43 protein-coding genes and 12 pseudogenes (1 of these 55 running past the window's edge) are annotated in these 57671 nt (G+C 60.1%); 36 read left to right on the forward strand and 19 right to left on the reverse strand.

Annotated features, from left to right (window positions below; translation table 11 throughout):
* Positions 1–12: 12 nt before the first annotated feature.
* The gene (locus GA0004734_RS25135) at positions 13–249 is read right to left on the reverse strand and encodes a hypothetical protein (protein WP_092938756.1); all 237 of its coding nucleotides are present in this window, start codon (positions 247–249) and stop codon (positions 13–15) included.
* A gap of 818 nt (positions 250–1067) precedes the next feature.
* On the opposite strand from GA0004734_RS25135, the gene GA0004734_RS25140 reads away from it, so the two are divergent.
* The 6 genes and pseudogenes from GA0004734_RS25140 to GA0004734_RS25165 form a co-directional block, all read left to right on the forward strand.
* Positions 1068–1769 carry an IS6 family transposase gene (locus tag GA0004734_RS25140; protein WP_092938758.1) on the forward strand — a complete coding sequence of 234 codons (702 nt, stop codon included), beginning with the start codon at positions 1068–1070 and terminating at the stop codon, positions 1767–1769.
* A 34-nt stretch (positions 1770–1803) separates the two neighbouring features.
* Positions 1804–2562 (forward strand): annotated as a pseudogene (locus tag GA0004734_RS25145) (EAL domain-containing protein); the annotation flags it as partial.
* Positions 2563–3105: 543 nt separating this feature from the next.
* The gene (locus tag GA0004734_RS25150) at positions 3106–3891 is read left to right on the forward strand and encodes an amino acid ABC transporter substrate-binding protein (protein ID WP_092938762.1); all 786 of its coding nucleotides are present in this window, start codon (positions 3106–3108) and stop codon (positions 3889–3891) included.
* A 124-nt stretch (positions 3892–4015) separates the two neighbouring features.
* Positions 4016–4695: pseudogene (locus GA0004734_RS25155) on the forward strand (amino acid ABC transporter permease).
* Positions 4692–5450 carry an amino acid ABC transporter ATP-binding protein gene (locus GA0004734_RS25160; protein WP_092938764.1) on the forward strand — a complete coding sequence of 253 codons (759 nt, stop codon included), beginning with the start codon at positions 4692–4694 and terminating at the stop codon, positions 5448–5450. Before GA0004734_RS25155 ends, GA0004734_RS25160 begins: the two are co-directional and overlap by 4 nt.
* A 146-nt stretch (positions 5451–5596) precedes the next feature.
* Positions 5597–6265: pseudogene (locus GA0004734_RS25165) on the forward strand (transposase family protein); the annotation flags it as partial.
* 50 nt (positions 6266–6315) lie between these two features.
* Here GA0004734_RS25165 and GA0004734_RS25170 read toward each other — a convergent pair.
* Both GA0004734_RS25170 and GA0004734_RS25180 read right to left on the reverse strand, forming a co-directional pair.
* Positions 6316–9290, reverse strand: a pseudogene (locus GA0004734_RS25170) (Tn3 family transposase).
* A gap of 216 nt (positions 9291–9506) precedes the next feature.
* The gene (locus GA0004734_RS25180; protein WP_234823816.1) at positions 9507–10157 is read right to left on the reverse strand and encodes a TetR/AcrR family transcriptional regulator; all 651 of its coding nucleotides are present in this window, start codon (positions 10155–10157) and stop codon (positions 9507–9509) included.
* A gap of 141 nt (positions 10158–10298) precedes the next feature.
* Here GA0004734_RS25180 and GA0004734_RS25185 point away from each other — a divergent pair, with 141 nt between their 5' ends.
* From GA0004734_RS25185 to GA0004734_RS26240, 7 genes are all read left to right on the forward strand, one after another.
* A complete protein-coding gene (locus GA0004734_RS25185; protein WP_092938766.1) occupies positions 10299–11975 on the forward strand; it encodes an electron transfer flavoprotein-ubiquinone oxidoreductase in 1677 nt (558 codons plus the stop codon).
* Positions 11976–12067: 92 nt separating this feature from the next.
* Positions 12068–13189 carry a thiolase family protein gene (locus tag GA0004734_RS25190; protein ID WP_092938768.1) on the forward strand — a complete coding sequence of 374 codons (1122 nt, stop codon included), beginning with the start codon at positions 12068–12070 and terminating at the stop codon, positions 13187–13189.
* Between the two features lie 2 nt (positions 13190–13191).
* Positions 13192–15489, forward strand: coding sequence for a 3-hydroxyacyl-CoA dehydrogenase/enoyl-CoA hydratase family protein (locus tag GA0004734_RS25195; RefSeq protein ID WP_092938770.1), 2298 nt, complete (start codon positions 13192–13194; stop codon positions 15487–15489).
* 23 nt (positions 15490–15512) lie between these two features.
* The gene (locus GA0004734_RS25200; protein ID WP_092938772.1) at positions 15513–17276 is read left to right on the forward strand and encodes an acyl-CoA dehydrogenase C-terminal domain-containing protein; all 1764 of its coding nucleotides are present in this window, start codon (positions 15513–15515) and stop codon (positions 17274–17276) included.
* Positions 17277–17406: 130 nt separating this feature from the next.
* Entirely contained in the window at positions 17407–19056 is a 1650-nt protein-coding gene (locus tag GA0004734_RS25205) for a long-chain-fatty-acid--CoA ligase (protein WP_092938774.1), read from the forward strand.
* A 12-nt stretch (positions 19057–19068) separates the two neighbouring features.
* A complete protein-coding gene (locus GA0004734_RS25210) occupies positions 19069–19530 on the forward strand; it encodes a MaoC family dehydratase (protein ID WP_092938776.1) in 462 nt (153 codons plus the stop codon).
* 461 nt (positions 19531–19991) lie between these two features.
* Complete coding sequence (locus GA0004734_RS26240; protein ID WP_167495066.1) at positions 19992–20165, forward strand: hypothetical protein; 174 nt, start codon at positions 19992–19994, stop codon at positions 20163–20165.
* A 938-nt stretch (positions 20166–21103) separates the two neighbouring features.
* Here the strand turns inward: GA0004734_RS26240 and GA0004734_RS25215 are convergent.
* On the reverse strand, positions 21104–21541 hold the full coding sequence (locus tag GA0004734_RS25215) for a phosphoketolase family protein (RefSeq protein WP_280949531.1): 438 nt from the start codon (positions 21539–21541) through the stop codon (positions 21104–21106).
* Positions 21542–21685: 144 nt separating this feature from the next.
* On the opposite strand from GA0004734_RS25215, the gene GA0004734_RS25220 reads away from it, so the two are divergent.
* From GA0004734_RS25220 to GA0004734_RS25240, 5 genes and pseudogenes are all read left to right on the forward strand, one after another.
* Positions 21686–23302: a Mu transposase C-terminal domain-containing protein gene (locus tag GA0004734_RS25220; RefSeq protein WP_092938778.1), complete on the forward strand. Its 1617-nt coding sequence runs from the start codon at positions 21686–21688 to the stop codon at positions 23300–23302.
* A gap of 6 nt (positions 23303–23308) precedes the next feature.
* Entirely contained in the window at positions 23309–24190 is an 882-nt protein-coding gene (locus tag GA0004734_RS25225) for a TniB family NTP-binding protein (RefSeq protein WP_092938780.1), read from the forward strand.
* 18 nt (positions 24191–24208) lie between these two features.
* Positions 24209–25042 carry a TniQ family protein gene (locus GA0004734_RS25230; protein WP_245292651.1) on the forward strand — a complete coding sequence of 278 codons (834 nt, stop codon included), beginning with the start codon at positions 24209–24211 and terminating at the stop codon, positions 25040–25042.
* 81 nt (positions 25043–25123) lie between these two features.
* Positions 25124–26296, forward strand: a pseudogene (locus tag GA0004734_RS25235) (ISNCY family transposase); the annotation flags it as partial.
* A 246-nt stretch (positions 26297–26542) separates the two neighbouring features.
* Positions 26543–27015: pseudogene (locus tag GA0004734_RS25240) on the forward strand (helix-turn-helix domain-containing protein); the annotation flags it as partial.
* Positions 27016–27035: 20 nt separating this feature from the next.
* On the opposite strand, the gene GA0004734_RS25245 reads toward GA0004734_RS25240, so the two are convergent.
* Both GA0004734_RS25245 and GA0004734_RS26840 read right to left on the reverse strand, forming a co-directional pair.
* On the reverse strand, positions 27036–27530 hold the full coding sequence (locus tag GA0004734_RS25245; protein ID WP_348626136.1) for an IS5 family transposase: 495 nt from the start codon (positions 27528–27530) through the stop codon (positions 27036–27038).
* The gene (locus tag GA0004734_RS26840) at positions 27419–27796 is read right to left on the reverse strand and encodes an IS5 family transposase (protein ID WP_348626129.1); all 378 of its coding nucleotides are present in this window, start codon (positions 27794–27796) and stop codon (positions 27419–27421) included. Before GA0004734_RS26840 ends, GA0004734_RS25245 begins: the two co-directional genes overlap by 112 nt.
* Before the next feature lie 86 nt (positions 27797–27882).
* Here GA0004734_RS26840 and GA0004734_RS25250 point away from each other — a divergent pair.
* A pseudogene (locus GA0004734_RS25250) lies at positions 27883–28413 on the forward strand (IS30 family transposase); the annotation flags it as partial.
* A 74-nt stretch (positions 28414–28487) separates the two neighbouring features.
* Here GA0004734_RS25250 and GA0004734_RS25255 read toward each other — a convergent pair.
* Positions 28488–29288: an IclR family transcriptional regulator gene (locus GA0004734_RS25255; RefSeq protein WP_092938784.1), complete on the reverse strand. Its 801-nt coding sequence runs from the start codon at positions 29286–29288 to the stop codon at positions 28488–28490.
* A 184-nt stretch (positions 29289–29472) separates the two neighbouring features.
* Between GA0004734_RS25255 and GA0004734_RS25260 the strand changes: the two genes are divergently transcribed.
* The 7 genes from GA0004734_RS25260 (at position 29473) to GA0004734_RS25290 (ending at position 36946) form a co-directional block, all read left to right on the forward strand.
* Entirely contained in the window at positions 29473–30750 is a 1278-nt protein-coding gene (locus GA0004734_RS25260; RefSeq protein WP_245292652.1) for an ABC transporter substrate-binding protein, read from the forward strand.
* A gap of 150 nt (positions 30751–30900) precedes the next feature.
* Positions 30901–31797 carry a branched-chain amino acid ABC transporter permease gene (locus GA0004734_RS25265; protein ID WP_092938788.1) on the forward strand — a complete coding sequence of 299 codons (897 nt, stop codon included), beginning with the start codon at positions 30901–30903 and terminating at the stop codon, positions 31795–31797.
* The gene (locus tag GA0004734_RS25270; protein ID WP_092938790.1) at positions 31794–32756 is read left to right on the forward strand and encodes a branched-chain amino acid ABC transporter permease; all 963 of its coding nucleotides are present in this window, start codon (positions 31794–31796) and stop codon (positions 32754–32756) included. The genes GA0004734_RS25265 and GA0004734_RS25270 overlap by 4 nt, the downstream gene beginning before the upstream one ends.
* A complete protein-coding gene (locus tag GA0004734_RS25275) occupies positions 32753–33511 on the forward strand; it encodes an ABC transporter ATP-binding protein (protein ID WP_092938792.1) in 759 nt (252 codons plus the stop codon). Before GA0004734_RS25270 ends, GA0004734_RS25275 begins: the two co-directional genes overlap by 4 nt.
* Positions 33504–34148: an ATP-binding cassette domain-containing protein gene (locus tag GA0004734_RS25280; RefSeq protein WP_092938794.1), complete on the forward strand. Its 645-nt coding sequence runs from the start codon at positions 33504–33506 to the stop codon at positions 34146–34148. Before GA0004734_RS25275 ends, GA0004734_RS25280 begins: the two co-directional genes overlap by 8 nt.
* 61 nt (positions 34149–34209) lie before the next feature.
* Complete coding sequence (locus GA0004734_RS25285; RefSeq protein WP_092938796.1) at positions 34210–35367, forward strand: iron-containing alcohol dehydrogenase; 1158 nt, start codon at positions 34210–34212, stop codon at positions 35365–35367.
* Between the two features lie 121 nt (positions 35368–35488).
* Complete coding sequence (locus tag GA0004734_RS25290) at positions 35489–36946, forward strand: NAD-dependent succinate-semialdehyde dehydrogenase (RefSeq protein WP_092938798.1); 1458 nt, start codon at positions 35489–35491, stop codon at positions 36944–36946.
* A 38-nt stretch (positions 36947–36984) separates the two neighbouring features.
* Here the strand turns inward: GA0004734_RS25290 and GA0004734_RS25295 are convergent, their stop codons facing one another.
* Positions 36985–37380 (reverse strand): hypothetical protein, encoded by a 396-nt coding sequence (locus GA0004734_RS25295; protein WP_139056351.1) that lies wholly within the window; start codon positions 37378–37380, stop codon positions 36985–36987.
* 158 nt (positions 37381–37538) lie between these two features.
* Between GA0004734_RS25295 and istA the strand changes: the two are divergent.
* Positions 37539–38099, forward strand: a pseudogene (gene istA / locus GA0004734_RS25300) (IS21 family transposase); the annotation flags it as partial.
* 35 nt (positions 38100–38134) lie between these two features.
* Here istA and GA0004734_RS25305 read toward each other — a convergent pair.
* From GA0004734_RS25305 to GA0004734_RS25315, 3 genes and pseudogenes are all read right to left on the reverse strand, one after another.
* Positions 38135–41104 (reverse strand): Tn3 family transposase, encoded by a 2970-nt coding sequence (locus GA0004734_RS25305; RefSeq protein WP_072495413.1) that lies wholly within the window; start codon positions 41102–41104, stop codon positions 38135–38137.
* Between the two features lie 15 nt (positions 41105–41119).
* A complete protein-coding gene (locus GA0004734_RS25310) occupies positions 41120–41725 on the reverse strand; it encodes a recombinase family protein (protein WP_055971942.1) in 606 nt (201 codons plus the stop codon).
* Between the two features lie 172 nt (positions 41726–41897).
* Positions 41898–43271: pseudogene (locus tag GA0004734_RS25315) on the reverse strand (ISL3 family transposase); the annotation flags it as partial.
* A 61-nt stretch (positions 43272–43332) separates the two neighbouring features.
* On the opposite strand from GA0004734_RS25315, the pseudogene GA0004734_RS25320 reads away from it, so the two are divergent.
* Positions 43333–43416, forward strand: a pseudogene (locus GA0004734_RS25320) (IS6 family transposase); the annotation flags it as partial.
* Positions 43417–43502: 86 nt separating this feature from the next.
* Here the strand turns inward: GA0004734_RS25320 and GA0004734_RS25325 are convergent.
* From GA0004734_RS25325 to GA0004734_RS25340, 4 genes are read right to left on the reverse strand one after another with little or no spacing between them, the layout of a single operon-like run.
* On the reverse strand, positions 43503–44420 hold the full coding sequence (locus GA0004734_RS25325) for an alpha/beta fold hydrolase (protein ID WP_210173779.1): 918 nt from the start codon (positions 44418–44420) through the stop codon (positions 43503–43505).
* Positions 44417–45817 (reverse strand): Dyp-type peroxidase, encoded by a 1401-nt coding sequence (locus tag GA0004734_RS25330; protein WP_092938802.1) that lies wholly within the window; start codon positions 45815–45817, stop codon positions 44417–44419. Before GA0004734_RS25330 ends, GA0004734_RS25325 begins: the two co-directional genes overlap by 4 nt.
* Before the next feature lie 2 nt (positions 45818–45819).
* Complete coding sequence (locus GA0004734_RS25335) at positions 45820–46431, reverse strand: hypothetical protein (RefSeq protein WP_046797775.1); 612 nt, start codon at positions 46429–46431, stop codon at positions 45820–45822.
* A gap of 51 nt (positions 46432–46482) precedes the next feature.
* Positions 46483–47568 (reverse strand): catalase family protein, encoded by a 1086-nt coding sequence (locus tag GA0004734_RS25340; RefSeq protein ID WP_175386694.1) that lies wholly within the window; start codon positions 47566–47568, stop codon positions 46483–46485.
* A gap of 126 nt (positions 47569–47694) precedes the next feature.
* On the opposite strand from GA0004734_RS25340, the gene GA0004734_RS25345 reads away from it, so the two are divergent.
* Together GA0004734_RS25345 and GA0004734_RS25350 are read left to right on the forward strand one after the other, a co-directional pair.
* On the forward strand, positions 47695–48333 hold the full coding sequence (locus GA0004734_RS25345; RefSeq protein ID WP_092938806.1) for a TetR/AcrR family transcriptional regulator: 639 nt from the start codon (positions 47695–47697) through the stop codon (positions 48331–48333).
* A gap of 54 nt (positions 48334–48387) precedes the next feature.
* The gene (locus tag GA0004734_RS25350; RefSeq protein ID WP_092938808.1) at positions 48388–48804 is read left to right on the forward strand and encodes a hypothetical protein; all 417 of its coding nucleotides are present in this window, start codon (positions 48388–48390) and stop codon (positions 48802–48804) included.
* A gap of 58 nt (positions 48805–48862) precedes the next feature.
* Here the strand turns inward: GA0004734_RS25350 and GA0004734_RS25355 are convergent.
* A pseudogene (locus GA0004734_RS25355) lies at positions 48863–49580 on the reverse strand (IS6 family transposase).
* A gap of 26 nt (positions 49581–49606) precedes the next feature.
* Here GA0004734_RS25355 and GA0004734_RS25360 point away from each other — a divergent pair.
* The 4 genes and pseudogenes from GA0004734_RS25360 (at position 49607) to GA0004734_RS25380 (ending at position 54345) form a co-directional block, all read left to right on the forward strand.
* Positions 49607–50332, forward strand: coding sequence for a Dyp-type peroxidase (locus tag GA0004734_RS25360; RefSeq protein ID WP_210173780.1), 726 nt, complete (start codon positions 49607–49609; stop codon positions 50330–50332).
* Between the two features lie 203 nt (positions 50333–50535).
* Positions 50536–51899, forward strand: a protein-coding gene (locus GA0004734_RS25370; RefSeq protein WP_092938811.1) for an IS3 family transposase whose coding sequence is annotated in 2 segments (ribosomal slippage) — positions 50536–50884 and positions 50884–51899 — 1365 coding nt in all. Because the reading frame shifts where the segments join, the coding sequence is not laid out codon by codon here.
* A gap of 514 nt (positions 51900–52413) precedes the next feature.
* Entirely contained in the window at positions 52414–53631 is a 1218-nt protein-coding gene (locus GA0004734_RS25375; RefSeq protein ID WP_139056353.1) for an ATP-binding protein, read from the forward strand.
* Positions 53628–54345 (forward strand): annotated as a pseudogene (locus GA0004734_RS25380) (IS6 family transposase). Before GA0004734_RS25375 ends, GA0004734_RS25380 begins: the two are co-directional and overlap by 4 nt.
* Here the strand turns inward: GA0004734_RS25380 and GA0004734_RS25385 are convergent.
* Genes GA0004734_RS25385 through GA0004734_RS25395 form a run of 3 tightly spaced genes read right to left on the reverse strand, consistent with a single transcriptional unit; the run spans position 54305 to position 56774 of the window.
* The gene (locus GA0004734_RS25385; RefSeq protein ID WP_210173781.1) at positions 54305–55063 is read right to left on the reverse strand and encodes a hypothetical protein; all 759 of its coding nucleotides are present in this window, start codon (positions 55061–55063) and stop codon (positions 54305–54307) included. The pseudogene GA0004734_RS25380 and the gene GA0004734_RS25385 overlap by 41 nt on opposite strands.
* Before the next feature lie 3 nt (positions 55064–55066).
* Positions 55067–55678 carry a hypothetical protein gene (locus GA0004734_RS25390; protein ID WP_092938813.1) on the reverse strand — a complete coding sequence of 204 codons (612 nt, stop codon included), beginning with the start codon at positions 55676–55678 and terminating at the stop codon, positions 55067–55069.
* Between the two features lie 40 nt (positions 55679–55718).
* On the reverse strand, positions 55719–56774 hold the full coding sequence (locus GA0004734_RS25395) for a catalase family protein (protein ID WP_092938924.1): 1056 nt from the start codon (positions 56772–56774) through the stop codon (positions 55719–55721).
* 188 nt (positions 56775–56962) lie between these two features.
* On the opposite strand from GA0004734_RS25395, the gene GA0004734_RS25400 reads away from it, so the two are divergent.
* Together GA0004734_RS25400 and GA0004734_RS26645 are read left to right on the forward strand one after the other, a co-directional pair.
* Positions 56963–57586, forward strand: a complete 624-nt coding sequence (locus GA0004734_RS25400; protein ID WP_050746444.1) for a TetR/AcrR family transcriptional regulator — start codon at positions 56963–56965, stop codon at positions 57584–57586.
* 8 nt (positions 57587–57594) lie between these two features.
* Positions 57595–57671 carry the start of a 3-hydroxyacyl-CoA dehydrogenase gene (locus GA0004734_RS26645; protein WP_245292653.1) on the forward strand. Its footprint extends 1273 nt past the window's final position, so 77 of the gene's 1350 nt are visible here — the first part of the coding sequence; it begins with the start codon at positions 57595–57597; the stop codon falls past the right edge of the window.

Here is a 57671-nt window from a genome sequence, read left to right on the forward strand (position 1 = left end):
CGTGGCAGGATTTTACTCCGCCGTTGACACATCGGCGCCCAGTTCGACCACGCGCCCGGGCACGCGGGCGCTGACATCGACCCGTGGCGCCTCGGCCTCGCCCTGCACCAGCATGGCGACGGGGCGGGTGGCGTACCATACCAGCCCCGCGACCAGGGCTGCCAGGATCAGCAGGACGACATAGGGCAGCACCCGGGATCGGCGTCTGGCGGGCATCGAAGGGGACAGGTCGGAAGAGATCGAGGTCATGAGGATCCTTTTGGTTTATCGCCGCGTCCGCATGGATGGCCGGGATCGCCCTTGCGCCCTACCATAACGTGGGGAGCGGGTCAAAGTTGCCGGAGCTGCCGCCCTGCGGCCGGAGAGGTACTTTGCCCCTTGCTCAAGGCGCGTCGCGTCGTCGGCCAGCCGTTGCCTCGCGCCAGAGAAGGGCATGGCCGGACGGGCGCAAATCGCGGCAAGCGCAAGAACAGGAAAACTCAGGTCCCGCGGCCTTAAAGCAGGGAGGACGTGACGCGGCGTCGACAGGAACTTTCCGATGGATGTCACGTTAAGCGGCCAAGCGGTGACAGGCCCGCCCTTAGCAGAAATAAATCACCCATCAAGGCCTTCATTTGGAGACCGTGAATCAAAGATCAATCAAAATTAATAGGTCCTGAGCCTAGCTGAAAGGTTCCTTCCCGTAGGGCCATCCTGGGATCGATTCACGGCGGTTTTCTGAATGACTGGGCCAGAACGGCCGAATAACGCGCCAAATTGATGTGCTCAAGAATCTCCCGCGAACCAATGGTGCCGTTACGTCGCGACACATCAACGGCGCCTTATCAGTAAATTCAGAGGTGTGAGAAGCGCAAAAGACAAGGCCATCCACTATCGCGGATGACCTGTCGTATTCATCTATTCATCTCCCGATTCGGCCGGGCCATCCATTCCGGATGGAAACACGAGCCTTACCCTGCAGTCAAACGGCAGCTTAGGGTGCCGACCGCTCCGCTATTTCGCGGCCAGCAGGGTGAACGGCATCGTAAAGTTAACGGAACTTGGGGCTTGATAGGCGATGAAGAGGCATGACAGACCGTGATCCGCTCTACCGTCGCCACCGCTTTCCCGCTGAAATCATTGCCCACGCGGTGTGGCTCTATTTCCGTTTTCCCCTGAGCCTGCGGATGGTCGAAGACATGCTGGCCGCTCGTGGCATCATTGTCTCGCATCAAACGATCCGGCTGTGGGCAGAGAAATTCGGACGAACTTTCACCAACCAAATCCGTCAACGTTCGCGCGGCCGACTCGGCGATAAATGGCATCTCGATGAGGTCGTTATTTCGATCCGGGGCAAGAAGCATTGGCTATGGCGCGCCGTGGATCAGGACGGTTTTGTCCTGGAGGTTCTGGTGCAAAGCCGCCGCGACGCCAAGGCGGCCAAGCGCCTGATGCGCAAGCTTTTGAAAGGCCAGGGACGATCGCCGCGCGTGATGATCACCGACAAGCTTCGCTCCTATGGCGCCGCAAAGCAGGAAATCATGCCCGGTGTCGAGCACCGCTCCCATAAAGGCCTGAACAATCGGGCGGAGAATTCCCACCAGCCGATCCGACAGCGAGAGCGGATCATGAAGCGCTTCAAGTCAAAGCGACATCTGCAACTCTTCGTTTCCATCCATGATCCGATTGCCAACCTCTTCCACATCCCGCGCCACGACATTCCCTCCAGCCATCATCGCGAACTGCGCAAAGCGGCGATGAACCTATGGGCGAAGATCGCTCGCGCATGAGCAGTGCACGTGGCGGGCGTCACGCTTTTGCTTCGCTGAAGTTAACTTTACGATGCCGCGTCAGGCGCTGGCGCAAAACGCGATCAAGCCGGTGTTCCAGCCGCTCGTGTCGGCAGCTACAAACAGGATCTGTGGCGTGGAGGCTCTGGCAAGGTGGCAGACAGAAGCGGGCTTCGTCCCGCCCGACGTTTTCATTCCGCTGGCCGAGCGATCTGGCTTGATCGATGAGCTGGGTATGAAGATGCTTGGGACGTCGATCCGAGCGGCTCGGAACTGGAGCAATCTTGCTCTGTCGGTGAACATATCTCCGATACAGCTTTGCAACCCCAATTTTGTTGAGGACGTGATCGCCCTTCTGGAGACGGAGAGCTTCGACCCGCGCCGGCTGACGTTCGAGATCACCGAAGGCGTCCTGATCTCTAACCCGGACCAGGCTCGACGGGCAATCAACGCACTAAAGGCCGCCGGCATCCAGTTCGCGCTTGATGACTTCGGCTGCGGGTTCGCCAGCATCGGAGCGCTGAGGCAGTTTGGTTTCGACCGAATGAAGCTCGATCGATCGCTGGTTTGGGGCGTAGATGATCCGGGAAGAGGTTCTGGCATCCTAAGCGCGACCATCGCGCTGGCAGCCGCGCTCAACATACCTGTGACCGCCGAAGGTATCGAGACGGAGAAGCAGGCAAAAGCTCTCGGAGTGGCCGGCTGCGATCAATTGCAAGGCTACTTGGTCGGCAAACCGATGAGTGCCGAACAACTCGAAGGACTGATTTCAAGGGAATCGGTCGCGGCGTGACAGCGTAGGACTAAGCCGCTTTGGTTGGACCGCGGACCCTCTGCGCCGTTGGGACCTGCCGCGAGACCTCTGAGAACCAGCACAACCAGTTTTTCATCGCACTGCCAAGGCTCTAGCCATGCAAACCATGGTGACGGCGACATCTAGTCCGCGGGGGACGACCACTTGACGCCGTGGATGAGTGATCAGGAGTGGTGAACACAGCCGGAGCTATGCGATACTACACGGCGCGCTGACCGCCGCCCCTCACGGGGACGTTGTTCCTCGCCACGAGGGATGTATCTGATAGGCCCTCTCAGGAGCTACTGCAACTTACCATCTGCCATGCCAGTCGGGGACTGTCAGGACATTGCTGATGCTGGTCGAGGCCCAGCATTCCGCGTGGCAGGAGAGGTAATCGTCCGCTCCCGTTCTAACCCCCAGTCGCTCCGCGCACACAGAGCAAAATATTCGCCTCTGCCGCCTACTCGAGCAGTTTCCTTTCCTCCCAATCGTTCTATTTTCTGCGATTAAGGGGCATCAGATTCTGAAAGGACATCGACAATGAACCTCTCTAAGCCCTCCGCCACGCTCCTTGCCGCCGCCGTTGTCGTGCAGGCTGCCGTCGCGCTCCCGGCGCTCGCCGGCGAAAATCTCGACAAGATCAAAACCGCTGGCGTAATCCGCATTGGCACGGAAGGCACCTATGCCCCCTTCACCTTCCATGATGCTTCCGGCAAGCTCGTTGGCTTCGACGTGGAGATCGGCGAGGCGGTCGCAGAAAGGCTCGGCGTCAAATCCGAGTTTGTCGAGGGCAAGTGGGACGGGCTGATCGCTGGTCTCGATGCCGACCGCTACGACGCTGTTATCAACCAGGTCGGCATCACGGAAGCCCGCCAGCAGAAATATGCCTTCTCCGAGCCCTATATCGCCTCCAAGGCGGTCCTGATTGTCCGTGATAACAACGAGGAGATCAAGGGTTTCGCCGATCTGAAGGGTAAGAAGGCAGCCCAATCCCTCACCAGCAATTACGGCAAGATGGCCGAGGAGGCCGGTGCCGAACTTGTTGGCACCGACGGCTTCGATCAGTCGATCCAATTGGTGCTCACCGGCCGCGCTGATGCCACGTTGAACGACAGCCTGTCCTTCCTCGACTTCAAGAAGCAGAAGCCGGATGCGCCAGTGAAGATCGTGGCCGAACAGGAGGAAGCTAGTTATTCCGGCATTCTGCTGCGCCAGGGCGATGACGAACTGGTCGCGGCCGTGAACGAAGCCTTGGACGCGATCAAGGCAGACGGCACCTACCAAAACATCTCCGACAAGTATTTTGGGCAGGACGTGTCGAAGTAAGCGCCACCTCCTCCCGGCTCTAGCGCGTCAGTACATGGCCCGTTGAAGAGACCGTCCGGCCCTTGTCGTCGGGCGTTTCTCTTTTGTAAGAAAACAAGTGAGTTTAAGAGCAGAGGACTAATGCTTGCCACACTGGCTTCACTTGATGGTGGATTCGCTGCCGACGCTCCTGTGGGCCGCCATCCGGTTCACCGTTCCGCTGACCATCCTGTCCTTCGCCTTCGGCCTCGCGCTCGGGCTCATCACTGCCGTGACGCGTCTTTTCGCCCCGAAACCGCTGGAGACGATCGCCCGCTTCTACGTTTGGGTCTTTCGCGGCACGCCGCTCCTCGTCCAGCTTTTCGTGATCTTCTATGGCCTGCCGAGCGTCGGCATCCTGCTTGATGCCTTCGCCGCCGCCCTGATCGGCTTTACGCTGAATGTCGGTGCTTACTCGTCCGAAATCATTCGCGCTGTGATCTCCTCAGTCCCAAAGGGACAGTGGGAAGCGGCTTATTCGATCGGCATGACGTGGCGACAGGCCATGCGGCGCACCATCCTTCCGCAGGCGACGCGCGTCGCGGTACCGCCCTGTCCAATACCTTCATTTCGCTCGTCAAGGATACGTCGCTTGCGGCCGCCATCACCGTCCCCGAACTTTTCCAGTCGGCCCAACGCATCGTCGCCACGACCTACGAGCCGCTGATCCTCTATATCGAGGCGGCCCTGATCTACCTCGCATTGAGTTCCGTCCTCTCCAACCTGCAGATCAGGCTGGAGCGCCGCTTCTCCCGCTATGGCGGCACGCTGGAGGCAAACCGATGATCGAACTTTCCCACATCTCAAAGAGCTTTGGCGACACCATTGTGCTCGATGAGGTCAGCCTTCAAGTGGCTGAAGGTCGGGTGACAGCGCTGGTCGGCCCTTCCGGCGGTGGCAAGAGCACGCTGCTCCGTTGCATCAACCTCCTGGAGATCCCAAACTCCGGCACGATCCGTCTCGGCGATGCGACGGTGGAATTTAGCCCCGGCGGCAGGCCCGGTTGGGAGGCAATCCAGAAAATCCGCCGCCAGACGGGCATGGTCTTCCAGAATTTCCAGCTGTTCCCGCACCGCACGGCACTGGAGAACGTGATGGAGGGCTTGCTGACGGTGCTGAAATGGCCGCGCGAGAAGGCGACCAGCCATGCACGGGCACTGCTCGGAAAAGTCAATATGGAACACAAGGCCAAAGCCTGGCCGGCGACGCTTTCGGGCGGCCAGCAGCAGCGCGTGGCGATCGCCCGCGCTCTCGCCATGTCTCCGCGCGTACTTCTCTGCGACGAGCCGACCTCCGCTCTCGACCCAGAACTCGCGACCGAAGTGGTTGAGGTGCTGAGCAGACTTGCGGCTGAAGGGACGACCATGATCATTGCAACTCATGATCTGAGGCTTGCGTCGAGGGTGGCAAGCGATGTGGTCTTCCTTGAGGCCGGCAAAATCGTCGAACAGGGCCCTGGCGAACGCATCTTCAGCGCTGCAGAGCAGGAGCGGACCCGCCGCTTCGTCTCCTCCATCAACACGGCGCAACAGACCCCGTAAATTAGCGCACTCCCACCGCCTCTCGATCAATGCAACCGGCGGAGCGCGCATACTCTGCTCCGGTGCTGTCGCTTTGCAGTTAATCGGGTTCTTCCTCACTTTGTGTGGTTCATTCGCCGTTAGCGAGGTTTTGGCTATGGGCGGGCATGCGAACGAAATCGAAATGGTCGCCCGGTCCAGGGGTCAAAGTACTGGGTGTCGCGCTCACCGTTGATCACGGTTGGGTTGTTTCCGCAGCTGGATCCAAGATCGGAGTATGCCCCGATTGTGGATGTCGAAGCCGAAGTCGGCATGGCTGGTCCTGCCGCAGCCTCCAGGATCTGCCAGTCCAGGGCAAGCCCGTGACAGTGAAGCTCCTGCTGAGCCGCTGGCGATGTGCACATGGGGAATGCGCACGACGAACGTTCACCGACCGTCTTCCGATGGTAGCTGATCCATACGCGCGTCGGACAAGAAGGGTCGGAGAGATTGTTGGCTTGCTCGGCCATAGCACTGGCGGCCGTCCTGGCGAGCGGTTGATGCAACGGCTCGGCATACCGGTCAGCGACGACACTATCCTGCGGCAACTGAAACGGGATGCTGCAGTTGCCCAACGCAATTCCAAGATACGGGTGGTCGGTATCGATGATTGGAGTTGGCGGCGCGCGACGAGCTATGGGACCATCATGGTCGACCTCGAGCGCCGCTCGGTTATTGACATACTGGATGACCGTAGCGTCGAGAATGCGGCCAAGTGGCTTCGGAGTCATCCTTCCATCGAGATTGTCAGCCGCGACCGCTGCGGCCTGTATGCGCAGGCCACCCGTGAAGGGGCCAGAACAAGAGGAGTGCGAAATCGTACGCTAAGGACGAACGGAATGAGAACTTACGCGGCGTTCCTTAGCCTAGCCGGAAGGCGGAGCGATCGAAATCCGTTCGGCATCTGATGTTCGGCATCCCATGTGTAGATGCCGGTAAGGTTGATATGTTCCCAACTGAGCGGCGATATGTGTTTCAATAGAGTATCAGGAATGTCTCGCCCCGCTCGTTTCAGCTGTGTGACCGCGCGATCAAGATAAACCGTATTCCAGTGCACGATCGCACTGACGACGAGATTGAGCCCCGAGGCGCGGAAAGCTTGGCTCTCGAACGACCGGTCGCGGATTTCGCCCCGCTCGTGGAAGAACACAGCGCGTTTCAGCTTATGGGCGGCCTCGCCCTTGTTTAGACCGGCTTGGCATCTCCGCCGTAGTGCCGGACTTGAGTACCATTCGATCATAAAGAGCGACCTTTCGATACGGCCGAGTTCGCGGAGCGCCCTCGCGAGATGGCTCTGCCTTGAAGACGCGGACAGTTTCTTGAGGATCGTAGACGGCACCACGGACCGTGTCGTGATCGACGCCGCGAGATGGAGCAGGTCGTCCCAATGATCGAGGATCAGATTGGCATTAATCGGCGTCCCGATATGGTTCGACAGCGCCGGATATGCGCCGCTCTTTTCAAACGTATGGAACTTCCGGTCTTTGAGATTGCGTAGTCGCGGTGAGAACCGCTTTCCGATCAGGGCGAACAGCCCGAAGATATGATCGCTGGCTCCGCCTGTGTCGGTAAAGTGTTCTTGGATGTCGAGGACCGTGTCCTGATCGAAGAGCCCATCGAGCACATAGGCCGCCTCGCTTTCGGTTGGACTGATGGGCAAAATACTGAAGTAGCCGTACTGATCTGACAGATGGCTATAGAATTTCGATCCTGGCACGCTGCCGTAATGCAAGTTGATGTCACCGCGCTTTGCAGCACGATCGCTCGCACGGAAGAATTGGCCATCGGACGATGACGTTGTGCCATTACCCCAAAGGCGGGAATGCGGATGCTGGGTGTGGGACTCGGTGATGCACGCTTGCGCCGCGCGGTAAGTCTCCGATCGAGCATGGAATGCGCGCATCCAACCAATCTGATGAGCGCTGATCCCTTGGATGCGCCCGCCATTCGCTTTGGGCCGAGGTTCGTAGCATCGGCCAGGACGCCCGCCAGCATAGCAGAGACATTTTTCGGGACGTCGCCGGTGCGAACATGCGTGAATGAATCTGCAAACCCGGTCCATTCATGCACCTCCCTTAGCAAGTCGGGAACCTCCACCAACGGATACATGTCGCTGACCTCGGCATTCAGTTCCTCGGCGGCCGGGGGGACTTCGCTGGCGGTTGGCGTGACAATCAAGGTTCCTGCCTCGAGACGAACGCCCTCGAGCTTTCCGGATCGTGCTCTGTGGGCCAAACGCGTCAGGTTGAAGTCGAGCATCTGACGCGCTTCGGCAAGCCACTGCGCGCCGTCGCTCTGGACCCCCAAACCGAGACGATCTTCGTCCTTCATCTTGATGAATGTCGACCGCGGCATCAGATGCTCATCGATGGGCCGGAAAGATCGGCTGCCAGCGACCCAGATCTCCGCAGATCTAAGCCGGTCTCGTAAAGCAGCGAGCGTCGCGATTTCGTACAGACGGCGATCGGGTTTTCCTTGTTCGAAGATAAGCCGTCGATCAGTTTGGCTGAGGTGAGTGAGCGGCACGCGATCCGGGAGTGTCCGCCGCATCTCGGCATAAAGCCGTTTCAGCAGCGCAACTGCCGCTAGAAGTGGATCGTGGCGACGCGCTGAGCGGAACGTGAAGGCTAGAAGGAACGCACCAGCATATTTGTGGACGGTCGCATATTGCTCGGCCGCTACGATCAGCGATGGCGCCTCGTTGTCGTCGACCATCGACTCAAGCTCAGGCTTCATCCGAAGCAACCGGTCCCAACCGACTTTTTGGTCGAGAACATCCAATGCGTTCCGACCATGGTCGTTGGCAGACTGCAGGGCGGTGATCGTATCCAGAAACATGCGCAGCGCTTTGGCGGTGTTCGCTCTGCAGTCCATCTGCCGCTGCTTCTTCCGATTGTTGGCTTGCGAGAACAATTTACCCATCAGCTTGATGAACATCGTCACCGCATCGTCCGTGAGCTTCTGGCAAAGCTTGATGACTTGGGCCACGATCAGAGCGTGGCGACGGCTGGCGTTGAAGTCGTTGGCAAGCCAGGCCGGCGTTGCGTTGCCCTCCCGGATCATCTGGTCCCACCGTCCGGATGACACGCGCGCCTGCAGTTCCGGATCGATCTCCAGCCGCCGCAGAAAGGCTATCCGCTCGGTCAGCCCGACGAGGTTCGACGCGGCCGGCGCTTCTGGTGCCGAACGCAGCCAATGAAAGCGGGTCTGGCCGATCGACGGGTCAACCTCTAACAGCCTATCCAGTGATTGAAGCCTATCGAGTGGGATGTCTTCAATCAGGGTTCTTTCTGCTCGCCGCCGGGCTATGGCACGGCCGGCAAGGCCGATGCGTTCGATCGTATCGATCGCCGGCAGAAGAGCGCCGCGTTCGCGAAGCGCGGCGACAATCGAACTGGCTATCGCAGCACCGTCGTCGGACATGGTCGCCGCTTGAACTGCTGCCAATAGCGCGACGCGGCGATCTTGCAGAGTCGCGCTTCTCGTATTCAGATAGACCATTAGCCGCGCCATATGATCCCGACGGGTTTCTTCACGACGTGCATAGAGGGCAAATTCGTCTGGAGCGGCGCCGATCTGATCAGCAACATACTTCAGCATGGCGCGAGGCGGAGTTTCTTCTGCTCCAAGCACTCGACCCGGGTATCGCATTAGACATAGCTGGATGGCGAAGCCGAGCCGATTGTGATTACGTCTCCGCAGTTCAATCTCCAGGCGATCCGCCAATGACAACGAATAGTGTCGGATTAGGTTATCCTCGTCGACTGGTATGTCGACAAGCTTCCGGCGATCTTGATCTTTAAGAAGCTTGCGCTTTGCCATCGCCCGACTCCATTGATGAGCAATCTGCTCGAAGCGTTGTCGAGTCGGGCCGGACAGAGAAATCAAAATTGGCGCATGTCGGTGGCAATCCACAGAGATCGGATGTTGCATATCGGATCTACGGCATCGTTCCGGTTTCGTTCGACCTTAGCGTACGATTTCGGACTGCTCTTGTTCCGACCCCAAATAATCTTGAGCAAGATTTGTTCACAAAAATCAATTCCGACCGCGATGTCTGAAAATAGTTGCGATCTGGCGGCCTATATCTGAAGGATTCATGCGTCCTGGCCTATACCAATTTGAAACATTGTTTAGTAGCGTCAGTAGAAGCAACCGATAGATGCCGCGATCATATTCGGCCTCTAGCGGAAGTTCTGCGATCAAGTCGCGAAATACGAGTTCGAATCTGTCACGCTTGTCGACCAAGCGATCTCGGATTTCAGCCGGCGCAGAAATGAAATCATTCATTAGGGGCATCGTCAATGAGGCGGGATCCAGTTGAATCTCCATCATGGTGATGCATGCCATCTCCAAGCGTTCCCATGGATCCGTTATCGGCTCGATCGCGGAGCGAACGCGATCTTCAGCAATCTGCAGGGCGATATCGTGGATGCGGACGAACAGTGCCTCTTTCGACTTGATGTAATGGTATAGAGAGCCGCCAAGGAGTCCAACGCGTTCGCCGATATCACGAACTGAAGTCGCAGCGTAACCTCGCTCGGCAAACAGCGCTGCAGCGGCTTCCAGGATCTCACAGTGGCGGTCGGTTATGCCCGTATCCCGCAACGCCACAGCCAGTAAACCGCTGACGTCTTTCGTGCTTCTAGGACCGTTTCCTGCCGTCATCGCCTCACCGGTTTCATTCATATTTCCTTTGCTAATAGCGCAGAGCTGTCATTTTCCCAAACTCTGGCTTCGTTACGAGACGAAAAGCGTCCGCCAGATTCCTCTTGCCAATTGTAACAATCGTTTGATACCACATCTCTCGTTCAGCTGAAGGAGGTAAAGTTGAGCGAAACAACCAGAGAGGCCATGGACTTCGACGTGGTGATCGTTGGCGCGGGACCGGCCGGTCTTGCCACCGCGATCCGCCTGAAGCAGCGCGCGGCCGAGGCAGGCGCGGAAATCTCCGTCGTCGTCGTGGAAAAGGGTTCGGAAGTCGGCGCGCATATCCTGTCGGGCGCGGTGATCGATCCTTCCGGCCTCGATGCGCTCCTGCCCGACTGGCGGGAAGATCCCGACCGACCGCTCACCACCGAAGTCACCGACGACCGCTTCCATGTGCTGACCGCCAGCCGTTCGCTGCGGCTTCCCAATGCGCTGATGCCGCCGCTGATGAACAATCACGACAACTTCATCGGCTCGCTCGGCAATGTCGCCCGCTATCTCGGGGCACAGGCCGAGGCGCTCGGCGTCGAGATCTATCCGGGCTTTGCGGCAACCGAAGTTCTCTATGACGACAACGGCGCGGTCACAGGCATCGCCACCGGCGACATGGGTATTGGCCGCGACGGCGAGCCGAAGGATGATTTCACCCCTGGCATGGAGCTTCGGGCGAAATACACCGTGTTTTCCGAGGGTGCTCGCGGCAGCCTGACCAAGCAGCTTCTCGCCCGCTTCAACCTGACCGAGGGACGCTCGGTGCAGAAATTCGGCATCGGCATCAAGGAACTCTGGCAGGTGAAGCCGGAGAAGTTCAGCAAGGGGCTGGTGCAGCATTCGTTCGGCTGGCCGCTCGACATGAAGACCGGCGGCGGCTCGTTCCTCTACCATTTCGACGATCATCTGGTGACCGTCGGCTTCGTGCTGCATCTCGATTACAAGAACCCGACGCTCTCACCCTTCGACGAATTCCAGCGTTTCAAGACGCATCCGCTGATCCGCGACACCTTCGAGGGGGGCAAGCGCATCGCCTATGGCGCCCGCGCGCTAACCGAAGGCGGCTACCAGTCGGTGCCTCAGCTTGCCTTTCCGGGCGGGGTGCTGGCCGGCTGCGCGGCTGGCTTCATGAACGTGCCGCGCATCAAGGGTTCGCACAACGCCATCCATTCCGGCATGCAGGCGGCGGATGCCGTGTTCGACGGGCTTGCGGGCGGTCGCGCCAACGATACGCTCGAAGCCTATGAGGCCGGCTGGCGCAGCTCGGCCATCGGGCGGGACCTGAAACCGGTCCGCAACGTCAAGCCGCTGTGGTCGCGGTTCGGCACCGTGCTCGGCGTCGGCCTCGGCGGCATCGACATGTGGCTGCAGACGCTTTTCGGCGTCTCTCCCTTCGGCACGATCAAGCACAAAAAGGCCGATTTCCAGAGCCTGAAGCCGCTTTCGGAAGTCACGCCGATCCAGTATCCGAAGCCGGACGGGAAGCTTACCTTCGACAAGCCGTCCTCGGTCTTCCTGTCGAACACCAATCATATCGAGGACCAGCCTGTTCATCTGAGGCTTGCCGATCCCGCCATCCCGGTCGAACGCAACCTGCCGCTCTATGGCGAACCGGCGCGGCTCTACTGTCCCGCCGGGGTCTACGAGGTCGTCTATGACGACGAACAGGCGAAGACCGGCCCCCGTTTCGTGATCAACGCGCAGAACTGCGTGCACTGCAAGACCTGCGACATCAAGGATCCCTCGCAGAACATCACCTGGGTGCCCCCCGAAGGCGGCGGCGGCCCGAACTATCCCAACATGTGACGCCCGTTCCATCCCTTTGTTTCTACGCATTATCCGACGCCAACCGCTTCGCAGCTTTGCCGGAAATGCTTCCAGACAGGAAGAAGAAGACCATGACCGCAATCTATATCGTCGACACTTTGCGCAGCCCGTTTACGCCCGCCTATCGCGGCGCGCTGGCCGGCGTTCGCCCGGATGATCTCGTAGCCGGCGTCATCAAGGTGCTGGTCGGCCGCTCCGGCATCGACCCTGCCGAACTTGAGGACGTGAACCTCGGTTGCGCCTTCGCCGAGGGCGAACAGGGCCTCAATATCGCCCGCTGTGCGGCACTGATCGCCGGACTTCCTCAATCTGTCTGCGGTTCCACGGTCAACCGCTGGTGCGGCTCCTCCATGCAGGCGATCCAGATGGCCGCTGGCGCCATCGCCATGGGCGCGGGTGACGCCTTCGTCGCGGGCGGCGTGGAAAGCATGAGCCGCGTGCCGATGATGGGCTTCAACCCCATGCCGAACCCGGCCTGGAGCGACGCCCAGCGCATCGCCTTCCTCAACATGGGACTGACCGCCGAAAACCTCGCCGACCGCTACGGTATCTCGCGCGAGGAACAGGACGCCTATTCGCTGGAGAGCCAGAAGAAGGCGCTCGCCGCCCGCGCCGATGGCCGGCTGGCCACCGAGATCGCCCCTATCGGCGATGTCGCCGCCGATGGCTGCCCGCGTGAGACGGACGCCGAAAAGCTCGCGGGCCTCAAGACCGCCTTCAAGGCCGGCGGTTCGGTCACGGCCGGCAACTCCTCGCCGCTCACCGACGGCGCATCCGCGACGCTGGTCTGCTCGGAAGACTTCGTCAAGCGCCATAACCTTAAGCCCCTCGCCCGTATCTCGGGATATGCCATTTCCGGCTGCGCGCCCGAGATCATGGGCATCGGCCCGGTCGAGGCCAGCCGCAAGGCGCTGAAGCGCGCCGGTATTTCCGCAGGCGATCTCGACGTGATCGAGATGAACGAGGCCTTCGCCGTGCAGGTTCTCTCCTGCTGCCGCGACCTAGACATCGATCCGACCCGCCTCAACCGCGACGGCGGCGCGATCGCGCTCGGCCATCCGCTGGGCGCGACCGGCGCCCGCCTCGTCGGCAAGGCGTCGCTGCTCCTGAAGCGCGACGGCGGACGTCACGCGCTCGCCACCCAGTGCATCGGCGGCGGTCAGGGCATCGCCATGGTTCTGGAGGCCGCTTGATCATGGCTACGATCAAAAAAGCCACCGTCATCGGCGCGGGCGTCATGGGTTCGGGCATCGCCGCCCATCTCGCCAATGCAGGGCTGGACGTGGTGCTGCTCGACATGGAGAAGAAGTTTGCCGATGGCGGCGTCGCCCGCCAGCTCAAGGCCAACGGCTTCATGGACCCGGCATTCGCGAGCCGCATCGCCACCGGCTCGACCAAGGACGACCTGGCGCTGATCGCCGACGCCGACTGGATCGTCGAGGCTGTCGCGGAAAAGCTGGAGATAAAGCAGACGCTCTACCGCGCCATCGACGGTGTCAGGAAGAAGGGCTCCATCGTCTCTTCCAACACTTCGACCATTCCGCTGCATTCGCTGGTCGAGGGACTGCCGGAGGGTTTCGCCGCCGACTTCCTCATCACCCATTTCTTCAATCCGCCGCGCATCATGCGGTTGCTGGAACTCGTCTCCGGCAAGGCGACCAAGCCCGAAGTGACCGCGACCATCCGTGATTTCGCGGATCGCGGCCTCGGCAAGAGCGTGGTCGTCTGCAAGGACACGCCCGGCTTCATCGGCAACCGCATCGGCAATTACTGGATGGTGGTGGCGCAGAACGAGGCCATAGAACTCGGCCTCGATGTCGAGGAAGCAGACGCCATCATCGGCAAGCCCTTCGGCATTCCCTCCACCGGCATCTTCGGCCTGCTGGATCTCGTCGGCATCGACCTGATGCCGACCATCCTGCGCAGCCTGCAGAACGCGACGCCGGAAGGCGATGCGGTGAAGGACTACGACGCCGAACCGGCGCTGATCGCCCGCATGATCGCGGAAAACCGTCTCGGCCGCAAAAGCGGTGCGGGCTTCGTGCGCCTTTCGCCCGACCGCAAGTCGCGCGACGTGACCGACCTGAAGACCGGCGAATACCGGCCGCAGAAGGCGGTTTCCTCCGAAAGCCTCGATGCCTCGGGCGGCGATCCGCGCGCGCTGATGGAGCATGCCGGCCTCGGCGGCCGCTATGCTGCGATCGTCATGGAAAAGGCACTTGCCTATGCCGCGTCGCTGGTGCCGGACATCGCCGACACGCCGGACGCCGTGGACGAGGCCATGCGCACCGGCTACGGCTGGAAGCAGGGTCCGTTCGAGCTGATCGACCGGCTCGGCGCCGGCTGGCTGAAGGCCCGGCTCGAAGCGCGCGGCGTTGCCGTGCCCGCCTATCTCTCGCTCGCAGCAGAAAAGGGCGGCTTCTATTCGGTCGTCGACGGCAAGCGCGCCAACCTGCTGCCTGACGGCACGGTCGAACCGATTGCCAGGGGTGACGGCGTGCTGCTTCTTTCCGACCTCAAGCTCGCCGGCAAGCCGGTCGAGGACTGGGGCGCGGCAAGCCTGTGGGATCTTGGCGACGGCGTCGCCTGCCTCGAATTCCGAACCAAGATGAACACCTACAATCCCGCCTTGCTCGACGCCATCAACAAGGCTGTCGAACGCACGGCGAAGGATTTCAAGGCACTGGTGATCGGCAGCGATGCCGCCGTGTTCAGCGCGGGCGCCGACCTGCGCGTCTTCCTCGATACGGTGGAAAAGGGCGGTCGCGAGGCGCTGGGCGCCTTCATCGACCATGGCCATCGCACCTTCAAGGCGGTGAAATACGCCCCCTTCCCGGTGGTCGGTGCCGCAGCCGGGCTGGCGCTCGGCGGCGGCTGCGAGATCCTTCTGCATTGCGACGCGATCCAGGCCCATGCGGAGCTTTCCATCGGCCTCGTCGAAACCCGCATCGGCGTCGTGCCGGGCTGGGGCGGCTGCAAGGAAATGATGCTGCGCTTCTCGGCATCGACCGCCGCGCTGCGCGGGCCGGTCGCGCCTGCGATTGCCGCCTTCAACCTGATCGCACCCGCCAGGGTTTCGGCCAGCGCCTTCGACGCCCGTAGCCTCGGCTATCTCAAGGCCACCGACGGCATCACCATGAACCGCAGCCGGCTGATCGCCGACGCCAAGGCAAAGGCGCTTTCGCTGGCGGAAGGCTATGTCGCGCCGGAACCGCCTGTCATCGCCATGGCCGGGCCGTCAGGGGCTTCCGCGATCCACAACATCATCGAAGGCGAAGCGCTCGCCGGTCGGGCCACCGCGCATGACAGGGTGGTCGGGCGCGCGCTTGCCAATGTTCTGACCGGCGGTCCCTCCGCCGATCCGCTGAAACCGCTCTCGGAAGACGATGTGATCGCGCTGGAACGCGAGGCCTTTGTCGACCTGCTCGCAACACCTGCAACCGTGGACCGCGTCAAGCACATGCTGGCGACCGGCAAGCCGCTGCGCAACTGAACAAGAAGAGGCAAGGAACTCCCATGGCAGGCTATATCCCTCCCGTCGACGACATCTCCTTCCTGCTCGGCGAGGTCTTCGACTTCGACGCGCAGATGGCCACCCTTCCCGGCTTTGAAGAGGTCAATACGGAACTCGCAACGAGCGTCATGGAGGAAGGCGGCAAGTTCTGCGCCGAGATCCTCGAACCGCTCAACCGTCCCGGTGACGAGGAAGGCTGCAAGCTGGAAAACGGGCTGGTGACGACGCCGAAGGGCGTGTCCGACGCCTACAGGGCTTTCGTCGAGGCCGGTTGGGGCGGTTTGTCAGGCGATCCGGAATTCGGCGGACAGGGCCTGCCGCGCGCGCTGCAGATCCTGCTGGACGAAATGCTATCTTCCGCCAATCTCTCCTTCGGCCTGTTTCCGGGTCTGACCCGCGGTGCCGTCGAGGCAATCGCCCACCATGCAAGCGACGAGCTGAAGCAGACATATCTGCCGAAGATGATCTCGGGCGAATGGACGGGCGCGATGGCGCTCACCGAATCCTCCGCCGGCACCGACCTCGGCCTGCTCACCACTCGCGCAGAGCCGGTGGGCGACGGTTCCTATTCCATCAAGGGCACGAAGATCTTCATCTCCTCTGGCGATCATGATTTCGGCGGCAACATCGTGCATCTGGTGCTGGCCCGCCTGCCCGACGCGCCGAAGGGCGTGAAGGGCATCAGTCTTTTCCTGTCGCCCAAGTTCCTCGTCAAGGAAGACGGTTCGCTCGGAGACCGCAACCGCATGTCGGTCGGCTCGCTGGAGCACAAGATGGGCATTCACGCCCAGCCGACCTGCGTGATGAACTATGACGGCGCCATCGGCTGGCTGGTCGGCGAACCCGGCCGCGGCCTCAACGCCATGTTCACGATGATGAATGCCGAGCGCCTGTTCGTCGGCATTCAGGGACTGGGCATCGGCGAGGCCGCCAACCAGAAGGCCGTGACTTACGCCCGCGAGCGCCTGCAGGGCCGTTCCGCCGACGGTGCGCGTGGCCCCGTATCGATCATCGAACATGCCGACGTGCGCAAGATGCTGCTGACAGGTCGGTCGCTGACCGAGGCCGGTCGCGCACTCGCCATCTGGACTGCGTTGCAGATGGATATCGCCACCCGTCATCCCGATCAGGACACCCGCCGCAAGGCCGATGGCTTCGTCGCGCTGCTGACGCCGGTGGTGAAGGCCGCCTTCACCGATTTCGGCTTCGAGATCGCCGTCCAGTCGCAGCAGGTGTTCGGCGGCCACGGCTATATCCGCGAATGGGGCATGGAGCAGTATGTGCGCGATGCCCGCATCGCCCAGATCTACGAGGGCACCAACGGCGTGCAGGCCATGGACCTCGTCGGCCGCAAGCTGCCGATGGAAAACGGCGACGTGGCGCGCGGCTTCTTCGCGCTGGTGCGCGATGACCTTTCGACCACGAAGGGTCCGGCCGAACTGGAAACGGTTAAGGCCTCGGTCATCGAGGCTCTTGCCCGGCTGGAGAAACTGACGGAAGAATTGCTGGCCAAGGGTGCCGATCCGGTGGAGGCCGGAGCAAGCGCCACCGACTACCTGCGCTTCTTCGCGCTGGTGAGCTTCGGCTGGCTCTGGGTGCGCATGGCCGAAAAAGCCTCGGCCGATGCGACGACGCCGCTGAAGCAGCGCAAGCTCGCGCTTGCCCGCTTCTTTGCGGCCCGCCTCCTGCCGCAAACCGTCAGCCTCGACGCGGCCATCCGCGCCGGCGCTGCCGATATCATGGCGCTCGACGCCGACCTGTTCTGATTGAAGTCAGAGCATTTCCGGCGAGAACGGAGTCGCCGGAAATGCTCTATCCCTTTGTTTTCATGTAATTCCGGACGCAAAGCCGTTTCACACTTTTGCTGGAATTACTCTTGCCCGGGAGGAGAAGACCATGCTTGGCATGATGATGAATGCACCGCTGCTCGTGTCGTCGATCCTGCGTCACGCAGCGACCTATCACGGCAGCACGGAAGTGGTTTCGAAGACCGTTGAAGGCCCCATCCATCGCTACACCTATGCGGATCTTTCGAAGCGCAGCCAGAAGCTCGCCAACGCCTTGCAGAAGCTCGGCCTTGAGCATGGCGACCGGGTGGGCACGCTCGCCTGGAACGGCTACCGCCACATGGAGCTTTACTACGGCGTGTCAGGCTCGGGCTTCGTGTGCCACACGATCAACCCGCGCCTCTTCCGCGAGCAGATCGGCTACATCATCGAACATGCCGGCGACAGCGTGCTGTTCTCCGACCTCACCTTCCTGCCGATCCTCGAAGCGCTGGCCGACCGGCTGGCACCGCTGAAGGCCGTGGTCATCCTGACCGACGAGGCGCATATGCCGAAGTCGGAGGTTCTGCCGAACCTCGTCTGCTACGAAACGCTGATCGCGGACGAGTCGGACGAATTCGAATGGCCGGTATTCGACGAGAACACCGCGTCCGGCCTGTGCTACACCTCAGGCACCACCGGCGACCCGAAGGGCGTGCTCTACAGCCACCGGTCCAGCGTGCTGCATGCCATGGCGATCAGCTTCATGGATGTGCTCAGCCTTTCGGCCAATGACGCGGTGGTGCCTGTTGTGCCGATGTTCCACGTCAATGCCTGGGGCCTGCCGTTCGCCGCGCCGATGGTCGGGGCGAAGCTCGTGATGCCCGGTCCCAACCTTGACGGCGCCAGCCTGCACTCGCTGTTCGAAAGCGAAGGCGTGACGGCAACCGCCGGCGTGCCGACGGTCTGGCTCGGCCTGCTCGACTGGATGGATGCCCATGGCCAGAAGTTCACGAGCCTGAAGCGTGTCGCCATCGGCGGCTCGGCCACGCCGCCGATCATGATCAGCCGCTTCCACAACATGGGCGTCACGGTTCGCCATGCCTGGGGCATGACGGAAACGAGCCCGATCGGACTTGCGGCGACGCTTCTTCCCAAGCACGAGAAGCTTTCGGCGGAAGAAAGGCTCATGCTCGAATCCAAGCAGGGCCGCCCGCTGTTCGGCATGGAATTCCGCATCGACGGCAGCGACGGAAAGCCGGTGGCCCGCGACGGCAAGGCCTTCGGCGCCATGCTGGTGCGCGGCCCCTGGGTCGCGGCCGGTTACTACAACACGGAAAAGAGCCCGGCGCATGCCGTCGAAGGCTGGTTCGACACGGGCGATGTCGTCACCATGGACGAGGACGGCTTCGTGCAGATCGTCGACCGCACCAAGGACGTGGTGAAATCCGGCGGCGAATGGATCAGCTCGATCGAACTGGAAAACATCGCGCAGGCCCATCCGGCGATCAAGGAAGCGGCCGTGGTCGCCGCCCCAGACGCCCGCTGGGGCGAGCGTCCCGTTCTCGTCGTAGTGGTCAAGCCCGGCCAGACGTTCACGCGCCACGACATGCTCGATGTCTATACCGGCAAGATCTCCAGGTGGAGCATTCCCGACGACGTCATCATCGTCGAGGAACTGCCGCACACGGCAACCGGCAAGCTGCTCAAGACCGCGATCCGCCAGATCGTTCTCGACGAATACGAAAAGCGCTCGCCGGACGCGACGCTGGCTGGCTGAGGGAGACGCGACATGACCGAAGATGCGCAGGCAGTGAAGCTCTATCTCGACGACCTCACAGTCGGGCAGCGCTTCACCAGCCCTTCCCATGTGATGGAACTCGATGAAATCCGGGAATTCGCAGGGCGCTACGATCCGCAGTTTTTCCACCTCGACGAGGAACTGGCGCGCGACAGCCTGTTCGGCAAGCTCGCCGCCAGCGGCTGGCACACGGCGGCGGCCACCATGCGGTTGCTCGTACAGAGCCTGCCGCTGGCCGGCGGGCTGATCGGCGCGGGCGGGGAAATCGCCTGGCCCCGCGCTACATGGCCGGGTGATCGCATCCATGTGGAAAGCGAGATCGTCACGATTGCGCCATCACGCTCGAAACCCGAACGCGGCCTCGTCACCTTCCGAAGCGAGACGATCAATCAGGACGGCGAGATCGTTCAGGTGTTCACGCCGAAAATCATTGCTTGGTGGCGATCGTCGTGAAATCTTGGAGCTACGCGGCGAGACGCTATGGTACTGAGCGCTCATAGACACCAGATTTCCAGACACCCTCTTTCCCATTAATGGCAAAGGGGCCTCATCAGCAAATCAGATTTCAGCGAATTCACCTTGCAGCGGGCGCTGTCAGGCCTTCAACATGAAGCGCTTTTTTCGGTGGGGGCGGATCTTCTTCGGATCCATTCCAGTCGGCAATGCTATTTTCTTAGAATCATTCAGGCGTATTCGCGCCGGCGACCGCAATAGGCTCTATCGAAAACGATCAACTTGCTCAAAGCCGGGACGGAATAGTCATTGTATTTATCAATCTTTCAGCTCCGTAGCCATTCCGGCTCGGATTTCGTCTATTTGGCCGGCTGCGGTGGAAAAGTGCAAACCGTCTTCATTACTTTCTGTTACTTTCGCGAGCAGTAACATCAGCCATGCGAGATTCGAAAGGAATTGCCTTGGAAAATGAAAAAAGCCGCGATCGCTATTTTCTTTTTCGAGAACCGGATGGTTCCTGGTCGATTGTGGATAGACACATCGTTGGAAGCGAACGGGAACACCGCCTCATCGTCGGTCTTGACGAGCAGCAGGGAACCGAATTGGTAGAAAAGCTGAATTCTCTTCCTGCATAAGCCCCCTCCAAGGATATGGCAATCTCGCAACTGTGTGTATACTGGTGAGGGGATCGAGACAAAGATCGCGGATAGTCCGGGGATAATAGAACTTCCGGCAGGGCACTGTATTCGGAACCTGAACGAAGGAGCCGATTTTGATCCTTACTAAAATCTGCGGTCTGATTGAAGGACTTGATAAGGTTCGGGCGAACAGAGGCAATTGGGGCAGGTAAAGCGCTGGTAAATGGAAAATTCGAAGGGAAACAGAAGGCATCAACCATACCGTCGATGACGCAGACACATTGACGGTCGCCGCCTGGGTGCCGGCGCGTTGCGTTTGTCAAGGCCAGAGGGTTGAGCGCTGGCTTTTCGCGCCACCGGTACAGCCGCCATGTCGTCTGTTGTAAATGAAATTTCATGGATACTGGAGGCTGGTCTTGTTACCGTCCCGCTTGCTCTTTCTGTGTCGTAGCTCACCCAGCGGAAAAACAGGTAGATTGGGGCAAAGACAGCCACAAGCGTAAGAATAGACTCGAATATTTGCATGACGACTCGACATAACCGAACAAACTCTCGAAGCGGTGAATTACATGCATCGGAAGCGTTCGTCATCCTATTGGTGACATTTTGTTAACCAGAGCGCGAAGTATCGCCACGTCAGAATGCAAGATATCGATGCAGATCGGCTGTTCGGCCATAAGTGCGAACATCGGCGCCTTATAGCAAGGCGAACAATGATCACGTCCGACAGGATGCGCCGAACAGCCGCGTGTTTTGTCAATCTGTGAAGCACATAAGACGTCCCATAACCCGCGAACAGCCCTTATGTTCGAGGTTGTTGGATACGCGGACGCAATACCTGCCGCGCAGGCTCATGTTAGCCTGTGCGATGGTTAATATTTTGCTATCGGACGCCGGTTGCGAGCGTGAGCAACGGGTTCCTCTCACCACGATGCCTAAGGAGTACGGTCGGCTCCCGGCTGCTCGTTCGGCTGTGTTGGGGATGGCAGATGATCCGACCAAACCCAATCCCTGATTTCCGGTAGGTCGTCGAAATGCTGGCGGATATAGGTCTCATGCTCGCGAAGCATTCCGGTGCAATGTGCGGCGAGATCGGCATTGTTTTCTAGCATGCCCGGGACATAGCGCATAACGTCGAGGCAGAGATGCAGCCGACTGATCTTGTTGAGCACTACCATGTCGAAGGGCGTCGTCGTCGTGCCTTCTTCCTGATAGCCGCGCACATGGAAGCGATCATGCGCCTGCCGCCCATGCAACAGATCGTGGATGACACCGGGATAGCCGTGGAAGGCAAAGATGACCGGCGCGGTGGTTGTAAAGATCTCGGTGAACTCGGTATCGCTCATGCCATGCGGATGGCTGTCGCTTTGCACTTAACCCCAAGAATCCGTCGCAGCAATTTCAGAAGGATAGCCCGGCACTTAATTTGAGAATAGGCACTTAACTTGAGAATTTCGCATAAATCTGATCAGTCAATGTGAGAATCAGACTACCGAGGAAATCGATGGTATCTTGCTGTGAGTGACGCCTTCCCTGACGAAGTTGACGAAGCGCTTTGGGATGAAGCGTGCCGGCGCGCAGACGCAATTCGAGACTTTTTGAAAAGCCGCACTGGCAGGATGTCGGTGGCGGATGTGGCGCTGCTTGCGACCGAGCTCGAAATCAGTCAAGCGACTGCATACCGCCTCATCAAGCTATTCCGGGCCGGCGGGACCGTGATGAGCCTGGTGGAGCGCAAGCCCGGCCGACCAGGAGGCCATCGGGTACTAGATGACAGGCGGGAGGAGATCATTCGGACGACGATCAGCCGGTACTACCTTACCCGCAATCGTGCGTCATTTACACAGCTGGTCCGGGATGTGCAGACGAACTGCATCTCCGCTGGACTTCGGCCGCCCCATCGCCGAACAATCAAAGCTCGACTCGAAGACATCGATCTACAGAAGCGGGCCAAACGGCGCGGCGAAACCAAAATCGTCAAGAACACTCGTGCTGTTCCCGGGGTGTTAGCCGCCTCCCGGCCATTGCAGATCGTGCAGGTCGATCATACGAAAGCGGATATCTTTGTCGTTGACGAGGAAACGCGGCAGCCGATCGGCCGGCCTTGGCTGACGCTGGCGATGGATGTCTGCAGCCGGATGGTGACGGGCTTCTACCTCACGATGGATGCCCCTTCCCGCCTTTCGACCAGTCTTTGCCTTCTGCATTCCGTTTTTGACAAGTCAGCTTGGCTGCGTGAACGGGAGATCAGCGAGGCTTGGCCCGTCGCAGGTTTGCCAGATACCTTACACGTCGACAACGGCGCCGATTTTAGGAGCCAGTCTTTCAAGCGGGGATGCCAGGATGCCGGCATCGCGATCGACTGGCGGCCGCCAGGGGAGCCACGCTTCGGTGGACACATCGAGCGTCTGATTGGGACACAGATGGGAAAACTCCACCTGCTGCCTGGCACGACGTTCAGCAATGCCCAGGAGCTTGGCGAATACGACTCTAAGCGACATGCGGCACTCACTTTGCGCGAGCTCGAGCGGTACATCGCGCTGGACATTGTCGGCTCCTATCACCATTCGATACACGCCAGCTTGGGCCGGCCGCCGATTGCAGTATGGCGGGAGCACGAGGACGTGATACCGCTTCGACTTCCCCAGGGCCGGATGCGTTTCTGGCTGACGTTCCTGCCTGAGCAGGAACGCACGCTGCGGCCAACCGGGATTCACCTGTTCGGGCTGCGTTATTGGTCAGCTGCCCTCACCGCCGATGTTGGGCGCTCTAACCGGCGTCTCCTTGTAAAGTACGACCCACGGGATATGGCTCGCGTCTTCGTCCGGCGCCCGTCCGGCAACTTCGTGGAAGCCCGCTATGCCGACGTTACCTTGCCCTCGGTGACACTACACGAGGCACTGGCGGCGCGCCGCGCGCTGCTGACAAAGGGGCGACGGGAACTAGACACCCGCACCATAGTCGGCACGGCAGTTGAGCAGCGCAAGCTGGTCGAGGCAGCAGTCAAAAAGACGGCTTTCGCCCGACGCGGTCCCGCAAGCCGCCACAAAACGAGAGTGGAAGACGGCGGATGGGGGTCGCTTCGCGGGATAGACTCCAGCAAACCTGTGGCCTTCGACGAGGACACGGAGTGAACTGGCATGAACACGGAAATCTCCCACCTAACCTCAAACGCCGCGGCTTTGCTTGCGGAGACGGATGCGCAACGCATCAGGGCGATCAGATCACGCCGCTGGCTGGTTTATCCGCGCGCCAAGCAGGTGCTTGAGCGGCTCAACCAACTGCTCGATCATCCACGCGGCACACGCATGCCTTCGCTCGCCATCTACGGCGACAGCGGAATGGGCAAGACGATGATCATGAAGCGTTTCCGTGATCAGCATCCACCGAGCTTCAGTTCTCTTACCGGCAAGTTGAAGACACCGGTTCTGGCCATGGAGATGACCAGCCGACCCGGCGAACGACGGTTCTACGCGGAACTACTAACCCTTCTCGGCGCACCGCAAAGGCCACGCGCCGATATCGCCCAGATGGAGCAGGCGGCGATGCGCATCATGGAGGCGATCGGCGTTCAGGTGTTAGTGATTGACGAGGTGCACAATATCCTCGCCGGAACCTATCGCGAGCAACGCATCGTCCTCAACACCTTGCGCTTCCTCAGCAACCGACTTCAGATCTCCCTCGTCTGCTTTGGCGTCAATGATGCCCGCGAAGCGATCGGTGGCGATGTGCAACTGGCCCGCCGCTTTGAACAGTTCACCCTAAGCCGCTGGGCTGCAAACGAGCAGTTCGAGATCCTGATCTCTTTGATCCTGCGCAACACGCCCCTACGCCAGCCGTCGGTGTTGACCGCAAAATCGCTACGGCGGATGTTGCAGATATCCGAGGGCATCACCGCAAACCTCTTCCATATGTTAAACACACTCGCAATCGAGGCCATCGAAAGCGGCCAAGAGAGAATTACGGACGCAGCTGTCGAGAGATGGGAGCCGGAGTTTGATGCGGAAGCCGCCTTCGCATGACCTTCAAGCCCCCAGCAGTTGCCGGTAACACTGGCTCCCTGCACCGATGAGCTGCTGTCGTCGTGGGTTGCTCGGCATGCCGATTTCTATGGTGTCCCTCCCCTGGCTATGCTTCGGCATTGCCTCCCAGAGATGCCATCGCTGCGCGCCGCCGATCTTAATCTCAACGACAATCAGGTCCTCCGCCTGGCACGCATGCTCTGCGCAGATCCGGAAACGACGCGCCAAACCACCTTCACGAATGTGGCAGAGCCGTCTCGGTGCCTGATTGCGAAGGAGCCAATGCAGTCTTGTACAACGTGTTATCTTGCAAGGACGGAACCGAGAGTCGTTATTCGAAATCAGCTTCTCGGCTGGCGTATCACCTGTACTCTTTGCGGCGGCCTGCTCCAGTACCCAACGGGGCGTGACTGCCCCTCAACCTTCGGTCACTATCACGCAACGGCTCTCATTGGAGAACGGCTGCTCCACGATGAGGCCTCACAAAGAGACCGAACTTGGGCATCTCCGGTCAGGATCGCCCGACTTCTGCTGATGCGACGGGTGAAGAAGCCCCGCGTTGGAGATTACGAGCCATGGCGTTACCGGGTACTGGGCGCACTCATTCCTGATCTCGACGATGTCGTTGATCGGCGGAGTCTGCCAACGTCGTCAAGTCCAATCCTGCCTCTGCACCTCCGGCCGGCTCTGCTGGCCGGGATAGCTATCGTTGAGCGTTCAGGGCCAGAGATGCTTCAAATGCTTCACGGCCAAATGAGAGGTGAGAACAAGGCGCGCTTCAGCAGTGCCATCGAAGAGATCATAAACAGTTCCTGCCGATCAACCGCGTCATCTCAATTGCAGTTAATCTGAGAATCTTCTCAGGGCAGATTCTCAAGTTAACTGCCAAAACGGGTTAATGCGACTGCATTCTCACGGTTAAGTGCCATCCGACAGATCAGTGACGGGGTTCGCGATTATGCGATGGCACTGGTTCGCGAACGTTATGCAGATTTCGGTCCGACGTTGGCGACGGAGAAGTTGGCTGAGCGCGATGGCTTGCGGGTGTCACGCGAGACGGTGCGCGGTTGGATGTCTGACGCCGGACTATGGCTGTCACGCAAGCAGCGCCGGACGTTTCATCAGCCGCGGTTTCGACGCGAGGCTTATGGTGAACTGGTGCAGATCGACGGGTCGGAGCATCGCTGGTTCGAGGATCGCGGACCGCCGTGCTCGTTGCTGGTGTTCGTCGATGACGCGACAGGCAGGTTGATGCAGTTGCGTTTCGTGCGCTCCGAAAGTGCCTTCACCTATTTCGAGGCGCTGGAGCTTTATCTCCAGAATCACGGGATGCCGGTTGCTTTCTACTCGGACAAGCATTCGGTGTTTCGGGTGGCGAAGAAGGATGCGAAGGGTGGCCAGGGCATGACCCAGTTCGGGCGCGCGCTTTGTGAGCTAAACATCGAGATTCTCTGCGCAAATTCGAGCCAGGCCAAGGGCCGTGTCGAGCGGATGAACCGGACGCTGCAGGACCGGCTGGTCAAGGAGCTCAGGCTTTCCGGCATCGACACCATGGAGGCTGGCAATGCGTTCTTGCCGGGCTTCATGGATGACTACAATGCACGATTTGCGGTTCCCCCTGCCCGCCCGGAAGATCTGCATCGGCCGCTGAACCTTGCACCGGATCGGTTGACGGAGATCCTGTGCAAGCGCGAACAGCGCTATGTCGGATCGCAGCTGACCTTTTCGTTTGAGCGCAAGCGGATCATGCTGGAGGAGAGCGAGGTGACGCGCGGTCTGGTGGGTCGTTATGTCGAGACCTACGCCTATGCCGACGGTCGACTTGATGTGCGTTGGAAGGGTTATTCCCTGCCTTACACGGTGTTCGACAAGGACCAGCGGGTGACGCATGCGGCGATCACCGAGAACAAGCGGCTCGGGGATGTTCTGGCCTATATCAAGGAGCGCCAAGAGCAGCAGGACAAGCCGAAGGTGAAGAGCAACAGCGAGAAGAACGGCTACGTTAAACGTGCTCGCGGGCCGGGCCGACGGAAGGATTTTGTGAACGATCCAGCGGTGATTGCACGGCGCCAGAAAGCGCTGGCACGGCAGCAGGCTGCGCAATGAGGTGTCTCAAAGCTAAAGCCAAAGAGGAGTGTTACCACCCGCCCCGATCTGATCTTGCAAGCGGGATCAGCCGCTCAGATCGGGGCTGATCGGCAGTGCCAGAGCGCACCGTGCGGACATTTCTACTTTGCAAACCGGCGGACATTTTGACTCCCCAGCCACAACCTCGCGACGGGGGGGTGGGTTCAAGGATGAAGTGCGACTTGCGAATGAGACCAATGGGTTGTCACTCGCAAGGAAGCTGCAATGAACCGTACCTACTCCCATATCGACATGGATGAACGACGCAAGATCGCTCGCTGGCGTATGGCTGGCCTGACTGTGGCATCATCGCCGAGAAGCTTGGACGCCATCGCTCGACAATTTTCCGCGAGATCCGGCGCAATATGTTCATCGACGAAGTCGTCCCGGATCTGAACGGCTATTACTGTGTCACGGCGCATGACATGGCGTGCGAACGACGCGCCAAGCTGAGGAAGCCGGTGCGCTTCTCGCATGTCCGGCAATCTGTCATCGACCGGATCATGCACGGCTGGTCGCCACAGCAGATCGTAGGAAGGATGCGCCTGGAGCGGCATCCGATCTCGGTCAGTCGCGAAACGATCTACAAGTTCGCATACTCATCTGACGGCCAAGCGATCAAGCTGTGGCGGCACCTGCCGGAGCATCGGGCTCGGCGGCGACCGCGACATGCCAGACGCAAGCATGGCCAACGGTTTAGGCTACAGTGACGATTTAACTATTTGAGCCAAATTGTTATTGCAGCGATGAGGACGAAGCCTCTGAAATTTACGAGGAGCTTGTCATATCGGGTTGCGACACGGCGGAACTGCTTGAGTTTGGCGAAGAAGCGCTCAATCAGGTTCCGTTCCCTGTAGAGCCGCCAGTTGCATGCATGCGGACGTCGTCTTCCGGGCCGTGGAGGGATGACCGGGGTGGCTCCGGCGTCGAGAATTGTGTCGTGGAAGTGCTCGGCATCGTAGGCCCTGTCGGCGATGACATGACGCGGGCGCAAACCATCGAGCAGGGCCTTGCCGAAGATCACGTCGCCCCGATGGCCTGGCGCGAGCACGAAACGCACCGGCATGCCCAGCGCATCGACCGCGGCATGGATCTTGGTGCCTAGCCCACCGCGTGAGCGGCCAAGACCCTGGGCGTCCGCTCCCCCCTTTTTTGCCGTGCACCGGCGGCCTGTGGCTGGGCACGGATGGATGTGGAATCGATCGAAATCCAGTCCAGATCGGCTTCCTGCGTCAACGCCTCGAACAACTTTTCGAGCACCCCCATCTCGATCCAGCGATAGTAGCGGCGCTTGACCGTCTGGTAGTCGCCATATCGCTCAGGCAGATCACGCCAGCGTCCGCCCGAGCGCGCCATCCAGATCAAGGCTTCGACAAACCGTTGGTTATTCGTGCGCGGTCCCCGACGCCCTTTGCGACCGCCGGGGACAAAGGGCTCGATTCGAGACCACTGCTCGTCGTTCAAGGCATCAATATCCATCGCAGACCTCCAAAAGCCTGCATGGAATCTGATTTGCCGCATGCTGAAAATCAAAAATCGTTAAATCGTCACTACAGCCTAGTCCGGAACTCAACATCCTGCGCCGCCCGGATGTGGTCGCCGATCGCAAGCAGTTCGGGCATTGGGAATGCGACCTGATCCAGTTCCGAAAGAAGTTTGGAAAGGCCAACGTCACATCACTCGTTGAACGGGTCAGCCGCTTTGCAATCTTTCTGCGCAACAATGATCGGCAGTCTCGACCGGTCATGAACGGCCTTGTGCAAGCACTTCAGGCCCTGCCCCACCTCGCCCGTCGTTCCATCACGTTCGACCGTGGCACGGAGTTCACCGACTGGCCTTACCTACAGGCGAGCATTGGCACCCAGACCTGGTTCTGCGACCCTCAATCGCCGTGGCAAAAAGGAACCGTCGAAAATACCAACAGGCGGGTACGGAAATGGCTTTCGAGAGAGGTCGATCCCTTATCGGTGACCGACGCCGACCTCATTGAGATCTGTAACCAACTCAATGCCACGCCGCGCAAATGCCTCGGCTATCGAACGCCGGCAGAGGTCTTTCGAAAGAAACTGCTCGCCCAGATGCGGCATGCCGGTTAGCTTGAAACGCCCCGCAAGTCGCGCCTCGGCATAAACTCACAGGGACAGAGTCCATCTCCAGGTGCGAAATCCGGTTATTTTCGGATCGGTTGTGAGCCTAGCCGTTGAGACAGAAGCCGTGCATGCTGGATGACATTCTGGCCGATCTCCCGGCTTCTCGCCTCGTTCAGTTGATTGGCGTGAATGCTGAAAGCTATGCCACCAACAGCCCGGTTACCGGAAAAATCGTAGACCGGGGCGCCGAAGCAGAACATGCCTTCCCGCACCTGTTGATCGTCGATCGAATAGCCGGCGGTCCGGATTTGTTCCAGTTCCTGAAACAGCGCATCGAGGGTCGCAACCGTGTGTGTGGTTAGTGGTGCCGGCAGGCCGTTCGGATAAAGTTGGACAATGGCGCTTTGTGGCATGGTGCTTAAAATCGCTTTGCCGGTGGCGGTGAACGCCGCTGGCAGGCGCATGCCGGTGCGGAAAGTTATCCCCAGCGGATCGAGTCCGTGCTGGGAGGCGATGTAGACCACATCCGAACCATCGAGAATGGTCAACGTTGCCGTCTCCGTCTTGAGCGCCGACTGCCCCTCCCAGAGCCTGACGAATTCGGAAACCATGTCGGACTTCGCCACAAAGGCGTTTGCCCACAGCATGACGTGTCCGCCCATCACAAATCCACTGCCATTGCGGTCCAGCAGGCCCAACTCGACCAAAGTATTACAGAGTCCGTGAATCGAGCTTTTCGGCAACCCCAGGTGGCGAGAAAGCCCACTCAGGGTTTGTGGCTCATCGCTTAAAGCTACCATGTCGAGCAGTCTTGTGGCGCGCTCGACGGCCGGTACGGCCGTTTTCACTGCCGCTCCGCCTTTGGAATTGTCATCCGTCATGTTTCCTCCTCTTGACGCTCATTTTTTTATGCATCATACATTATGTCGAACGGTGTTCAATATGTTGAACACTTTCGAGCCGACCGAAATGTAAGAAGACATTTCGGTCGTTTAACACGCGGGCAGCCCAAGGGTCCGCTGTAACAGACCCGGCGTTTTGCCGTGGAGGAGGAAATCTATGAACATGTCCAGGCCTCTGGCCGTAGCTGCGTGCGTTCTGTTGTCCGGTGTTGCCCCTGCAACCGTCATGGCTCAGGACGCGAAGCCTTTCAAGATCGGCGTCGTCACCTTCCTGTCCGGAGCGCCCGCAGGCCCGTTCGGTATTCCGGCCAAGATTGCTGCCGAAGTATTCGCCGAGCAGGTCAATGCCGGTGGCAAGCTGCCCGCACCTTACGAAAAGGCCGGTTTCGGTGGTCGCCCGATCGAACTCGTCGTCATCGATGAGGCCGGCGGCACCACCAAGCAGGTTTCCGAGCTGCGTAACCTCGTCGAACAGCAGAATGTCGATATGGTCGTCGGCTACACGTCGTCGGGCGATTGCCTTGCCGTCGCCCCGGTCGCCGAAGAACTGAAGACGATGACGCTGCTCTTCGATTGCGGCACGCCGCGTATTTTCGAAGAAGCTGACTACGAATATGTTTTCCGTCCGGTCGCAACGGCGACGATGGATAACGTTGGCGCAGCTCTCTACGTCAATGAAACCGTCAAGGAATTCAAGACCTACGCCGGTATCAACCAGAACTACGCCTGGGGCCAGGACGCTTGGGCGGACTTCGAAGGCACACTGAAAAGCGTGCGTCCGAACGTGACACTCACGACGTCGCAGATGCCGAAGCTTGGCGCCGGCCAGTACAATACCGAAATCTCGGCCGTACTCGGTTCCAAGCCCGACATCATCCATTCCAGCTTCTGGGGCGGTGACCTTGAAGGTCTCGTGCTTCAGGGTGCGCCGCGCGAACTGTTCAAGAACGCAACCGTCGTTCTGACGTCGGGTGAAACGGCGATCCATCGCCAGGCCAAGCAGATCCCGGACGGCACGATCATCGGTGCCCGTGGTCCGAATGGCATTTTCGCGCCGGAAAACGCCTATAACGAATGGTTCAAGGCAGCTTACAACGCCAAGTCCGACATGCCGCCGAGCTACCCTTCCTACCACATGGCGCAGACGCTTTTCGCAGCCAAGTTCGCCTATGAAAAGGCGCAGGGCGGCGATGCCAAAAAGCAGCCGACGACCGAAGAAATCGCCGCCGCTCTGAAGGGCGCGACGTTCGAAGGCCCGTCGGGCGAAGTCAAGATGTCGCTTGGCAAGGGTAATCAGGCCGTTCAGGAAATGGTCTATGGTCGTACCAAGACCGTCGATGGCAAGCTGACCTTTGTTGACGTCATTCGCTACGCTCCGGAAAAGGTGAACCCGCCGGAAGGCGTGACCAGCCATGACTGGATCAAGAACGGCCTCAAGTAAGCCTGAAATACGGCCCGCGGCGAGTCTTGGCTCCCGCGGGTCTTTCTCCGGCGCTTTGAGCGCCGTGATTGTTTGAACCGGTTTTCATCCTTCGCACCGTGCGCGGCCGAAAGGTGAAAACCGTCCTCTCCATAACAAATGGTGTGTGGCATGAACGCGCTTCTAGGCGCCGTCATCGACGGCATCCTGTATTCCGCTTGGCTTTTCATCATCGCGGTCGGCCTGACGCTGATCTATGGCGTGATGAAAATCCTCAACATGGCCCATGGTACTTTCTATGCCATCGGTGCCTATATGTCGGTGACCTTTCTCGGTTACTGGTTCTCGCAGGGCCTCCCGCCGGCGGGCAGCATTCCGGTCATGATAGTTGCGGCGCTGGTCGCCGGCACGATCATCGGTCTGGTGGTCGAACGCGGCGTTCTGCGCTTTTTCGCAGGGCGCGATCCGGTCGTGCTGCTGTTGGTCACCTATGCGCTCTTTCTTATTCTCGAAGACGTCATCAAGCTCATCTGGGGCGTCGATCCGTGGATCGCTTCCGATCCGATGTGGGCCTTCGGAAATGTTTATCTCGGACCGCTGGTCTATCCGACCTACAACCTCTTCATCGTTGCTGTCGCTATCATCAGCGGCGGGTTCCTGACCTGGTTTCTCCAGTTCACGGCCAAGGGCAAGATGCTGCGGGCCGTGATCCACGACCCGGAAGTTTCGCGCGCGATGGGCATTAATGTCAGCCGCTGGAACGTGACCGCCTTCGTGGTCGGCTCGATCCTTGCCGCGCTTGGCGGTGCTTTCACCGCGCCGACCATTTCCGTGGTGCCCGGCATGGGCGTCGAAGTCGTGGTCATGATGTTCGCGGTTGTCGTCATCGGCGGTCTCGGATCCATTCCCGGCACGATTGTCGGGGCATTGATCGTCGGCTTCGTACGTTCGCTCGCCGTCCATTACTGGCCCGAAGTTGAAGTCTTCAGCATCTATGCGGTTATGGCGATCGTTCTCGCCGTGCGGCCGCAGGGACTGTTTTCCGGCGTGGAGTTGCGCAAGATATGATGAACAAAGCTCAGACCTTCGTGCCGCTCGCCTTCGGCGCGGCCATTGTCCTTATCATCCTTGCCTGGGCTTTCCCGGCATGGAACTTCGTTATGTCCATCGGCCTTGCCAAGGGGCTGGCCGTGCTCGGCCTCGTTCTGATGATGCGGGCCGGCCTCGTTTCCTTCGGCCAGGGCCTCTATTATGCGATCGGCGGCTACTCCGTCGGCCTGATGGTAAACCTCTGGAAGATCAACGAAGCCGTACTTCTGCTGATTGCGCCCATCGTCATCGCCGCTCTCGTGGCGGCTGTGGCGGGCACACTGCTCAGCCGTTACCGCGACATCTTCTTCGCCATGCTCACGCTCGCCCTGTCGATGCTGCTCTACGGTCTGCTCGTCAAGTCGGTCGAGCTTGGCGGTACGGATGGCTTCAACATTCGCGGCGTGACGCTGTTCGGCCTGCCGCTCTCCGGTGCGGCCCGTTTCAACGGCCTCGTCATCCTCATTCTCATCTCGCTCGCCGGTGTGATCAATCTCTGGTATTTCGGCAAGACGGCGGTTGGTCGCCTGCTTCCGGGCATCAAGGACAATGAAATCCGCGTCGAGTATCTCGGTGCCTCGGCCAACAAGACCATCTATATCAGCTACATTCTGGCCGCTGTTCTGGCCGCCCTCGGTGGCGCGATGAGCGGTATCCTCGTCGCTCACGTCGATCCCGAAATGGCCTTCTGGGCAACGTCGGGCGAATTCGTGGTGATCGCGGTTCTGGCTGGCACCGGCAATATCTTCACGCCGTTCATTGCCGCGCTGGCGCTCGAATTCATCAGAACCTTTGCCTACCAGTATGCTCCGAATACCTGGCAGCTGGTGCTTGGCGTCATCATCCTCGCCATGATCCTGTTCCTGCCCGAGGGGCTCGGCGGCATCCGGTTCCGCAAGCGCAAGGCTGCGACCGTCACGACGGGAGAAAAAGCATGAAGCCGATCATTCAGGCGAAAGGCCTTGTCAAGAAATTCGGGGCGGTCACGGCTGCAAACGATGTCAATGTCGACATCATGCCCGGCACGATCTCCGGTCTTATCGGCACCAATGGTGCGGGAAAGACCACGTTCATCAACATGATTACCGGCTACCTGAAACCCGATACCGGTTCGATCCTGCTCGATGACCATGAGATCGTCGGTCAGTCGCCCCGCCAGATCACCCGGCGCGGCGTGGCCCGTTCGTTCCAGATCCCGCAGCTGTTCAATTCGTTGACGGCTCTGGAAAACCTGGCTTTGGCTTATAGCGCCAATGACAGTATCGGCCCGAAGGCGTTCTCTATCCTGTCCGACGACGCCCTGACGGCGCGGGCGGAAGAAACGCTGAAGGTTTTCGGTCTCGAAGCTTTCCACGACACGCTGGCCGGCACCATGCCGGAAGGCATCCGCAAGTTGCTCGATATCGCTGTCGCCATGGTTGGCAAGCCGAAGGTTCTGTTCCTGGACGAACCGACCAGTGGTGTCGCCAGCGAGGAGAAATTCTCTGTCATGGACCGTGTCATCGATGCGACCCGTGCAGCGGGTGTCAGCGTTCTGTTCGTGGAGCACGATATGGAAATCGTCCGTCGTTACTCCGATCGCGTTCTCGCCTTCTTCGAAGGTCGCGTCCTGATCGACGGCCCACCGGAAACCGTGCTGGCTGACCAGCAGGTTCGCGAACTCATCATCGGCGAGGAGCACGGTCATGCTTGAGGTCAAGTCGATCAACGTTTCCATTGGCAAGGTCCAGATCCTGCGTGATGTGTCGATGAAGGTCGAGGCAGGCTCCATGGTCGGCATCGTCGGCCGTAACGGTGCCGGCAAGACCACGCTGATGCGTGCGATCATGGGCCTTTTGCCGTTGCAGGCAGGCGCCATCAGCTTCGAGGGCGGCGATATTTCCCGCGAGGCACCGCATCTGCGCGTTCATCACCAGATCGGTTTTGCCCCGGAAGACCGTCGTCTCATTCCTGAGCTGACGGTTGAGGAAAATCTGCTGATCCCGGCCTGGGCCGCAGGCGTCAAGGACGCGCAGAAGCGTCTCGACGACGTCTACTCGCTGATCCCGGAAGCGGCTAATTTCAGGCATCGCCGTGCGCTTCAGCTGTCCGGCGGCCAGCAGAAGCTCGTCGCCATCGGCCGTGCCCGCATGACCGGCACCAAGCTTCTCATGCTGGACGAACCCTTCGAGGGTGTCGCTCCGGCACTGTCCAAGCGTATCGCGGAAGTGGTCTCTTCGCTGCGGCCGCTTGGCCTTTCCATCCTTCTTTCCGGCGCCGATCTTCAGCACGCCGGCAAGGGTCTCGATGCGGTGTACCGCATGGACCGTGGCCAGATCGCTTCTGTCTGACCGTCATCGAAACGGGCCTGCGCACACGCTGGGCAGGCCCAAAGCAACGGAACAGGATGCCATGAGCAACTTCATCTTCAACACTACGAAATCCATCATCTCCGAAGTCGGCGCCAGCGCCCGGATTGCCGAGATCGCCGGCTCCACCCTCGGAAACCGTGTCGTGCTCGTCACTGACAAGCTTCTGCGCAAGCTGGGCCTGATCGATCCGGCGCTCGCTTCCTTCGCCAAGGCCGGCATCGAAGTGGTCATCTTCGACGACATCGACGCCGATCCGCCGGAAAAGAATGTTCTCGAACTGGCTGCGCTCATAAAGTCCCACAACGCGACAGGCGTCATTGCCATCGGCGGCGGTTCTCCGATGGATGTCTCAAAGGTCGCGGCGCTGATTGCCAAGGGTGGCGAAGAGCTGAACGACGTCTACGGCGTCAATGTCGCGAAGGGTCCGCGTCTGCCGCTCGTTCTCGTTCCGACGACGGCCGGAACCGGTTCCGAAGTCACGCCGATTGCGATCATCACCACCGGTGGCGCGGAAAAGAAGGGTGTCGTAACCCCTCTCCTCCTGCCCGACATCGCGGTTCTCGACGCTGACCTGACGCTCGGCCTGCCGCCGGCAGTGACCGCCGCGACGGGTATCGACGCCATGGTGCATGCGATCGAATCCTACGCTTCGGCATCTGCCAACAATAACCCGGTGTCGAACGGTCTTTCCAAGCAGGCATTGCGTCTGCTGGGCGCCAATATTCGCGAAGCGACGTTCAACGGTCAGAATCGTGAAGCTCGCGCCGGCATGCTGCTCGGCTCGCTGCTCGCCGGTCAGGCTTTCGCCAATTCGCCGGTGGCCGCCGTTCATGCGCTGGCCTACCCGATCGGCGGTCACTTCCACGTGCCGCACGGGCTTTCCAACGCGCTGGTTCTGACGCATGTCCTGCGTTTCAACCTGTCCAAGGGCGCGAAATTCTATGCTGAGATCGCTGCCGACGCCTTCCCCGAACTTGCCAACGTGCCGTTGGAGCAGCGCGCCGAGGCCTTCATCGAGGCTCTGGACAAGCTCGGCAAGGAGCTGAAAGTGCCGCAGACCTTGCGTGAGGTGAACATTCCCCGCGACGCGCTACCGATGATGGCGCGCGATGCGATGAAGCAGACCCGCCTTCTCGTCAATAATCCGCGCGAAGTCACGGAAGCCGACGCGCTGGCGATCTACGAAGCCGCCTACTAACCCAACAAATACGGGTCCGGCGAAAGCTAATCGAACAGACGACGCCCGCACCGGTTCCGGTGCGGGGTTTTGTCCCTGTCGGTCAGTCGCCCTGACCCCCCCCGAGAACAGGAAGAGCATCATGTTGGAAACTGTCAAAGCATCCGGCTGGCTTCGTGAAGCCAATCTGATTGGCGGCGAATGGGTTGCAGCCGATAGCGGCAAGACCATCGACGTCACCGATCCCGCAACCGGCCGCGTCATCGGCACGATCCCCTATGCCGGCAAGTCCGAAACGCAGCGCGCCATTGCCGCCGCCTCGGCCGCCTTCCCTGCCTGGTCGGCGAAGACCGCTGCCGAACGCGCCAACCTTCTCTTGGAAATGGCTCGCCTCGTTCGCGAAAACATCGACGCGCTGGCCAGCCTGCTGACGCTGGAACAGGGCAAGCCATTGGCCGAAGCCAAGGGCGAAGTCGCAATCAGCGCGGCCTATATCCAGTGGTTTGCCGAGGAAGCCCGTCGGGTTAACGGCGAGATTATCCCCTCCCCGTGGAAGGATCGCCGTATCCTCGTCACCCGCGAGCCTGTCGGCGTCGTCGGCGCCATCACGCCGTGGAACTTTCCGCTGTCGATGATTGCCCGCAAGCTGGGTGCTGCACTTGCAGCCGGTTGCACCATCGTCGTCAAGCCGGCCGAGTTCACACCCTATTGCGGTCTCGCATGGGGGCTCCTCGCCGAAAAGGCAGGCATCCCGGCCGGTGTGGTCAATATCGTCACGGGCGCTGCCAGCGAGATCGGTGGCGAACTGACGGCCAGCTCCATTGTCCGGAAAATCACCTTCACCGGCTCCACCCGCGTCGGCAAGTTGCTGTACAACCAGTCGTCCGACACGATGAAGCGCCTGTCGATGGAGCTGGGCGGCAATGCGCCGTTCATCGTTTTCGATGACGCTGATATCGATCGGGCTGTCGAGGGCGCCATTGCCGCAAAGTACCGCAATTCCGGGCAGACCTGCGTCTGCACCAACCGCTTCTATATCCAGGACGGCATCTACGACGCTTTCGCCGAAAAGTTCGCCGCTCGGGTCAAGGCACTCAAAGTCGGTAACGGTTTCGAAGCCGGGAGCGAGCAGGGTCCGCTGATTAACGAAGCGGCTGTGAAGAAGGTTGAGGATCACATCGGTGATGCGCTTGCCAAGGGCGCTCGCACGCTGGTTGGTGGCAAGCGTCACGACCTAGGCTTCACCTTCTACGAGCCGACGGTTCTGGCTGATGCGACCTCCGATATGGTCGTGGCACGCGAGGAAACCTTCGGTCCGCTTTCGGTCCTGTTCCGTTTCAAGGACGAGAAGGAAGCAATCGACGCGGCCAATGCCACCGAGTTCGGTCTTGCTGCCTACATCTACACCCGCGATCTCGCCCGTACCTTCCGCGTCTCCTCGGCGCTGGAATATGGCATGGTCGGCATCAACGAAGGTATCATCACGACGGAAGTCGCGCCCTTCGGCGGTGTCAAGGAAAGCGGCATGGGTCGTGAAGGCTCGGTCCACGGCCTCGATGACTACCTCAACATCAAGTATCTGAGCGTCGGCGGTCTCTAAATCGTTTTCAGGGCGCGGCCATGGTTGCGCCCTGACCATCAGGTCTTTCGAAAACCGTCCGTCTGGGTTGCCACGATCTTGTCGGCGATCGCCTCACGGGCGGCTTCGGTCTCGCCTTCCATCGGGCGATACCAGATCGACAGCCAGTTTACCGCGCCGAGAATTGCCTTGGCGGTGATGGATATGTCGAGTGCACGGATCGAGCCATCGGCGATCCCTTCTTCCAAAGTCTGCTTGAAAAGACCTTCGAACCGTCTGCGAATGGCGATCAGTTCGTCCAGCGTCTTGCGCTGGTCGGGCGTGGTTGCCGCGAGCCTGTGCATGTGAACGCCCTGTACGACCACGGCTTCGAAGGCGGCGTTGCGCATCATCGCCATGGCATGAGCCTTGATCATCGCGGTCAGCCGTTCAGCCGCTGGGCCAGTCGATTGCATGGCCTGCTGGACGGGTAAAAACAGCCGTTCCATGCCTGAGAACGGCGGTGCAAAATTCGTCCACGGAAGCGGCGGGATAGTCCTGCTGCGCCGGAGTAAAACCCGGCCACCTATTTACCCTTCTGCGACGACAGCAGGAGGGCGTGGGGATCTACACCGTGGAACTTTATCTGAGGGTTCGCCTGGCCGTCTCTGAGGGGATGAGCCGGCGTCAGGCTGCAAAGCATTTCAACATATCGCGCGACAGCGTGGCGAAGATGGTGGCCTATTCGACGCCGCCTGGTTATCAGCGTCGCTCGCCGATCCGTCGACCGAAGCTGGATGCATTCGTTTCGACGATCGAGCATTGGCTCGATGAGGATCTGAAGGTGCCGCGCAAGCAGCGCCATACCGCCAAGCGGGTGTTCGACCGCCTGCGCGACGAATGCGGTTTCACCGGCGGTTACACGATCATCAAGGATTATATACGCGAGCGGGATCAGCGTCGGCAGGAGGTGTTCGTGCCTCTGTCGCATCCGCCCGGACACGCGCAGGCCGACTTCGGCGAGGCGACTGTGGTGATCGGCGGCGTCGAGCAGAAGGCCCGCTTCTTCGTTCTGGATCTGCCGCACAGTGACGGCTGCTATGTGCGGGCCTATCCGGCGGCGGTGGCCGAGGCCTGGGTTGATGGCCATATCCACGCATTCGCCTTCTTCGGGGCCGTGCCGCAGTCGATCGTGTAGGGGCTCCGTGGGCATTTCTGCAATAATACCCGCTAAGGGAAAGCGAAGTTGTTTGGATTGAAACGGTTAGCGCGGATCGGCCTGAAGCGTTCGAGGGGTCGGTCAATTTCGTTCCAGAGATAGTCGCCGGTGAGTGCGATATGAGCCCAGGGAAGTGGTGCGACTTGGGAGAGCAGCTCGGCGGGAATATCGATGCCCTGGGTGCGGACATAATCGACAGCGCGGCTGAGATAGACGGTGTTCCACAGGATAATGGCGTTGACGACGAGGTTGAGACCTGACGCCCGATAGGCCATGGTTTCCGCCACGCGGTTGCGCAGCTCGCCAAGCTGGTGGAGGAAGACCGCCCGGGCAAGGGCGTGACGGCTTTCACCCTTGTTGAGGATGGCATGCGATCTGCGCCGGAGCTTGGTGTCGAGCAACCAGTCGCAGATGAAGATCGAGCGTTCAATCCGGCCCATTTCGCGTAGCGCCTGATTGAGCCGATTTTGCCGAGGCGATGCGGCAAGCTTCTTGAGGATGACGGACGGCGGCACGAGGCCCGCGCCAATCGATGACTTCAGCCGCAAGACCTCATCCCAGTGCTGCTCGATGACATCCATGTTGACGGCTCCCGAGATCAGCGCCCCGAGCGGGTCGTACGCCGCGTCGGGATCGATGACGAAGAGCCTGCGATTGCCGAGATTGCGGATACGAGGAATGAGCCTATAGCCGAAGCCATGGAACATAGCGAATGTCGTTTCGGTCGCGCCGGCGGTATCGGTTGCATGCTCATGGATTTCGACGGAGCTTTCGTTGTGAAGGAGGCCGTCGAGCACGTAGGGCGCTTCGCTCTCGGACGCCTGGATCATCCGGGAGAAGAAGGAGGCGAAACGATTGGACAGGAAGCCATAGACCGAAGCACCTGGTCTTTTGCCGTATTTTGCATTGTATTCGAGGCTGGCTTCACCGCGCCCGCCTGCCGGAAAGAACTGCCCGTCCGAGGAGGAGATATGACCGTCGCCCCAGACCGCGGCGAAGGGATGAGCCTGCTGCGCATCGACCAGCACGGCGGTCGCCGTAGCATAGGTTTCCGAGCGCAGATGCCTATCTACCATCAGCATCATCTGGTGGATCGTGACGCCGCGTGAGCTTTCCGCCATGCGTTCAGCACCGGCGTTGGTGGCGTCGGCAAGGATAGCGGCCATCAGCGCCGGCTCGTCGTTCGCCGTCTCGCCGGTGCGATAGTGTGTGAAGCTGTCAAGGAACCTGGTCCAGCTGTGGACCTCGGCAAGCAGGCTGGTGATCCTGATCCGGGGAACGAGGATGTAAAGACGCCGGCTGAGCGCGACGATCCCGTCACGCTCCTCCTCGCGGATCGGGGAGACCGACAAACCCTTGTCGGAAATAGCCGCATCCGGAATGGCGTTGGCGGCCGCCGCCCTTGCCAGCTCTTTGAGTTTCGCGTCGAGCGTGGCGGTGCGTTCGGCTCGCCATTCGGCAAAGCTGTCAGGGATGGCAAGCCCGAGCCGGCCTTCGGCGCGCATCAGGGCAAAGATCGGTCGAGGCAGAAGATAATCCTCGAAACTGCGCCATGCTCGGCTGCCATCAACCCATATGTCACCGGCCCGCAGGCGCTCCCGAAGGTGAACGAGTACCGCCACTTCCCAAGCCCGAAGGTCGATGGTGACACCGTCCGAGCGCACACGTCGCCGCCACTTGCGCGTCATGAACGCGAACGGCACCTGCGCGGGTAGTTTCCTGCCACTGTAGAGCGCACGCAGATGATCCACTGCCTTCAAAACCGGATCATCGGGACGAAACGACCGGAAAGAGAACGCGCCGAACATGAGCCTGCCCAGCTTTCGCAGCGATTTGTGCCGCTCTATGAGCTCATCGAATTCGTCGCTGCGATCGGGGCGCACGACGGACCTGGCTGCGGCCACGCTGGCGGTCAATCCGTCCCAGCCGAGTGAGACTGCAATTGCGGATGCGAGATCGGTGTTGTTCTCACGGGCGGCCAGAAGCGCCTCGCCAAGCTTGAGATGATCGAGCGCCACCCCATCAAGAATCTCGGCTTCTTTCAGCCGGCGTTCTGTGCGGCTAAGTTCAGCCTTGCGCCGGGTGCTGCCGATCAGTTTGCAGAACATGTCGATCGCAAGGTCGGTGATTGCCGCCTGCCTCTCGATGACGAACGCCGTCAGCGTGGCGTAGCGGCGCTCGGATGTAAGGCGTCGTATCTCACGGGCATGCAGAATGCGGGCGTCCCGGGCGATGATGCCATAGCGGTTGGCATGGATCGTTTTACGTCGCTCATCGGAAATCGCCGCCGAACGCAGAACCTCAAGCCGGGCAATCAGGCCCTTGAGGTTTTTCAGTTTCGTCCCCTCCGGCGCTTCCGCAATCCAGCCGAGATGGCTCCGATCGCCGGACCGATCGATGAGAAGCTGATCAAGCGCCTCGATGGACGGTTGCTCCATGCCCCGGATCAAGCCGCGATAAGCCTGTCGTCGCGCTGCCGCCCGGCCCGCCATCGCCAGACGTATCAGCAGTTCCGGCACAGGAACGAGCAGCTTCCTCTCCTTCAGGGCTTCGATCACGGCCTTGGTGATCGGCTCGCCTTGTTCGGTAGCGGCTGCCTCGCGTGCCGCCGCGGTGATCAGGGATCGATAATCGCTCGCCCGGACGGGCCGGAGATCCAGTGCGACGACAATCTCCCGCGTATGTTCTCGACGGGTTTCCTCCCGCTGGGCATAGAGTGCGAACACCGCAGCGTCGATGCCCAACTGGTCGGCGACAACGGAGACGACTGCCTGAGGCGGAACTTCCCCAGCGCGGAGCGGACGACCGAGATCACGCACCAGGGCGAGTTGGATGGCAAAACCCAGACGATTATGCGATCGGCGATGCGCCCTGGCGAAAGCGATGTCCTCAGCGGACAGCGCATAGCGCGCGAGGGCCTCTTCATAAACATCGGGTGGGTCGAACAGAACGGTGCGCGACTGCGCGTCGAGGAAGGCCATCGGTCACACCCGCTCTCAAACTGGGGGAGCAGGCTCATCTTCTTTGCCCGGTCCGGTCCATCCGGTTCGCCGCAATGTATCGATGAGAGTCGAGCGCGGCACCTTGAATGTCCGACACACCGACGCCTTGCTGGCGCCGGCTTCCAGCGCCGCCAGAATCTGCTCAACCTTTTCGGTGTCGATCGTCGGTGGCCTACCGCCCTTGCGACCGCGCCGGCGTGCCGCCGCCAGTCCAGCGTTGACCCGCTCCGTGATCAGCACTCTCTCGTATTCGGCGAGCGTGCCAAACAGGTTGAACAGGAACGCACCGTGCGAATTCGTCGTGTCGATAGCTTCCGTCAAAGAGCGGAAGGCGACCCCGCGCATCTTCAGATCCTCAACGATTCTGATCAGGTGGGAGAGTGATCGGCCCAGACGGTCGAGCTTCCAAACGACCAGCACGTCACCCTCGCACAATTCCGCAAGGCAAGCCTTCAGCCCCGGCCGATCGTCGCGCGCGCCCGAAGCGCGATCCTGATGCAGGTGACGCTGATCGACCCCGGCCGCGAGCAGGGCGTCGCGCTGCAAGGCAACCGACTGCCGCTCATCACCGCTCGATACCCGCATGTAACCGATCAACATGCACGACAAACCTCAAATTCCGTGTTGCCGCACAGTCTCACATTCCGACAGGGTTTGTCGCGCAAATAATTGCCCAGTCACCCCGTCGATTTCGACCCGCCGAACCGCTACGCGGAAATCATCTGTTTTCCGTCACACCAAAAATCTCTTAGCGGGTAATATTGCAGAGATTCCCACGGAGCCCCTTGAAGCGCATCGCCAGGCGTCGCATCTCGACAAACGCCTCAGATCCCTGCTTCAGGGCGTCGACCTTCCTTGCCTGCCGGTCCGTCAGCAGGCCTCGCGGCTTGATACATAGCGCCGCGGCAACCACCGGAGAGATTGCATGACCGGTTTCGGGATCTCGAACCGGTTCCGACTTCAACGCGGCGGGCGGTACATCATCGGCCTGTCCCCTTTCGGCCCGCCGCCAAGCTCCGAGCAACCGCTCCAGATTGGCGAAGCTGCCGGTGTAGCCGCGCTGCTTGACGTCGTGAAACAGATGCCGTCCGCGCCGGTTCCCATCCTTCCAGCATTGCGCAAGGAAGGCTTCGAAATACCATGGTGATGTGGGGTTCAGTGCTGCTCGTCGCCTGTCTTGTGGAGCCTCGAACTTGAGCCACTTCGTTATGCTGCGACGCTCATAGCCGGTCCGTCTGGCGATCTCGCTGTAGGACAGCCCTTGCTGGCGCAAGGCATGGAGCATGTCGAATATCTCCTGGCGAGATTGCCTATGCGCAAGACGGGCGCGCCGGCGATGTGTCGCAGCGTCAACAATTGCGTCCTCCGAAAGAATGGCCCTGCCGGTGGCACGCCCGGAAAGGCTCATCTGTTCTTCGATGGCCGAACGAAGGTTCTGGACCAGATGAAACCGATCGGCGACCTGCCGGGCCTGCGGTGCGCCTTCACGGGTGGCCTGCGCATACAGGCCGCAGCGGTCGCGGCTGACAATCTCGATGGAAGGATGACTCCGAAGCCACTTGGCCGCATTCTCGACGCTACGGTCATCCAGTATGTCAATAACCGAGCGGCGCTCGAGGTCGACCATGATGGTCCCATAGCTCGTCGCGCGCCGCCAACTCCAATCATCGATACCGACCACCCGTATCTTGGAATTGCGTTGGGCAACTGCAGCATCCCGTTTCAGTTGCCGCAGGATAGTGTCGTCGCTGACCGGTATGCCGAGCCGTTGCATCAACCGCTCGCCAGGACGGCCGCCAGTGCTATGGCCGAGCAAGCCAACAATCTCTCCGACCCTTCTTGTCCGACGCGCGTATGGATCAGCTACCATCGGAAGACGGTCGGTGAACGTTCGTCGTGCGCATTCCCCATGTGCACATCGCCAGCGGCTCAGCAGGAGCTTCACTGTCACGGGCTTGCCCTGGACTGGCAGATCCTGGAGGCTGCGGCAGGACCAGCCATGCCGACTTCGGCTTCGACATCCACAATCGGGGCATACTCCGATCTTGGATCCAGCTGCGGAAACAACCCAACCGTGATCAACGGTGAGCGCGACACCCAGTACTTTGACCCCTGGACCGGGCGACCATTTCGATTTCGTTCGCATGCCCGCCCATAGCCAAAACCTCGCTAACGGCGAATGAACCACACAAAGTGAGGAAGAACCTCAAAAACACTCCGCCCTCGCCACCCACATTCATCGGATCCGCGCCATGGCGCACTGGAAGGCCGTGACCGGCGCAACTGCCTGAGTTTAACTGAAAGCGCTTCGTCCGGCCTCAGTCGAACAACGTGACAACGCCGTTCTGAACGTTCGTGACAATTGGTGGCGAATAAGTCACATATCGCTTGATATCTGAGGTGAAAATTTCACGTTCGATGGCGCATTAGCCTTGAGGTGATCGATGAGCGCTTCGGCAACGACCTCTGGAGACTCTTCCAGCAGCCAGTGAGAGCCTCCTTGCAGTTCGACGAAGCGATAGGAAGCGTTGACATGCGCGCTTGTCGCTTCCGCCGCGGCCCGGCCAAGCGCCTGATCGTTGCTTCCCCAGATAAATACGGTGGGCACGTTAATCCTGCCGATGCGGATGTGAAGATCGAGTGCCCGATACCAGCTCAGTCCAGCCGTCAGCACGCCGGGCTGTGACAAGCGGGATACGTAATCATCGAGACGCGGTTTCGGCAGCTTGTCCTTGAATACTCGCTTCAGCGCGCTGGCGCCACGTCGCAAGAGCAGCCATTCCGCGACATGGAAGGGAAGCCGAAAAACAGTGATATAGCGTGAGCGCCGCTTTTGATCCCTGTCGGTCCGGCGGGCCTCCAGCAGTGCATCGACATGCGGTGTCGAAACGATCGATAGCGACTGAAGCCGATCCGGATATCTGGCTGCAAGGCTCCAGGCGACGATACCGCCCCAGTCATGACCGGCCAGATGAAACCGCTCCAGACCAAGAGCGATTGCGATTGCGAGCACGTCGGCGACAAGGTCATCCACCGCGTAATCGCGTACTGTTTCGGGCCGCGCACCTGCCGAATAGCCGCGTTGATCGATGGCGATCGCGCGATAGCCGGCTTTTGCCAGCGCCACTGCCACTTCCGCCCAGCTGTCGGCGAATTGCGGGAAGCCATGAAGGAGAAGGACAGTTTCCCCTTCTTTCGGCCCGCACGCCAGGCCCGAGAACACCATTCCGCGAGCAGCCAGGGTGAATTCCTCGATATCCATCCAGGGTGCGGCCTGATTGCCGATATCCGTCATTGCGCAGAGGCATCTGCCGGCTGCCTTTTCCATCCGGCATCAGCGATCCACTTGAGCGCTGAAAGACTTGGCATGAACAGATATTCGCCGCCCTTCATGACGTTGAAGGTCTGAACGCCGTCGACCCGCTTACGAACCGGAGTCTGCGGAATGGTGAACTGGCCATCTTCTTCGTGCAATCCCACGATCGGATCTCGCTCTTCCCCGAGATCGACAAAGTTACCCCGGTTGATCCATTCCTGCTGCATGAACTCGATCGTGTCATAGGCCCGCGCGCTGATGAAGATGAAGAAAATTCCCCGGTCAGCCTTGCCGTCATCTTGCGGCGTGACATCCTCTGAATAGACCGGACCAAACGTCGATGATCTGCGAATGATGCGATGGATGTTGACGTCGGTCAGCAGGGTCAGCTCGGAGTCGCGCGGATTGAGCCGGCGCATGTGACAGCCAAGGGGTACGACGCGTCCCTTCGGATCATCCTTGAAATTGAAGTCATTGTTGCGTTGTGGATCATTGCCGAGATGCGGATCGTCGTGATCCGGCGACAGAATGAGCGGGGCGCCAGATCGCCAGCGACCGAACATTTTGGCAGCAAGGAGCTCGCGTTTCTCTTCAGTCTCACCATGGGCCTTGAGGAACGCATTAAAGCATCCGACGCGGCTCTGGAACTTGCGCAGGACAACGAAGGTGCCGTTCCTGCCGAGCACCGCAGGCTGCGGCATGGCCAGTTCCTGGCCGTTTTCGCTTTCATAACCAAGAATGAACTCCCCAGCTTTGATCGGCCGCTCCTCGCCGGGAAGCGGATCAATCCCGCTGCCTTCGACGGCCGGCTGCGAGATCGAATCCCGAAACCCGAACGGGTTTTTAGCACCATCAGGTGCCCCGAAGCGATGCTCACCGAGGAGCGTGACGCCGTTGCTTCTGTCGAGTTCTGCCCGCGCCGTCGCCAGCGCCTTGTCGAGTGCCGCGTCGTCGACGGCATATATAGTCAACGCCAGATGACAGTTTCCGGGTTTGAACACGTCCTCCCACTGCTCAGGCGCATTTGGACCGAAGTCGCGAAGCTGTTCACGCCTGGCCGCCATACCCTGCTGAAACGGCAAGGGAAAGGTGTTGAGTTGAGCGTCCGGAACGCCGAGTGCCTTCAGACCTTCAAAGCTCAGTGCCGCGCCGATCCAGAAATCGAGATTGTCGGTCCAGTTGTCTGCCGAGGCAATGTGAGGCGCAAGGCGACCAAGAAGATCCCTTGCACCCTCGGGCTCATCGAAGTGGAGCATGGCGTGGATGCCGACATAAGGCTCGGGGCGGCTTCTGAGGATCAGTGCCTGGATGTCATCCAGCTCGAGAGAGACGCTGTCGCGTCGAAACCGTTGCCTGATCGATTGGAGAAGGTTCATACTCAGCCCACCTTGTCTAGGAATTCATTGACGGCATGCTCCATTCGTTGCAGCCGCCGCACATCGACCACGGTGACCTGCGGATTGGCAACGAACCATCCGGCCGCGGTAATCTGATGTTCGGCGATAAAGTCCTTGACCTTGGGGCTTGCGATGCCAGGCCAGCCCTCGACGGAGGCGAAGAGCAGATCCATCAGATCCGGGATTTTGGTGGCGAAGTCGTTGATATAGGTATCCCAGTCGCCATCATAGGCGGTGGCGAAGAGGATGCGCGTGTCATTGTCAAAGAAGACGAAACGCATGTTGTGCAGCGTGCCAACCTTCTGAGCGCCGTCGAAATTGCCATTCACCAGATTGAAAATGCGCCGAAGCCGGTCGGCGCCACCGGGCTTAAGATCGGCGATGGCCGTCAGCTCGGAGACATTGCCGGATTGGGCTCCGACCCGACCGGCGGAGCCTGCGGTACCCTTGAGATCGGGATTGTGCTTTGTGACCATCTGCTCAAGCGCAAGCTTGGCGAGTTGCGGGGCGTCCCCGACCACCTCCTCGATCCTGCGCCGAATGGCTTGCAAACGCGTCTCGTCGATCTGTGGGGTGTCGTCTGTGTCGGCCATGCTGGCCTCCTTTCCATGACATTCATGAATTGTCTGGCGATGAGGAATTATTCAATCCGGAATTTCGTCGATCGATGTCGGCTCTAAACGGGGCTGCGCGTTCAGCGCGTGACGGCGTGCCGCCGACCGCTCGTATGCGGCAATGCGGATACGCATGATCGATCCAAGCGGTTGATGATCCTTGATCCCGTGCCAGGGATTGAAGGATAAGACATCGTCACCATAGACCCGGCGGGCAGGGGAGTACGCCTCCTGAGCGGGAATGCGGAGCGTTGCAATGGGCTGTTGCGGAGACAATTCCTCGCGCCACAGCACGGCGGCATCTTCGACGGGCATATGGTCTAAACTGCGACAGAGCTGGGCGCGCAGTTCGTATTCCGCGGCCTGTTGTCTGAAGTGATCGACGACGAGATCGCGCATCGTACCGTCCTCGATATCACCGACGTCCTGACCGGTCAGATTGCGAACGTTTTCCGACAAAGGCGCGGCGCTGATCTTGGCGATGTAATCGCCAAACCGGATCGCGGCCATCGAATGATAGGTCTCGCCAAGCAAGTGGGCATTATCGCGCGCCAACCCCTTCAAGGTCGCACCTGGCTCGATGCCGACCGCTTCCACGGCCGTCTCCACGCCTCGCGCGACACCAGCCATGGCCCGCTGGAGGAACGCCGGGTTCTCCGCGTTCTTCTCCAGGAGACCGACAAGCTGGCGGTACTTCTTGATCGTGCCAAAGCTCAAAACCGGGATGTTGACGAGCAGAAAGTCCTGGTTGTGCCCGGCATCGTCGGCCAGCAACCGATCGCCATCGACGCCGATGACTTTGATCGCCATGCCACGTGGTGCCGGGATGGTGTCGGAGTGAATGTCGCCAGGTGCGGAGGACAGGCGAATGATCACGGAGTAAGTGGCCGGTCGCGCAAACAATCCCTGGCACAGATGGTCAGGAAGTTCCGGCACAACCAATTCACCCTTGAGAAAACCATGACTTTTGGCATGCGCGTCGCGGACGGCATGGCGGTGGCGCTCGAATGCCTTGCGGTTCGATTCAGCCATTATGTCGAGGATTTCAGCAGTGAGGGCATCCTCATCATCTGCTCGAATTTCGACATCTGCATGATAGGGAACGTACTCGCTCAAATGATCGCCTCAAATCTATCTTGAAACCATATCGACTTTGCTCGGGTTGAGATATCGCTTGATATCTGAGATAAGAATGCCTTACCTTCAGAAATGTTCCAGCACGGCTTGCTTTGTGGAGACAAAATGCCGACGAGCAGAAAAGAAACCCAGCGTCAGACACGCGAGAAGCTCTTGGAAGCCGCCCATGCATCGATTGTGCAGGAAGGCGTCGCGTCGTTCTCGATCCGTAGCATCTGCGCGGCCGCCGGGCGCACGCAAGGTGCTTTCTATTCGAATTTTTCGAGCAAGGACGATCTCCTCGTCGATCTGATGGAGATTCATATCCTTGAGGAAGTTTCGCTTTTGCGACGGATTGTGCACGAGGCAGCCAGCGACACCATTGAAGAAACGCTACGCGTTCTGGCCGAGCGACTTGCGTATATCGCCGCCGAGCCCGAATGGTCGCTTCTGTCGATCGAATTGCAGCTCCATGCCCGCCGGGACGAGGCGTTTGCCAAACGCCATAATGCCACGAAGGCGACCTGCTATCGGGTGTTTTGCGAACTCATCGAGGATCTCGTTGAGAACTATGATCTACTTCCAACTTTGCCTCCCTTGCAAATCGGCATCGGCCTTTATGCTCTCTGGTCGGGTATGGCCATGCAGGGCGACGTGGCCCAGGCCATGCCACGAGAACAGATGCTGCTGGCCTTCTTCCGGGCGATGACAGGCCTGCATACGATGCAGCACGGATCAGACCACATCGCTGAAGCAGAAAAGTGAGCGCCAGGAACGGTGCCCGGTACATTACACGGATGCTATCCAATGGAGAGTTCGATGGCGAGCGTTGGTGCGCGTGCGTTCAGTTTTTCCAGAACACGTTGGGGTGCTTCCTCCCACCGCTACGTTCGGGACAAAAGACCGAGGGCGCTGGTCGTCGAACGTCAATCCGAATATGCAATCGACTACGATCTGATGTTCAATAAATTCGGCTTTCGGTCACTCTTCACCACGATCCCGGGGGAGGCGGGCAGGGCAGTGTCAGAGGATGAGGATATAGCCGTTGTGCTGATCGACGCCGACACTGTCGACCTTCGTCGTTGCCTCACCGTTCTCCAACGCATGCGCCCGCTGAAACTGATTGTCGTCGCCGGACCCGACGCCGAAATCGACGAAGAATATCCGTGCGACGTGCGGTTGGTTCGAAAGCCCTTGGTAATCCGGGAGCTCGAAAAAGAGGTGGCATATTTATAGTTCAAAGGGCGTTGTCACGTTGTTCGACTGAGGCCGGACGAAGCGCTTTCAGTTAAACTCAGGCAGTTGCGCCGGTCACGGCCTTCCAGTGCGCCATGACGCGGATCCGATGAATGTGGGTGGCGAGGGCGGAGTGTTTTTGATGCGACGGGACGAAATGATTTCTAACCGCTGAAAACACGGGGACAAATTGTTGCAGACTGCCGACGGATCGGAAGCCCTGCATCACTCGTTCTCGTTTTCGCAGCGGCAGATGGGAATTTTCCGCACGGTTGTTAAGGCCCTTGTGAGATCTATGTTCTACGGTCGGCATCACATCTCGCTTTGCCGCCCCGTATGAACGCAGTTTATCAGTGACAATCCTCTTTGGCGCGAGGCCTTGCTTCTTCAGCAGCCTGATCAGCAATCGCTTGGCAGCCTTGGTGTCTCGACGGGTCTGCACGATCTCGTCGAGAACATATCCGTCCTGGTCGACGGCTCGCCAAAGCCAATGCTTTCGCCCGCCGATCGTTACGACCACTTCGTCCAGATGCCAGATATCCTCTCGCGACGGCGCCTTTCTGCGCAGTCGCTTTGCGTAGGCCGCACCGAATTTCCGGCCCCAGCGCCGGATCGTTTCGTAGGACACGACAATGCCGCGCTCCAGCAGCATTTCTTCCACCAGCCGCAGGCTTAACGGGAACCGGAAATACAGCCAGACCGCATGGGCGATGATCTGCGGTGGGAAATGGTGGTTCTTGTAGCTGATGGTCGGCGTGCTCATCACGTCCGGTTATCCGTCAACCGTTAAGCCACGAACAACGTGACAACGCCCGGCCAGCCTCTCGGCATGCCGGAGCCCGCCGCGCTCGGCAAGAACGGCACCTTCGTCGTTATGCGCAAGTACAACAGCCGGGTCGGCTGCTTCAACGCCTTCCTCAAGGCGCATGGCGAGACGCCGGAGGAACGCGAGCTATTAGCCGCCAAGATGTTCGGGCGCTGGCGCTCCGGCGCGCCCTTGACGCTGTCGCCCGACCATGACGATCCCGACCTCGGCGCCGATCCGCAGCGCAACAATGACTTCACGTTCAAGGAAGACCCCAAAGGCCGCGTTGTGCCGCTCGGCTGCCATATGCGTCGACTCAATCCCCGCGATTCCGAGCTGACGCTGCTTACCGACGTCAACATCCACCGGATCATCCGCCGCTCCTCGACCTTCGGACCGGTCTATTCCGAGGATGTCGCGCCGGAAGACGATGCCGAAGGCGATCGCGGCCTGTTCTTCATCTTCATCAGCGCGCGTGCCTATGACACGATCGAGTTCATGCAGCAGGAGTGGATCAACCGAGGCAATTTCGTCGACCTTGGCGAAGAGCGCGATCCGATCGTTGGCCTGCATGAGGATGACGGCCGGTTCACGATCCCGCAGGCGTCGGCGCGCAAGCGCATCGACGGTGTGCAGACTTTCAATGTCATGAAGGGCGGCGAATATCTGTTCATGCCAAGCCTGTCCGCGCTCAAATGGCTGGCGGCCGGGAGCTGGGGTTAGGAACCCGCCGGTCAGTCGTTGGCCTTTGTGAAGATGAACGTGCAATTCATCAGGATCGCTGCGCTCGGCCTCACCATGATCTTTGCCAGTCGCGTCTGGCCCGATCGGTAATCCTGACTGTCCGCCGTCAGCACCAATGGCACAGATTTGAGGTTGTGATTTAAGGAGGATCTGGGCTTCGTCGTAGTGACGAAGGAACGAAGATGAAGCCCAGATCCTCCAATGTAAAATCGCCCGCCAAGGCCCCAGCAGAGCGGGTAGTGAAGGACATCCGCCGACAGACCCGGCGCCACTTTTCGGCCGAGGACAAGATCCGCATCGTGCTGGATGGCCTGCGCGGGGAAGACAGCATCGCCGAGCTATGCCGCAAGGAAGGCATTGCCCAGAGCCTGTATTACACCTGGTCGAAGGAGTTCATGGAAGCTGGCAAGCGCCGCCTGGCCGGCGACACCGCCCGTGCGGCGACCACCGGAGAGGTCCAGGACCTGCGCCGCGAAGCCCGGGCCCTAAAGGAATGCGTGGCCGATCTGACACTGGAAAACCGTCTGCTCAAAAAAAGCATGGTCGCGGATGGGGGCAACGACGAATGAGATATCCCGCATCCGAGAAGCTCGAGATCATCAGAACCGTCGAGCAGTCGCACCTGTCGGCCAAGCGCACGCTGGACCAACTCGGCATCCCTCGTCGGACATTCTACCGCTGGTATGATCGCTACCTCGAAGGCGGGCCGGAGGCGTTGGAAGATCGGCCATCGGCGCCGAGCCGGGTGTGGAACCGCATCCCGGCGGGCATCCACGACCAGATCATCGAGCTGGCGCTGGAACAGTCTGAGCTGAGCCCCCGGGAACTGGCCGTGCGCTTCACCGATGGGCAGCGCTACTTCGTGTCGGAATCCACGGTTTACCGCCTGTTGAAGGCCCACGACCTGATCACCAGCCCGGCCTATGTCGTGATCAAGGCTGCCGATCAGTTCCACACGAAAACCACGCGGCCGAACGAGATGTGGCAGACCGACTTCACCTACTTCAAGATCATCGGGTGGGGCTGGATGTATCTGTCGACCGTGCTCGACGACTTCTCGCGCTACATCATCGCCTGGAAGCTGTGCACCAACATGCGAGCCGAGGACGTCGCCGACACGCTGGACCTCGCCCTGGCGGCTTCTGGTTGCGACAGCGCCACGGTGCTGCACAAACCCCGGCTACTCAGCGATAATGGCCCCAGCTACATCGCGGGTGAGCTGGCGGAATACATCGAGGCCCGGAAGATGAGCCATGTCCGCGGCGCCCCGTGTCATCCCCAAACCCAGGGCAAGATCGAGCGCTGGCACCAGACCCTGAAAAACCGCATCTTGCTGGAAAACTACTTCCTGCCCGGCGACCTCGAAGCCCACATCGAGGCCTTCGTCGAGCACTACAATCACCAGCGATACCACGAGAGCCTGGCCAACGTGACGCCTGCCGACGCCTACTTCGGCAGGGTTCCGGCAATCATCAAACTGCGCGAAAGGATCAAGCGACAGACCATCGAACATCGGCGCTTGCAGCACCGCAAGTTCGCCGCCTAACATCAACCCCCTGACGAGGTCCGCACTCCGCTAATCTACGCCGCGAGTTGTGCCGAATGTTCTGACGACGGACATCGCGTAGTATCTGGATCATCCTTCCACGCAATATTCGCGGTGACGGAGGCGCTCGGAGACGTGACCACATCTACCTTCGGACCGCGCCTAACGATCTCGCGGCAGACCACCCAGGCAGCGTTGGCAATCGCAACGCCGCGTTCGCGCTATCACATGGACGCGGTGACAAATGCTGCCATAGTTCGCCGACGCCGATCCCTATGATCCACGACAAAAAATAGTGCACCCAGGACTTCGATGTCCGCGACCTGGACATCGGTCCCAGCAAGGTGAAGACGCATGTTTTCCGTTGACTTGCCGGTCTAGTGTCGCAGAAAACGCCTGCGCCTCTTGCCAGAAGGGCATGGGACCGCGTTTGATACCAAGAACTGCTGCCGATCTGCGGGCCATAGCTTATCCGGTCGAAAGTAAATATCTCCAATCTGGGGCTGGAGGGCTCATGGCAGGCGAAGAACACGTTTCCGTTGCAGTAAGAGATGACTTTCTGGCACGGCAAACCAAGGCGAAACCAATACCAGCTCTAGCGGAGCTCTTGTGGAACAGCCTCGATGGCGATGCCACCGATGTCTCAGTGGAATTCGTATACGAAGACTTGGCTGGCGGAATGTCCAAGATTGTCGTCTATGACAATGGCGACGGGTTCTCACGAAACGACGCGCGAGCTCTTTTCGGCAATCTCGGTGGCTCCTGGAAACGCCATATCCGCCAGACGAAGCGCAATCATCGTATGATCCATGGGCAAGAAGGACGCGGCCGCTACAAGGCATTTGCTCTCGGCCAGTCCGCCACTTGGAAGGTGTGTTACGACGAGCCGTCCGGTCGTAAGGCATTTGAGGTCAAGCTGCTCCAAGCTGATCTCACGGACGTCACCATCACCGAGGAAGCGCCAGCGCCAAGCCGCTCGACAGGGGTCATCGTCGAGATCAGTGATCTCCGGCGCGATTTCAGAACCTTCGAGAGCGACGAAGGCGTTCAGGACATGAACGAGATTTTCGCGCTCTATCTCATGAATTATCGGGGCGTATCAATCTCGATTGCCGGCCAGAGCCTCGATCCTGAAAAGGCGATCGCCAGCCACCATAGGGTTTCGCTGCCGCCGATCGAAACTGCGGAAGGTGCCCGGCACAGCGTTGAGCTGGAAGTTATTGAATGGCGAACCGATGCGCGCCGCGTACTATATCTCTGCTCCGCAAGCGGATTTCCGTTCGATCAGGTCGAGACCCGCTTTCACGTGCCCGGCTTCTCTTTCTCCGCCTACTTGAAATCTACCTACGTCGAGGAGCTTCACAACGAGGAGCGGGTTGCCCTGTCGGAGATGGATCCTCTGCTCACCGCGGCAGTCGAAAACGCCCGATCAGCGATTAAAGATTATTTCCGAGAAAAGGCCGCAGAAAAGGCTCGGTCGCTCGTCGACGAATGGATCGCCGAGGACGTCTACCCATACCGAGGCGAGCCGCAAAACGCCGTCGAAAAAGTTGAGCGTCAAGTCTTTGATATCGTCGCAGTTCAGGTTCAGGAGCTGGCGCCGGACCTCGCGATCAGCTCGGCAAAGGCGAAAGCTCTACACCTTCGTATGCTTCGAAACGCAATCGAGCGCGGACCCGAGGAGCTGCAACGGCGTTGTCACGTTGTTCGTGGCTTAACGGTTGACGGATAACCGGACGTGATGAGCACGCCGACCATCAGCTACAAGAACCACCGTTTCCCACCGCAGATCATCGCCCATGCGGTCTGGCTGTATTTCCGGTTCCCGTTAAGCCTGCGGCTGGTGGAAGAAATGCTGCTGGAGCGCGGCATTGTCGTGTCCTACGAAACGATCCGGCGCTGGGGCCGGAAATTCGGTGCGGCCTACGCAAAGCGACTGCGCAGAAAGGCGCCGTCGCGAGAGGATATCTGGCATCTGGACGAAGTGGTCGTAACGATCGGCGGGCGAAAGCATTGGCTTTGGCGAGCCGTCGACCAGGACGGATATGTTCTCGACGAGATCGTGCAGACCCGTCGAGACACCAAGGCTGCCAAGCGATTGCTGATCAGGCTGCTGAAGAAGCAAGGCCTCGCGCCAAAGAGGATTGTCACTGATAAACTGCGTTCATACGGGGCGGCAAAGCGAGATGTGATGCCGACCGTAGAACATAGATCTCACAAGGGCCTTAACAACCGTGCGGAAAATTCCCATCTGCCGCTGCGAAAACGAGAACGAGTGATGCAGGGCTTCCGATCCGTCGGCAGTCTGCAACAATTTGTCCCCGTGTTTTCAGCGGTTAGAAATCATTTCGTCCCGTCGCATCAAAAACACTCCGCCCTCGCCACCCACATTCATCGGATCCGCGTCATGGCGCACTGGAAGGCCGTGACCGGCGCAACTGCCTGAGTTTAACTGAAAGCGCTTCGTCCGGCCTCAGTCGAACAACGTGACAACGCCGCTGGCCGTTCTCGCTCTCATAGCCGAGGATGAATTCGCCGGCCTTGATCGGCCGCTCCTCGCCTGGCAGCGGATCAACGCCGCTGCCCTCCACTGCGGGCTGGGAGATCGAATCCCGGAAGCCGAACGGGTTTTTCGCGCCATCCGGCGCACCGAAGCGATGCTCGCCGAGCAGGGTCACGCCGCTGCTCCGGTCGAGTTCGGCGCGCGCTGTCGCCAGCGCTTTGTCGAGCGCCGCATCATTCACGGCATAGATGGTCAGCGCGAGATGGCAGTTGCCCGGCTTGAAGACCTCTTCCCACTTTTCAGGCGCGTTGGGCCCGAAGTCGCGAAGCTGCTCCGCGCGTGCGGGCATGCCCTGCTGGAAGGGGAGCGGGAAGGTCTTGAGTTGTGCTTCCGGCAGGCCGAGCGCCTTCAGCCCCTCGAAGCTGAGTGCGGCCCCGATCCAGAAATCGAGATCGTCGCTCCAGTTGTCGGCCGAGGCGATATGCGGCGCGAGCCGGCCGAGGAGGTCGCGCGCGCCCTCGGCCTCGTCGAAATGGAGCATGGCGTGGATGCCGACATAGGGCTCCGGCCGGCTTCGCAGAATCAGCGCCTGGATGTCGTGCAGGTCGAGCGTGACGCTGTCGCGCCGGAAGCGCTCTTTCAGTTTCTGAAGGATCGCCATTGCTCAGCCCACCTTGTCGAGAAATTCGTTGACGGCATGCTCCATGCGCTGGAGCCGGCGCACATCGACGACGGTCACCTGCGGGTTGGCGACGAACCAGCCGGCGGCGGTGATCTGATGCTCGGCGATGAAGTCCTTGACCTTGGGGCTCGCAATGCCCGGCCAGCCCTCGACCGAGGCGAAGAGCAGGTCCATCAGGTCGGGGATCTTGGTGGCGAAGTCGTTGATATAGGTGTCCCAGTCGCCGTCATAGGCGGTGGCGAACAGGATGCGGGTGTCGTTGTCGAAGAACACGAACCGCATGTTGTGCAGCGTGCCGACCTTCTGCGCCCCGTCGAAATTGCCGTTCACCAGCCCGAATATGCGTTTCAGCCGATCCGCGCCGCCGGGCTTGAGGTTGGCGATGGCGGTGAGCTCGGAGACATTGCCGGACTGCGCGCCGACGCGACCGGCCGAGCCGGCTGTGCCCTTGAGGTCGGGATTATGCTTCGTCACCATCTGCTCGAGGGCGAGCTTGGCGAGCTGTGGCGCATCGCCAACCACTTCCTCGATGCGGCGGCGGATGGCCTGCAAGCGGGTTTCATCGATCTGCGGGGTTTCTTCGGTCTCGGCCATGGCTGGCCTCCTTTCGTGATTGCGTGTGACGATCGGATCGTCAGTCCGGAATGACGTCGATGCTCGCCGGCTCGACGCGCGGTTGCGCGTTCATTTCGTGGCGGTAGCGGGTGGATCGTTCATAGGCGGCGATGCGCACGCGCATGATCGAGCCGAGTGGCTGATGATCGCGGATACCGTGCCAGGGATTGAACGACAGCACATCATCGCCGTAGACGCGCCGCGCCGGCGAATAGGCCTCCTGTGGCGGGATGCGCAGGGTCGCGATCGGCTGGTGCGGCGAAAGGTCTTCCGGCCAGAGCACGGCGGCGTCCTCGACCGGCATCCTGTCGAGATCGGCACAGAGCTGAGCACGGAGCTGATACTCTGCGCCTTGCTCGCGGAAATGTTCAACCACCAGATCGCGCATGGTGGAATCCTCAACCGCGCCGACATCCTTGCCGGTCAGTGCACGGACGTTGTCGGAGAACGGCGCGGCACTGATCTTGGCGATATGGTCGCCGAAGCGGATCGCCGCCATCGAATGATAGGTTTCGCCCAGCAGATGGTTATTGTCGCGAGCGAGCCCGCGCAGCGTGGCGCCGGGCTCGACGCCGACCGCTTCGACTGCCGCCTCCACGCCGCGCGCGACCCCAGCCATCGCTCGCTGGAGAAAGGCCGGGTTCTGGGCATTCTTCTCCAGAAGGCTGATGAGCTGGCGATATTTACCGATCGTGCCGAAGCTCAAGGTCGGGATGTTGACGAGCAGGAAATCCTGGTTGTGGCCCTGGTCTTTGGGGAGAAGCCGCTCGCCATCGACACCGATCACCTTGATCGCCATGCCACGCGGCGCGGGAATGGTATCGGAGTGGATGTCGCCCGGCGCCGAAGAGAGGCGGATCACCACCGGATAGTTGGCGGGTCGGGCGAACAAGCCCTGGCGCAGATGCGAGGGCAGTTCATGAACGATCAGTTCGCCCTTCAGGAACCCATGGCTTTTGGCATGGGCGTCGCGCACGGCGTGGCGATGACGCTCGAAGGCCCGCCGGTTGGTGGTGGCCATGATCTCGAGGATCTCGGCGGTCAGCCGCTCCTCGTCCTCGCCGAGAACCTCCACGTCCGGGGAATAGCCAATGTAGGTTTGAGCCAAGAGCGCTCCTTCACACTGAGATTTCGTTGCCCAGGAACGATTTCGAGTCGAAATCGCCGTTGATTTAGGATATCAGTTGATATCTGGTTTCACTGAGAACGCGGAACCTCCGAAAAGGTTTCGCACGTCTCGCCCGTTGGTTGGAGAACGAACCCATGCCGCTTACGCGCAAGGACACGCAGCGCCAGACGCGGGACCGGCTGATCGCGGCCGCGCATTCCTCGATTATCGAGGAGGGGGTCGCTGCCATGTCGATTCGCAACATCTGCAGCGCCGCAGGGCATTCGCAGGGCGCCTTCTACTCGAACTTCGCCAGCAAGGATGATCTGCTGGTCGAGATCCTGCAAAGCCATATCCAGGACGAGGTCACACTGCTTCGCGACCTGGTCGCGCACTGCTCCGGCGACGATATCGAGGCGACGCTGCAGGTGCTGGCCGCGCGGCTCGCGAAGTTGGCCGACGAGGCACAATGGTCACTGCTCTCGATCGAATTGCAGCTCCATGCCCGGCGCGATCCGGCTTTCGCCGAGCGGCACCGGGAGGGCAAGGCGGCCTGCTATCGGATGTTCGGTGAGCTCGTCGCCGATCTGACGCAACGCTTCGCACTTCGTCCGGCCTTGCCGCCGATGCAGACCGGTATCGGTCTTTACGCGCTCTGGATGGGACTGGCGGTCCAGGGCGATGTCGAAGGCGCCATGCCGCGCGACGAGATGCTCGTCGGCTTCTTCCGCGCCATGGCTGGACTGGGTTCGTCGCATGAGGAGCAGGCGTATTCGTGAGCGGGATCGTGTCAGATCGTCGACGCATCGGCTGCGATGAGCACGGACACCCGCTCGTCGGCGAGGTGGATGAGCATCGGCGCTT

The organism is Rhizobium sp. 9140, from assembly GCF_900067135.1.
Lineage (GTDB): Bacteria > Pseudomonadota > Alphaproteobacteria > Rhizobiales > Rhizobiaceae > Ferranicluibacter.

What these genes read in the sequence shown, in the direction of transcription:
- GA0004734_RS25135 (WP_092938756.1), bottom strand. Translation starts at nt 249, where the DNA reads ATGACCTCGATCTCTTCCGACCTGTCCCCTTCGATGCCCGCCAGACGC.
- GA0004734_RS25140 (WP_092938758.1), top strand. Translation starts at nt 1,068, where the DNA reads ATGACAGACCGTGATCCGCTCTACCGTCGCCACCGCTTTCCCGCTGAA.
- GA0004734_RS25150 (WP_092938762.1), top strand. Translation starts at nt 3,106, where the DNA reads ATGAACCTCTCTAAGCCCTCCGCCACGCTCCTTGCCGCCGCCGTTGTC.
- GA0004734_RS25160 (WP_092938764.1), top strand. Translation starts at nt 4,692, where the DNA reads ATGATCGAACTTTCCCACATCTCAAAGAGCTTTGGCGACACCATTGTG.
- GA0004734_RS25180 (WP_234823816.1), bottom strand. Translation starts at nt 10,157, where the DNA reads ATGAATGAAACCGGTGAGGCGATGACGGCAGGAAACGGTCCTAGAAGC.
- GA0004734_RS25190 (WP_092938768.1), top strand. Translation starts at nt 12,068, where the DNA reads ATGACCGCAATCTATATCGTCGACACTTTGCGCAGCCCGTTTACGCCC.
- GA0004734_RS25195 (WP_092938770.1), top strand. Translation starts at nt 13,192, where the DNA reads ATGGCTACGATCAAAAAAGCCACCGTCATCGGCGCGGGCGTCATGGGT.
- GA0004734_RS25200 (WP_092938772.1), top strand. Translation starts at nt 15,513, where the DNA reads ATGGCAGGCTATATCCCTCCCGTCGACGACATCTCCTTCCTGCTCGGC.
- GA0004734_RS25205 (WP_092938774.1), top strand. Translation starts at nt 17,407, where the DNA reads ATGCTTGGCATGATGATGAATGCACCGCTGCTCGTGTCGTCGATCCTG.
- GA0004734_RS25210 (WP_092938776.1), top strand. Translation starts at nt 19,069, where the DNA reads ATGACCGAAGATGCGCAGGCAGTGAAGCTCTATCTCGACGACCTCACA.
- GA0004734_RS25225 (WP_092938780.1), top strand. Translation starts at nt 23,309, where the DNA reads ATGAACACGGAAATCTCCCACCTAACCTCAAACGCCGCGGCTTTGCTT.
- GA0004734_RS26840 (WP_348626129.1), bottom strand. Translation starts at nt 27,796, where the DNA reads ATGGATATTGATGCCTTGAACGACGAGCAGTGGTCTCGAATCGAGCCC.
- GA0004734_RS25255 (WP_092938784.1), bottom strand. Translation starts at nt 29,288, where the DNA reads ATGACGGATGACAATTCCAAAGGCGGAGCGGCAGTGAAAACGGCCGTA.
- GA0004734_RS25260 (WP_245292652.1), top strand. Translation starts at nt 29,473, where the DNA reads ATGTCCAGGCCTCTGGCCGTAGCTGCGTGCGTTCTGTTGTCCGGTGTT.
- GA0004734_RS25265 (WP_092938788.1), top strand. Translation starts at nt 30,901, where the DNA reads ATGAACGCGCTTCTAGGCGCCGTCATCGACGGCATCCTGTATTCCGCT.
- GA0004734_RS25270 (WP_092938790.1), top strand. Translation starts at nt 31,794, where the DNA reads ATGATGAACAAAGCTCAGACCTTCGTGCCGCTCGCCTTCGGCGCGGCC.
- GA0004734_RS25275 (WP_092938792.1), top strand. Translation starts at nt 32,753, where the DNA reads ATGAAGCCGATCATTCAGGCGAAAGGCCTTGTCAAGAAATTCGGGGCG.
- GA0004734_RS25280 (WP_092938794.1), top strand. Translation starts at nt 33,504, where the DNA reads ATGCTTGAGGTCAAGTCGATCAACGTTTCCATTGGCAAGGTCCAGATC.
- GA0004734_RS25285 (WP_092938796.1), top strand. Translation starts at nt 34,210, where the DNA reads ATGAGCAACTTCATCTTCAACACTACGAAATCCATCATCTCCGAAGTC.
- GA0004734_RS25290 (WP_092938798.1), top strand. Translation starts at nt 35,489, where the DNA reads ATGTTGGAAACTGTCAAAGCATCCGGCTGGCTTCGTGAAGCCAATCTG.
- GA0004734_RS25295 (WP_139056351.1), bottom strand. Translation starts at nt 37,380, where the DNA reads ATGCAATCGACTGGCCCAGCGGCTGAACGGCTGACCGCGATGATCAAG.
- GA0004734_RS25305 (WP_072495413.1), bottom strand. Translation starts at nt 41,104, where the DNA reads ATGGCCTTCCTCGACGCGCAGTCGCGCACCGTTCTGTTCGACCCACCC.
- GA0004734_RS25310 (WP_055971942.1), bottom strand. Translation starts at nt 41,725, where the DNA reads ATGTTGATCGGTTACATGCGGGTATCGAGCGGTGATGAGCGGCAGTCG.
- GA0004734_RS25325 (WP_210173779.1), bottom strand. Translation starts at nt 44,420, where the DNA reads ATGACGGATATCGGCAATCAGGCCGCACCCTGGATGGATATCGAGGAA.
- GA0004734_RS25330 (WP_092938802.1), bottom strand. Translation starts at nt 45,817, where the DNA reads ATGAACCTTCTCCAATCGATCAGGCAACGGTTTCGACGCGACAGCGTC.
- GA0004734_RS25335 (WP_046797775.1), bottom strand. Translation starts at nt 46,431, where the DNA reads ATGGCCGACACAGACGACACCCCACAGATCGACGAGACGCGTTTGCAA.
- GA0004734_RS25345 (WP_092938806.1), top strand. Translation starts at nt 47,695, where the DNA reads ATGCCGACGAGCAGAAAAGAAACCCAGCGTCAGACACGCGAGAAGCTC.
- GA0004734_RS25350 (WP_092938808.1), top strand. Translation starts at nt 48,388, where the DNA reads ATGGCGAGCGTTGGTGCGCGTGCGTTCAGTTTTTCCAGAACACGTTGG.
- GA0004734_RS25375 (WP_139056353.1), top strand. Translation starts at nt 52,414, where the DNA reads ATGGCAGGCGAAGAACACGTTTCCGTTGCAGTAAGAGATGACTTTCTG.
- GA0004734_RS25385 (WP_210173781.1), bottom strand. Translation starts at nt 55,063, where the DNA reads ATGGCGATCCTTCAGAAACTGAAAGAGCGCTTCCGGCGCGACAGCGTC.
- GA0004734_RS25390 (WP_092938813.1), bottom strand. Translation starts at nt 55,678, where the DNA reads ATGGCCGAGACCGAAGAAACCCCGCAGATCGATGAAACCCGCTTGCAG.
- GA0004734_RS25400 (WP_050746444.1), top strand. Translation starts at nt 56,963, where the DNA reads ATGCCGCTTACGCGCAAGGACACGCAGCGCCAGACGCGGGACCGGCTG.